At 62.0% G+C, this 57,671-nt stretch carries 48 protein-coding genes and 1 pseudogene (1 of these 49 running past the window's edge); 31 read left to right on the top strand and 18 right to left on the bottom strand.

What is annotated here, in order from left to right:
• Window positions 1–57, top strand: partial view of an FtsB family cell division protein gene (locus ABD819_RS10590; protein ID WP_345123963.1) — the final stretch only. It extends 258 nt beyond the left edge of the window; the window shows 57 of its 315 coding nt (coding positions 259–315); its start codon lies off the left edge, out of view; the stop codon is at window positions 55–57.
• 21 nt (window positions 58–78) lie between these two features.
• Window positions 79–459, top strand: a complete 381-nt coding sequence (locus tag ABD819_RS10585; RefSeq protein ID WP_345123961.1) for a hypothetical protein — start codon at window positions 79–81, stop codon at window positions 457–459.
• Window positions 460–763: 304 nt separating this feature from the next.
• Here ABD819_RS10585 and ABD819_RS10580 read toward each other — a convergent pair whose 3' ends face one another.
• Entirely contained in the window at window positions 764–2,716 is a 1,953-nt protein-coding gene (locus ABD819_RS10580; RefSeq protein WP_345123959.1) for an Hsp70 family protein, read from the bottom strand.
• Between the two features lie 308 nt (window positions 2,717–3,024).
• On the opposite strand from ABD819_RS10580, the gene ABD819_RS10575 reads away from it, so the two are divergent.
• From ABD819_RS10575 to ABD819_RS10550, 6 genes are all read left to right on the top strand, one after another.
• A complete protein-coding gene (locus ABD819_RS10575; protein ID WP_345123957.1) occupies window positions 3,025–5,268 on the top strand; it encodes a DUF4331 domain-containing protein in 2,244 nt (747 codons plus the stop codon).
• A gap of 116 nt (window positions 5,269–5,384) precedes the next feature.
• A complete protein-coding gene (locus tag ABD819_RS10570; protein ID WP_345123955.1) occupies window positions 5,385–6,713 on the top strand; it encodes a tetratricopeptide repeat protein in 1,329 nt (442 codons plus the stop codon).
• A 1-nt stretch (window position 6,714) separates the two neighbouring features.
• Window positions 6,715–7,407 (top strand): HupE/UreJ family protein, encoded by a 693-nt coding sequence (locus ABD819_RS10565; RefSeq protein WP_345123952.1) that lies wholly within the window; start codon window positions 6,715–6,717, stop codon window positions 7,405–7,407.
• Window positions 7,408–7,516: 109 nt separating this feature from the next.
• A complete protein-coding gene (locus ABD819_RS10560; protein ID WP_345123949.1) occupies window positions 7,517–7,906 on the top strand; it encodes a hypothetical protein in 390 nt (129 codons plus the stop codon).
• A 131-nt stretch (window positions 7,907–8,037) separates the two neighbouring features.
• A complete protein-coding gene (locus ABD819_RS10555) occupies window positions 8,038–8,274 on the top strand; it encodes a hypothetical protein (protein WP_345123947.1) in 237 nt (78 codons plus the stop codon).
• A 99-nt stretch (window positions 8,275–8,373) separates the two neighbouring features.
• A complete protein-coding gene (locus tag ABD819_RS10550) occupies window positions 8,374–10,692 on the top strand; it encodes a TonB-dependent receptor (RefSeq protein ID WP_345123945.1) in 2,319 nt (772 codons plus the stop codon).
• Window positions 10,693–10,780: 88 nt separating this feature from the next.
• Here the strand turns inward: ABD819_RS10550 and ABD819_RS10545 are convergent, their stop codons facing one another.
• Window positions 10,781–13,165: a T9SS type A sorting domain-containing protein gene (locus ABD819_RS10545; RefSeq protein ID WP_345123943.1), complete on the bottom strand. Its 2,385-nt coding sequence runs from the start codon at window positions 13,163–13,165 to the stop codon at window positions 10,781–10,783.
• Between the two features lie 521 nt (window positions 13,166–13,686).
• Between ABD819_RS10545 and ABD819_RS10540 the strand changes: the two genes are divergently transcribed.
• Window positions 13,687–14,385, top strand: a complete 699-nt coding sequence (locus ABD819_RS10540; RefSeq protein WP_345123941.1) for a murein L,D-transpeptidase catalytic domain family protein — start codon at window positions 13,687–13,689, stop codon at window positions 14,383–14,385.
• Between the two features lie 261 nt (window positions 14,386–14,646).
• Entirely contained in the window at window positions 14,647–15,381 is a 735-nt protein-coding gene (locus ABD819_RS10535; RefSeq protein WP_345123939.1) for a murein L,D-transpeptidase catalytic domain family protein, read from the top strand.
• A gap of 68 nt (window positions 15,382–15,449) precedes the next feature.
• On the opposite strand, the gene ABD819_RS10530 is transcribed toward ABD819_RS10535, so the two are convergent.
• From ABD819_RS10530 to ABD819_RS10505, 6 genes and pseudogenes are all read right to left on the bottom strand, one after another.
• Window positions 15,450–16,511 carry an Ldh family oxidoreductase gene (locus ABD819_RS10530; RefSeq protein ID WP_345123937.1) on the bottom strand — a complete coding sequence of 354 codons (1,062 nt, stop codon included), beginning with the start codon at window positions 16,509–16,511 and terminating at the stop codon, window positions 15,450–15,452.
• A 9-nt stretch (window positions 16,512–16,520) separates the two neighbouring features.
• Window positions 16,521–17,468 carry a Ppx/GppA phosphatase family protein gene (locus ABD819_RS10525; RefSeq protein ID WP_345123935.1) on the bottom strand — a complete coding sequence of 316 codons (948 nt, stop codon included), beginning with the start codon at window positions 17,466–17,468 and terminating at the stop codon, window positions 16,521–16,523.
• A gap of 14 nt (window positions 17,469–17,482) precedes the next feature.
• The gene (locus ABD819_RS10520) at window positions 17,483–18,013 is read right to left on the bottom strand and encodes a GNAT family N-acetyltransferase (RefSeq protein ID WP_345123933.1); all 531 of its coding nucleotides are present in this window, start codon (window positions 18,011–18,013) and stop codon (window positions 17,483–17,485) included.
• Between the two features lie 41 nt (window positions 18,014–18,054).
• The gene (locus ABD819_RS10515; protein ID WP_345123931.1) at window positions 18,055–18,939 is read right to left on the bottom strand and encodes a class I SAM-dependent methyltransferase; all 885 of its coding nucleotides are present in this window, start codon (window positions 18,937–18,939) and stop codon (window positions 18,055–18,057) included.
• Between the two features lie 56 nt (window positions 18,940–18,995).
• Window positions 18,996–20,134, bottom strand: a pseudogene (locus ABD819_RS10510) (Wadjet anti-phage system protein JetD domain-containing protein).
• Window positions 20,127–20,768 carry an SbcC/MukB-like Walker B domain-containing protein gene (locus ABD819_RS10505; protein WP_345123929.1) on the bottom strand — a complete coding sequence of 214 codons (642 nt, stop codon included), beginning with the start codon at window positions 20,766–20,768 and terminating at the stop codon, window positions 20,127–20,129. Before ABD819_RS10505 ends, ABD819_RS10510 begins: the two are co-directional and overlap by 8 nt.
• 50 nt (window positions 20,769–20,818) lie before the next feature.
• On the opposite strand from ABD819_RS10505, the gene ABD819_RS10500 reads away from it, so the two are divergent.
• From ABD819_RS10500 to secA, 7 genes are all read left to right on the top strand, one after another.
• Entirely contained in the window at window positions 20,819–21,202 is a 384-nt protein-coding gene (locus tag ABD819_RS10500; RefSeq protein ID WP_345123927.1) for a hypothetical protein, read from the top strand.
• Window positions 21,203–21,324: 122 nt separating this feature from the next.
• Window positions 21,325–23,160, top strand: a complete 1,836-nt coding sequence (locus ABD819_RS10495) for a peptidoglycan D,D-transpeptidase FtsI family protein (protein WP_345123925.1) — start codon at window positions 21,325–21,327, stop codon at window positions 23,158–23,160.
• 84 nt (window positions 23,161–23,244) lie between these two features.
• Window positions 23,245–24,042, top strand: a complete 798-nt coding sequence (gene dapF, locus ABD819_RS10490) for a diaminopimelate epimerase (protein ID WP_345123922.1) — start codon at window positions 23,245–23,247, stop codon at window positions 24,040–24,042.
• A gap of 115 nt (window positions 24,043–24,157) precedes the next feature.
• Window positions 24,158–24,682 carry a GNAT family N-acetyltransferase gene (locus ABD819_RS10485; RefSeq protein WP_345123914.1) on the top strand — a complete coding sequence of 175 codons (525 nt, stop codon included), beginning with the start codon at window positions 24,158–24,160 and terminating at the stop codon, window positions 24,680–24,682.
• 170 nt (window positions 24,683–24,852) lie between these two features.
• A complete protein-coding gene (locus ABD819_RS10480; protein WP_345123912.1) occupies window positions 24,853–26,157 on the top strand; it encodes a glycosyltransferase family 1 protein in 1,305 nt (434 codons plus the stop codon).
• 87 nt (window positions 26,158–26,244) lie between these two features.
• Window positions 26,245–27,423, top strand: a complete 1,179-nt coding sequence (gene glf, locus ABD819_RS10475) for a UDP-galactopyranose mutase (RefSeq protein ID WP_345123910.1) — start codon at window positions 26,245–26,247, stop codon at window positions 27,421–27,423.
• Between the two features lie 236 nt (window positions 27,424–27,659).
• Window positions 27,660–31,067, top strand: coding sequence for a preprotein translocase subunit SecA (gene secA, locus ABD819_RS10470; protein WP_345123907.1), 3,408 nt, complete (start codon window positions 27,660–27,662; stop codon window positions 31,065–31,067).
• A gap of 71 nt (window positions 31,068–31,138) precedes the next feature.
• Here the strand turns inward: secA and ABD819_RS10465 are convergent, their stop codons facing one another.
• The 4 genes from ABD819_RS10465 to ABD819_RS10450 form a co-directional block, all read right to left on the bottom strand.
• Complete coding sequence (locus ABD819_RS10465) at window positions 31,139–31,576, bottom strand: hypothetical protein (protein ID WP_345123902.1); 438 nt, start codon at window positions 31,574–31,576, stop codon at window positions 31,139–31,141.
• A 113-nt stretch (window positions 31,577–31,689) separates the two neighbouring features.
• Window positions 31,690–32,880: an AAA family ATPase gene (locus ABD819_RS10460; RefSeq protein ID WP_345123900.1), complete on the bottom strand. Its 1,191-nt coding sequence runs from the start codon at window positions 32,878–32,880 to the stop codon at window positions 31,690–31,692.
• A gap of 123 nt (window positions 32,881–33,003) precedes the next feature.
• Complete coding sequence (locus tag ABD819_RS10455) at window positions 33,004–33,384, bottom strand: hypothetical protein (RefSeq protein ID WP_345123898.1); 381 nt, start codon at window positions 33,382–33,384, stop codon at window positions 33,004–33,006.
• 289 nt (window positions 33,385–33,673) lie between these two features.
• A complete protein-coding gene (locus ABD819_RS10450; RefSeq protein WP_345123895.1) occupies window positions 33,674–34,114 on the bottom strand; it encodes a hypothetical protein in 441 nt (146 codons plus the stop codon).
• 141 nt (window positions 34,115–34,255) lie between these two features.
• On the opposite strand from ABD819_RS10450, the gene deoC reads away from it, so the two are divergent.
• From deoC to amaB, 6 genes are all read left to right on the top strand, one after another.
• Window positions 34,256–34,924, top strand: a complete 669-nt coding sequence (deoC, locus tag ABD819_RS10445; protein ID WP_345123893.1) for a deoxyribose-phosphate aldolase — start codon at window positions 34,256–34,258, stop codon at window positions 34,922–34,924.
• On the top strand, window positions 34,905–35,471 hold the full coding sequence (locus tag ABD819_RS10440) for a hypothetical protein (protein WP_345123891.1): 567 nt from the start codon (window positions 34,905–34,907) through the stop codon (window positions 35,469–35,471). Before deoC ends, ABD819_RS10440 begins: the two co-directional genes overlap by 20 nt.
• A gap of 231 nt (window positions 35,472–35,702) precedes the next feature.
• Complete coding sequence (locus ABD819_RS10435; RefSeq protein ID WP_345123889.1) at window positions 35,703–36,896, top strand: M20 metallopeptidase family protein; 1,194 nt, start codon at window positions 35,703–35,705, stop codon at window positions 36,894–36,896.
• Window positions 36,897–37,074: 178 nt separating this feature from the next.
• Window positions 37,075–37,875, top strand: coding sequence for a hypothetical protein (locus tag ABD819_RS10430; protein WP_345123886.1), 801 nt, complete (start codon window positions 37,075–37,077; stop codon window positions 37,873–37,875).
• A gap of 424 nt (window positions 37,876–38,299) precedes the next feature.
• The gene (locus ABD819_RS10425; protein ID WP_345123884.1) at window positions 38,300–39,829 is read left to right on the top strand and encodes a S1C family serine protease; all 1,530 of its coding nucleotides are present in this window, start codon (window positions 38,300–38,302) and stop codon (window positions 39,827–39,829) included.
• Window positions 39,830–39,995: 166 nt separating this feature from the next.
• The gene (gene amaB / locus ABD819_RS10420; protein WP_345123882.1) at window positions 39,996–41,600 is read left to right on the top strand and encodes an L-piperidine-6-carboxylate dehydrogenase; all 1,605 of its coding nucleotides are present in this window, start codon (window positions 39,996–39,998) and stop codon (window positions 41,598–41,600) included.
• 111 nt (window positions 41,601–41,711) lie between these two features.
• On the opposite strand, the gene ABD819_RS10415 is transcribed toward amaB, so the two are convergent.
• Window positions 41,712–41,888 (bottom strand): hypothetical protein, encoded by a 177-nt coding sequence (locus tag ABD819_RS10415; protein ID WP_345123880.1) that lies wholly within the window; start codon window positions 41,886–41,888, stop codon window positions 41,712–41,714.
• A 155-nt stretch (window positions 41,889–42,043) separates the two neighbouring features.
• On the opposite strand from ABD819_RS10415, the gene ABD819_RS10410 reads away from it, so the two are divergent.
• The 5 genes from ABD819_RS10410 to ABD819_RS10390 all read left to right on the top strand — a co-directional run bounded on the left by ABD819_RS10410 (window position 42,044) and on the right by ABD819_RS10390 (window position 46,025).
• Complete coding sequence (locus ABD819_RS10410) at window positions 42,044–42,622, top strand: RNA polymerase sigma factor (protein ID WP_345123877.1); 579 nt, start codon at window positions 42,044–42,046, stop codon at window positions 42,620–42,622.
• Window positions 42,623–42,747: 125 nt separating this feature from the next.
• Window positions 42,748–43,506, top strand: coding sequence for a hypothetical protein (locus tag ABD819_RS10405; RefSeq protein WP_345123874.1), 759 nt, complete (start codon window positions 42,748–42,750; stop codon window positions 43,504–43,506).
• Window positions 43,503–44,780: a hypothetical protein gene (locus ABD819_RS10400; protein WP_345123872.1), complete on the top strand. Its 1,278-nt coding sequence runs from the start codon at window positions 43,503–43,505 to the stop codon at window positions 44,778–44,780. Before ABD819_RS10405 ends, ABD819_RS10400 begins: the two co-directional genes overlap by 4 nt.
• Before the next feature lie 169 nt (window positions 44,781–44,949).
• Window positions 44,950–45,459: a PPC domain-containing DNA-binding protein gene (locus ABD819_RS10395; RefSeq protein WP_345123870.1), complete on the top strand. Its 510-nt coding sequence runs from the start codon at window positions 44,950–44,952 to the stop codon at window positions 45,457–45,459.
• A gap of 68 nt (window positions 45,460–45,527) precedes the next feature.
• Window positions 45,528–46,025, top strand: a complete 498-nt coding sequence (locus ABD819_RS10390; protein ID WP_345123868.1) for a PaaI family thioesterase — start codon at window positions 45,528–45,530, stop codon at window positions 46,023–46,025.
• A 77-nt stretch (window positions 46,026–46,102) separates the two neighbouring features.
• Here the strand turns inward: ABD819_RS10390 and ABD819_RS10385 are convergent, their stop codons facing one another.
• From ABD819_RS10385 to ABD819_RS10375, 3 genes are all read right to left on the bottom strand, one after another.
• Window positions 46,103–46,384, bottom strand: a complete 282-nt coding sequence (locus ABD819_RS10385; RefSeq protein WP_345123866.1) for a GIY-YIG nuclease family protein — start codon at window positions 46,382–46,384, stop codon at window positions 46,103–46,105.
• A gap of 78 nt (window positions 46,385–46,462) precedes the next feature.
• Window positions 46,463–47,956 (bottom strand): DNA integrity scanning protein DisA nucleotide-binding domain protein, encoded by a 1,494-nt coding sequence (locus ABD819_RS10380; RefSeq protein ID WP_345123864.1) that lies wholly within the window; start codon window positions 47,954–47,956, stop codon window positions 46,463–46,465.
• Between the two features lie 223 nt (window positions 47,957–48,179).
• Window positions 48,180–48,992, bottom strand: a complete 813-nt coding sequence (locus ABD819_RS10375; RefSeq protein WP_345123862.1) for an energy transducer TonB — start codon at window positions 48,990–48,992, stop codon at window positions 48,180–48,182.
• Window positions 48,993–49,155: 163 nt separating this feature from the next.
• On the opposite strand from ABD819_RS10375, the gene ABD819_RS10370 reads away from it, so the two are divergent.
• Window positions 49,156–49,572, top strand: a complete 417-nt coding sequence (locus ABD819_RS10370) for a RidA family protein (RefSeq protein ID WP_345123860.1) — start codon at window positions 49,156–49,158, stop codon at window positions 49,570–49,572.
• Window positions 49,573–49,639: 67 nt separating this feature from the next.
• On the top strand, window positions 49,640–50,602 hold the full coding sequence (locus ABD819_RS10365; RefSeq protein WP_345123857.1) for a bestrophin family protein: 963 nt from the start codon (window positions 49,640–49,642) through the stop codon (window positions 50,600–50,602).
• Between the two features lie 70 nt (window positions 50,603–50,672).
• Here ABD819_RS10365 and ABD819_RS10360 read toward each other — a convergent pair whose 3' ends face one another.
• Window positions 50,673–52,397 (bottom strand): T9SS type B sorting domain-containing protein, encoded by a 1,725-nt coding sequence (locus tag ABD819_RS10360; RefSeq protein ID WP_345123855.1) that lies wholly within the window; start codon window positions 52,395–52,397, stop codon window positions 50,673–50,675.
• 193 nt (window positions 52,398–52,590) lie between these two features.
• On the opposite strand from ABD819_RS10360, the gene ABD819_RS10355 reads away from it, so the two are divergent.
• Window positions 52,591–54,759 carry an FUSC family membrane protein gene (locus ABD819_RS10355; protein ID WP_345123853.1) on the top strand — a complete coding sequence of 723 codons (2,169 nt, stop codon included), beginning with the start codon at window positions 52,591–52,593 and terminating at the stop codon, window positions 54,757–54,759.
• A 323-nt stretch (window positions 54,760–55,082) separates the two neighbouring features.
• Here ABD819_RS10355 and ABD819_RS10350 read toward each other — a convergent pair.
• Window positions 55,083–57,671 (bottom strand): hybrid sensor histidine kinase/response regulator (locus ABD819_RS10350; RefSeq protein ID WP_345123851.1); only part of this gene is annotated, 2,589 nt, incomplete at its 5' end.

The following is a 57,671-nucleotide window of genomic DNA, read 5'->3' as shown; positions in this document are numbered from 1 at the left end:
CTGATGAAGCGGCCGGGCGAGGATGTTTTCGTGCTGGTGCCACAGGAAGTCGAATAGATGCGGGCCTGGCTAGTCGGTATGGCGCTGGGCGTGCTGGCCCTGAAACCAGTGCAGGAGGCCCCTCGCAACACTCAGGTGCAGGCGGCACGACAATTTCTAGCGGCAGCTTTGCAAGGTGATACAATTACGGCCAAGCGCTGGCTGTCGGCGAATCTGCAAGGAAACGATGCCGGCCACGCCCTGTTGCCGCTGGTTGAGGCAGGGCGGCGGCGTGGCACGAAGATGGAACTGTATCGGTTGGGATTTCTGGTGGGTGATGACACAGAGCGGCCATTCGTTACGTATGCCTGGGAGGCCGACTCGGCAATAGAATGGCCGTTGAGAGCAAGCATACAGGTGGTGTTTCGCGATACGGCGGCGCGGCAGGTATGGGAAGTATACCTCCGGGAAATGAAGTAGAAACAGGCTCGGTCAGCGACAAAATAAGCTAATAGCCAGGAGCTTACAGCAGGTTGAAATAGGGTAAGTCGCAATAACGGGAACAGCGATATGCTTCGGAGAACCCGCTTGCCGGTGGCAAAAGATGGGCGCCGTTGTACCGATATGGTAGTGCTTAGAGCCTGTCCGAACAGGCCCAAAAAAAGAACGGTCATGCAGAGCGCAGCGAAGCATCTTTACCGCGTAACTAATTCTTTTTCCTGGATTACTACTGAGGTAAAGATGCTTCGCTGCGCTCTGCATGACGGCCTATTCGGATAGGCGCTTAGCCGATTTTCTTGCCGGCCATAGCCTGCTGGATGGAAATGTTCATCACGCGTTCGGCGTAGGGGCGGGTCAACTCGTCCAGCTCATCCATGGCTTTGAGAATGGGGTCGCGGTCGGTTCCGGTCAGGGCCGTGCGGACTTTTTCGACTTGGGCTTCGGTGTCGTGCAGCTCGGTTTCGGTGAGGTGCTGACGGTTTTTGCGGGTGAAATTGCTCACCTGATACAGCAGCTGCTCGGCGGCGGTGCGGGCTTCGATGAGCAGGCGGGCTGCTACGTCGTCTTTGGCGTTCAGGAGCGAGTCCATCAGCATCTGCTCCACCTGGTCGTCGGTGAGGCCGTACTGGGGCTTGATTTCGACCTGCTGGCGGGTATTGGAGCGTAGCTCGATGGCCTCTACCTGCAGAATGCCGTCGGCATTGAGCAGGAAGTTGACGTCGACCTTGGGCAGGCCGGCGGGCATGGCCGGGATGCCGGTGAGCGTGAATTCGCCCAGCTTGCGGTTCTGGCTCACCTGGTCGCGCTCGCCCTGGTACACCGCAATTTTCAGGTTTACCTGGCCATCCACCGAGGTAGTGTACTGGCGGCCGGCTTTGGTAGGGATTTTGGAATTGCGCGGGATGATGGGGTCCAGCAGGCCGCCCAGCGTTTCGATGCCCAGCGTGAGCGGGGTCACGTCGAGCAGCAGCACGTCGCGGCGGTTGCCGGCCAGGATATCGGCCTGAATGGCGGCACCCAGGGCTACCACTTCATCGGGATTGAGCGAGTTGTTGGCCGGCTGGCCGAAGAACTCCGACACCGCATCGTACACCAGGGGCACGCGGGTAGAGCCGCCCACCAGCAGCACGGCATCAAGTTTGGGGTAGGAGGGTAGGGGGGTAGGGGGGTGAGAGGTAACAGCATTTAGACTTTCCTGCCCGCTTACCCGCTTATTCTCAAACCCCGTCAGCCCGGCATCGGCCACGGCCTGGCGGCAGGCCGCGATGGTACGCTCCACCAGCGGCCGGATGAGGTCGTTGAACTGCGTCCGGGTGAGCGTGACGGTGGTGTTCTGGCCGGTTTCGTCGGTGAGGTGGGTGGTGAAGTCGTCGTGCTGGCTGAGGTATTTTTTGGCCATTTCGGCGGCCAGGCGCAGCTGCTGCTGGAGGTGCGGATTAGTGTGGAAAGATTGTGACAGGCCGAAGGTGGCCGTCCAGTAGTCGACCACGGCGCGGTCGAGGTCATCGCCCCCGAGGTAAGTATCGCCGTTGGTGCTCAGGACTTCAAAAATGCCCTGCTGAATGCGCAGAATGCTGATATCGAAGGTGCCGCCGCCGAGGTCGTACACGGCCACGGTCTTTTCCTCATCGGGGTCGAGGCCGATGCCGTAGGCCAGGGCGGCGGCGGTGGGCTCGTTCACGATGCGCAGCACTTCGAGGCCGGCGAGGCGGCCGGCGTCGCGGGTGGCCTGGCGCTGCGAGTCGTTGAAATAAGCCGGTACGGTGATAACGGCGCGGTTGACGGGCGTTTTGAGAGCATGCTCGGCGCGGGCCCGCAGCTCCTTCAGGATATCGGCCGACAGCTCGATGGGGGAGTAAAACCGGTCGGCGACGCGGATTTTGACCAGCCCTTCCGAATTGTCGTCGATTACCTTGTAGCCGAGCTGCGTGGCGTGCTGGCCCAGGTCGCGGTAGCTTTTGCCCAGCAGGCGCTTCACCGAATACACGGTGCGCTGCGGGTCGGTGAGGAGGAATTCGCGGGCTTCGGTGCCAACAATGGGGTCGGCCCCATCAGCGGGAAAATGCACGATGGAGGGTACGATGCTGCCCCGGCCCTGGTCGTTGATGGCCACGGGCTGGCGCGACTCGGGATGCACGTAGGCCACGAGGCTATTGGTGGTGCCGAGGTCGATGCCGACGATGATTTCTGCTTGCTGAAGGCTGCCGGTGGCAAGGTTGATAGCTACTATAGCCATAAGAACACGGGGCGGCCCGGACTGGCCGCCCAAAAAGTAAGAATAAAGGCGCGTAAAAACGCAGTGCAAAAGTAACTGCTAACCCAGCAGGCGCAGGTGCGACAGGCTAATGACTACTCAAGTGGAGTAGCGTGCCCAAATGTTTTCACATTATTCTTCCAGCTTTTCAAACCGCGAGCTTTGGTTTCGACGTAGGAAAAATAGTCAGGGCAACAATCGATTTTTAATTAAGAGCTTTTACCCTTTTGCCTTGATAGATTGAGCTTATAAACCGCAAACATTCACCTTTCACCAAACTTTTTCATCGTATGAAAAACCTGCTTACCCGTCCCCTTTTCCATGTTGCCTTGCTCGCAACTTCGGTAGGAGGAATGCTCGCCTGGAGTGGCCAGCATAATACGCTGGAGGCTTCGAGCCACCGCGAGGCCCCGCTCATCGCTGATGACCCGCTGGCCGACAACACCGACCTGTACGTGTTTCGCTCGCCCGACGCGGCAGCCAACGACGGCAACGCTACGGCGACCATCATCGCCAGCTACATCCCGTTTGAGCTGCCGCAGGGTGGCCCCAACTTCAACACGTTCGGCGAGAACATCCGCTACGAGATTCACGTGAAGAACAATCCGGCAACCACCGGCGACGACATCACTTACCGCTTCACATTTACCCGTACCAACCAGGACCCGACTACCTTTTTCCGGGTGCGGCTGGGCCAGGAGAATATGAAAACCACGTACATGCTGGAGCAGAGCTTGGCTGGCGGGGCTTTCACCACCGTGATTGCGGCCGGGCAGGTGCCCGCCCCTAACATCGGGCCGAGGTCCATTACCAGCACGCCGGCTGGTCTGGGCAGAGCCAACTACCAGACGTATCTGGAAAGCACGATTCAGACGGTAGGCGGTATTAAGGTATACTGCGGCCCGACTGATGATGCCTTCTTCACTGACTTGGGAGCTATTTTCGACTTGGGTAGCGTACGTTCGCCGGGTGCCGCCCGCGATGGCCTAGCCCGTAAGAACGTGCACAGCATCGTGATGCAGATTCCGGTATCGGCGCTGGTGAAAGCGGGTACGCCTGCTCTGACGGCAGCTACCCTCCCGCTGGCTGGCACGCCTGCGGCCGGCACTACGCCGGCTTCGCCCGTGTCGCCCTTTACCATCGGCGTGTGGGCTTCCGCCGCCCGCCTGTCGCTGCGCACCATCAACGCCGATGGTACCCGTAGCCAAACCGGCACCTACGTGCAGGTATCGCGCTTGGGTATGCCGCTCACCAACGAAGTTATTCAGCCCATTGGCATGAAGGACGCTTGGAACAACGATACGCCATTTGGCGTGGCCACGCCGGCCGCCGGCTCGCGGCAGGCCATGTTTGAGGCTAACCTGAAAAATCCCGAGCTGGGGTTATATATGGCTGATAACACGCCCCGCAACGGCGCGGCTCCCAAGCCGGCCGGCCAGACGTATTATGGCGAGGCAGTGCAGGGCGTAGGGCCGACACTGGGCTTAGGGCTGTTGCGCATCCAGAGCAAGTCGCTGGCCGGCCTGCTGCCCGCACCTTTTGCTGCCGGCTTCGACTTCCGAAATGGCGCACCGGGCCTGGCTCCGCTCTTCGGCAACGCTCTTACCAACGGTACTGCCCTTGCTCCTGTCGCGCAGGGTGGCTTTGGCGAAGTGCTGCTGAACGCAGGCGTAAGTGGTGCCCCGCGCTCGGTGGACTTGCTCCCCCTGTTCCACACCGGCGTGCCCAACCTGCCTCCTTACCAGTTGGCTACCGGCAAAACCGGCGGCAACCCGTTGACGGCCGGCAAGCCTTTCGTCAACAACTTCCTGCCGACCTTCGGCGACATGTTGCGCATCAACCTAGCCGTAGCCCCTACCTCGCGCACCTCGGCTGACTTCAACTCAGAAGGCTTGCTCGCTGCCGCTGTGCTGGGCCTCACCGATGTCCGTTACACGGCTAGCGGTGCCAATTATATCGCTATCCCGAACATGGACGGCTTCCCGAACGGCCGTCGTCTCGAAGACGATGTAACCCGTATCGAACTGCAGGCCGTGGGTGGCGTGGTGCTTGCCGCCCTTGGTCTCTTTTACGACGACTTCACGGCGGGTACTACGACCTCGGGCGTAACCCCACAGTTGGGCAACGTACTGACCTTTTCGACCAACGTAGAGCGCAACGACACGACGTTCCGTACAGCTTTCCCCTATGCCCAGACGCCCTGGAGCGGCACTACTGCACAGCGCGTGGCCCTGGCCCAGCGCGCAGGCGGTTTGGGCCTCTCGCCCAACCTGACCGTAGCGCAGGCTTTCCCGAATCCCTTCGTGGACCGCACCACGCTGCGCTTTGAGTTGCCTACCAAAAGCACCATGAGCATCGTTATCAGCGATGTGACGGGCCGTCGGGTAGCTACCATCGCGAAGGATAAAGCCTTTGCCGCTGGTGCCAATGAACTGACCTGGCAGCCCGGCCGCGAGGTGGCTCCCGGCCAGTACATCGCTACGCTCTACAACGGTAAGACCGTAGTGCAATCGGTACGCATCGAGCGCCAGTAGCCGCGATTGACTGCTAAGTGAAAAAAGCCGTCGTTTGGTCCTGTTTGGGCTGGCGGCGGCTTTTTTTGTTGATTTTTTACCGGATATTCGTCCTGGCTTTTCTAACCTGCTCTGTTTTGAAAAAGTATCTATACCCCAGTTTACTCGTGGTTTTTGGCCTGATGGCCGCCGCCATTTTTATCTTTAAAAAGCCTGCCGTTCGGACGCCCGAGTTTATTGAGCGGCAGGGCAGCCTGTCGGCGGGCAAGGAATGGATTAACACCAAAGCCGCCATCGAAGGGCTGCTGGCCAAGCTGCGCACCAATCCTGATGACCAGAAAAGCCGTCTGCTCCTGGCCCAGGCCTACATGCAGGAAGGCCGCGTGACCGGCAACCACCCCTACTACGACGGGGCCGCCATGGAACTGTTGGAGCAAGTGTTAAAATCGGAGCCGGAGAATTTTGAAGCCCTGTGCTGCAAAGCTTCGCTGTGCCTCACCCAGCACCACTTCGCCCAGGGCCTTGGCCTGGCCGAGCAGGCCCGCCAGCTGAACCCCAACAGCGGCTTCGTGTACGGCTTGCTGACCGATGCCAACGTGGAAATGGGCCACTATGAGGAGGCCATCAAAATGGCGGATAAGATGAATGCCGTGCGCCCCGACCTGGCCGCCTACGCCCGGGTGAGCTACCTGCGCGAAATTCACGGCGATATGCCGGGGGCCATTCAAGCCATGGATATGGCGGTGAAAGCGGGCTACATTGGCCTGGAGCAAACGGAGTGGACCCGCGTGGCGCTGGGGCATCTCTACGAAGTGAGCGGCGACACTGCCCGTGCCCACGGCAACTACCTGATGGCGCTGGCCGTGCGCCCCGGCTACGCCTATGCCCTGGCGGGCCTGGGCCGGATTGCGGCGGCTGGCAAGGATTACCCCAAGGCCATCAAACTGTATCAGCAGGCCCGCATTACGGTGAAGGATTATGCTTTTGCCGATGAGCTGACCGATTTATACCGCCTGAGTGGACAGCCTGCGGAGGCCGATAAGATGGCCAAAGAATCCATCGACATGCTGGCCGATGCGGCCAAGGAGGCCGACGACAACGAGCAGATGGGCCACTACGCCGACCGCGAGCTGGCCTATGCCTACCTCAAAACCAATGAGCTGGACAAGGCGCTGGAACACGCCAAAATTGAGTACGAGCGCCGGCCCGACAACATCGACGTGAACGAAACCATGGCCTGGGTGCTCTACAAGCGTGGGCAGTATCCCGAGGCGCAGAAGTACATGCAGGTGGCGCGTCGCACGGGCTCGAAAAACCCGGTGCTGCTGGGCCGTGCCGGCCTCATTCTCACCAAAATGGGCAAGATGGCCGAGGGCCAGGCGCTAATCGAAAACTCCCTGAAAACCGCGCCCTACCTAAATGCCGAGGTGGAAGCCGAAGGCAAAAAGCTGTTGGCCGCCCGCTAGCATGAGACCATTGGCCCTGTTGCAAGGCCTGAGCCGCCCGCGCCGTGCCGTGGTGGCGCTGCCGCTGTTGGTGCTGCTGGCGCTGCCCGCCGCCGCCCACGTCCTCAATACGGACCTGAGCAAGCTCTCGCGCACCGAGATTTTCTGGACCTATCTGCAGCTGGGCTTCACGCACATCATTCCGCTGGGGTTCGACCACATTCTGTTCATCATCAGTCTCTATATTCTGGAGCCGCGCCTGAAGCCGGTATTGCTGCAAGCCACCGCTTTTACGGTGGCGCACTCCATCACGCTGGGGCTGGCCATGTACGGCTTCATTCAGCCGCCGTCGTCCATCATTGAGCCGATTATTGCGCTGTCCATTCTGTTTGTGGCCATCGAAAACATCATTACCGACCGGCTGAATCCGTGGCGGGTGGCCATCGTGTTCGGTTTCGGACTGGTGCATGGCATGGGGTTCGCCTCGGTCCTCACCGGGCTGGGGCTGCCGCCGAAAGACTATTTCGGCTCGCTTATTTCCTTCAACGTGGGCGTGGAGGTGGGCCAGGTGACGGTGATTTTGCTGTGCTGGGCGCTGGTAGGCCGCTGGGCCGCCAACAAAAGCTGGTATAAGCAGCGCGTCGTTATCCCGGTGTCCGTAGTCATTGGCCTGGTAGCAGCTTACTGGACGGTAGAGCGGGTGTTTTTTGCCTGATACCAGCCGCTTGCTGTTAGCGGTTTTCAATTGCGTTTTTAGTAGCTGATTGTAGCATCCATTTGCCGGCTTGCGCCGTAGATAGCGCAACTAAACCGGGTTCGTATCCATGGCTTTCCGTCCGTACCTCACGCTGCTGCTGCTGCTCAACTACCTATTGGTGGTGGGGGCCGGCCTCGTGGAGCGTCCGGCTCGGGTCATTGACCGGCCATTTGCCTACACGCACAGCCACGATTGCCAGCTGCAAAACACCCTGCGCCCGGGCTGCTTCGATGATTGCAACGGCGTGCAGTACACGGTGAAGAAAAACGGTGAGCGCCTGCCTTTACAGCAGCTCCTCACCTCCTTCAAGGGCCTGGATATCCACTGCCTGTCCGAGTCCCGGCTGGTGTTTGTCCGGCCGGTTTTTGTTGGCTCCGAGCCCCGGCTGACGGCCCGGATAGTGTCCGTGCCCGCTGGCTACCGGGGCCAGATTGAGTTGCCGCCCCGTCGGGGATAATTCGTGTGCCGCCTCTGCGGAGGCCGCCCGGTGCCGGAGGCGTAGTACGCCCGGCCCGTTTCGTTTTATCCAACTAATCCGACGCTGCTTGCCGGGCCACCGTGCCCGGGCGCGTCCAACTCCTCCATACCATGAATTTCTGGGTCAATTCTCTCCAACCCGTAGCGGGCGCTATGGGCGTTATCTCCCGTGTGCAGCTGCCGGCCGCTGGCCGCATTGCCATTGTAAGCCTCGATAACGTTCGCGGCTTGCCCTCGGGCCCACCGTCTTCGATGGGCAACAACACCCAGCGCAGCGGCCTGGCGCGGCATCAGGCGCAGCACCGCGCGCAATGCCGGGCCAACTGCATGAGCAAGGCCAATTTTTAGTCGGCAAGCCTCGGTTCATTCTCTTTTTTCTAATCCGGATTTGCTGATTGGGGGCCTTGCCAAGGCCGGGCCCCCAATTATTCCGCATTCTTATTCCAGATGAAACAATTATTTACTGCTGCATGCGCCTGGTGGGGTTTCCTCGTTGGGCTGTTTTTACTGGCTCAGGTGGGCCAGGCCCAAAGCCTGGGCACGCTGCGCGGCACCGTCGCCGATTCGCTTTCGGGCCAGCCCCTGGTGGGCGTGAGCGTGGGTCTGCAGGGCCAGCCCGGCGGCACCGCTACCGACGCGCTGGGCACCTTCCGGCTCGCCGGCCTCGCGCCCGGCAGCTACACGGTGCGCGTGGGCGCGCTGGGCTACCGGGGCAAGGCGCAGGCCGCGATGGTGGCGGCCGGCGAAACCCGCACGGTATCCTTTGCCATTGCGGCTTCGGCCCTCAATCTTTCGGAAGTGACCGTGAGCCAGCCGCGCGACCCCAACCAGAGCCTGGCCGCCATCAATCAAATCGACAAGGTGCTGCGGCCGGTGAACTCGGCCCAGGACCTGCTGCGGCTGGTGCCGGGCCTGTTCATCGCCCAGCATGCGGGCGGCGGCAAGGCCGAGCAGATTTTCCTGCGCGGCTTCGACGTGGACCACGGCACCGATTTCGCGGTGAGCGTGGACGGGCTGCCGGTGAACATGGTGAGCCACGCCCACGGCCAGGGCTACGCCGACTTTCACTTCGTAATCCCCGAAACGGTGGAGCAGCTGAAGGTGTACAAAGGCCCGTACACGGCGCGCTTTGGCGACTTCGCCACGGCCGGCGCGGGCGAGTTCAGCACCAAAACCCGCCTCGATGCCAGCCAGGTGAAGCTGGAAGTGGGCCGCTTCGACACCCGCCGGGCCCTGGTGATGCTGGACTTGCTGGGCAATAACAACCGCCACCTGTTCTCCAAAAAGTCCGAAAGCGCCTACGTGGCCGCCGAGTATAACTTCACCAATTCCTACTTCGACCAAAAGCAGGATTTCCGGCGCTTCAACGGCCTGGCCAAGTACACCGGCCAGCTCTCGGACCGCACCGCGCTGACCGTGCTGGGCTCGCACTTCACCTCGAGCTGGGACGCCAGCGGCCAGATTCCCGAGAGCGCCGTGCGCGAGGGCGTCATTTCGCGCTTCGGCAGCATCGACCCCAGCGAGGGCGGCAACACCGACCGGACCAATGCCTCGGTGGTGCTCACTACCGGCCTGCCCGGCGACGCCGTGATTCGGCAGCAGCTGTACTACTCGCGCTACAATTTTAACCTGTTTTCCAACTTTACTTTCTTCCTCAATGACGAGGAAAACGGCGACGAAATCAACCAGACCGACGACCGCAACATCTACGGCTACACCGGTACCTACGACCGCGACGACCGCCTCGGCTCCCGTACCCTGCACACTACCTTCGGCCTGGGCACCCGCATCGACAATACGGACCTGACGCTGCGCCGCGCCGTGCGCCGCACCATCACCGACACCATCACGGCCGGCCGGGTGCAGGAGCGCAACTTCAACGCCTACCTCGACGAAACCCTGGCCCTCACCAACCGCCTCACGCTGAATGCCGCCGTGCGGGCCGACGTGTTCGTGTTCGATTTCAACGGGAATTACACCGATGAAGACGGGGCCCGCCAGCCCATCGACGGCCGCAAAACCCGCGCCCGCGTCTCGCCCAAGCTGAACCTGTACTACCAGGTGTCGCCTACGGTGCAGCTGTTTGCCCGCTCCGGCTTCGGTTTCCATTCCAATGATGCCCGGGGCGTGGTGCGCGGCACCGTGAACGATAACGCCCTGCCCCGCGCCATCGGCTACGAGGCGGGCAGCACTTTCAAGCCGATGCCGGGCATGGTGGTGAACGCCGCTCTGTGGGCCCTGCACCTGCAGGATGAGCTGGTGTACGTGGGCGACGAGGCCATTGTGGAAAGCGCCGGCCGCACCCGCCGCTACGGCGCCGACCTCTCGGTGCGCTACCAGCTCACCCGTTTCCTGTTTGCCGACGTGGACCTGAACTACAACCACGGCCGCCTGGTGGGCGTGGCCGAGGGCCAGAATTTCATTCCGCTCGCGCCCCACTTCACCAGCGTGGGCGGCCTCACCCTCAAAAACCCGCGGGGCTTCAGTGCCAGTGTGCGCTACCGCCACCTCGATAGCCGTGCGGCCAACGAGGACAACTCCATCCGCGCCCGCGGCTATTTCCTGCTCGACGGGGTGCTGAGCTACACCCAGCCGCGTTTTCAAATCGGAGCCACCGCCGAAAACCTGCTCAACGTGGACTGGAACGAAGCCCAGTTTGCCAACCCCAGCCGCTTGCGCGGCCAAACCGCGCCCGTGGAAGAGCAACTGCACTTCACGCCGGGCACGCCGTTTTTCGTGAAGGTGAATGCCAGCGTGTTTTTTTGAGCCTCTGTTTGAAATTGTGTCAAAATCAAAAAAGCCTCCCCAAAATCTTGGGGAGGCTTTTTGCGAATTGGAAACGGCGTGCTGAAGCTTACCGCAGCGCCAGCTTCCGGCTAATCTTGAATTCCGGCACGGTCAGCTGGTACATGCCAGCCGGCAGGGCCCGCTTCACGTCCAGGCGCAGCTCGTTGGAGCCGGCGTAGAGGCGCACGGTTTCCTCATGCACCAGGCGGCCGGTGAGGTCGTGCAGGCGCACGGTGGCGGTTTGCGTGCTGGCGGTTTGCAGCACCAGGTCGATGCGGTCGGCCGTGGTGGGGTTCGGGTACACCGACACTTCGGCGGTGGGCACGTTCTTCGTGTTAGCCAGCACGGCGGCGTCGCGGCGGCCGGTCATGGCCCCGGTTACTACCGTGGGCGGGGTGTAGGTGGCCTTGATGAAGGCGCGCTGGGCGGGGTTGGTGGTCACGGCGTTTTTGGCCTTGAGCGTGTACCAGCCCTCGGCGGTGGGGGTGTAGGTGGCCACGCGGTTGCCGGTGCCGGTGCTGCTGCTCACCACGGTGCCGGCGCTGTTGAGCACGGCCACGGTGAGGCTGCGGGTGGCATCAGTCGGGAACAGCGTGTAGCTGATGCTCTTGTTGGCGGCCACGTAGATGCGGCCGGCCGTGCGGTAGGCCGTGGAGCCGGCGGGCAGCTGCCCGCCCTGCTGCAGCGAGCGGGCGTCGGAGTCGCCGAGGTCATCGGCCAATTCCCACTCCTGGGTGGTGGCGCGGCCCACTTTCGCGTAGTTGGTGACGGCGTTGGTAGGAGCCCACACCGAGTAGCCGCGCCGGCCGCCGGCGGCCGTGCCGTTGCAGGGCGGCGTGTTGATGGCCACCGTCTGCGCGCCGCTCACCGTGACGGTAGCGGTGCCATTGGCGCCGGAGTAGTCCTTGAGCACGGTACCGGGCGCGAAATCGCAGCTCACCGTGCTGTTCTGCCAGGTGCTGAAGTTGTCGTTGACGCCGATGAGGGCCTTGGCGCTGCGCTCAATCACGAGGTGGTCGGCCGCCTGCCAGCGCACCTTGTAGGCACCGTCCTTGAAGCGCAGGTTCTGGTGGCACCAAATCAGGTTTTCAATGTCGGAGCGGGTGGGCAGGTCGGTGGCGCTTTTGGGCGAGTGCGAGTAGCGCTTGCCGGTGCTGCCGATGTTGAACAGGTCCTCAAAAAACAGCTGGGGCGAGCCGTCCACGGCCAGCATCACGGCGTAGGCGGGCGAGAGGCGCGGGTCGAACGGGTCGATGTGGGGGGCCAGCTCCGAGCTGCCGTTCCAGCCGGTGTAGTTGCCGGTGGCGTCTACCTGCGGGCGGAACGTGTCGTGGTTGTTCACGAAGGGCACCGTGCGGTGCACGTAGGTGCCATTGGTGAGCACCACGCGCCGGCCCTGCTGGTAGCCGGGCAGGTTGCCCAGGTTGAAATTACCGCCCCCGCTCACCATGGAGTAGATGCCGTCGCGCAGCCCAAAGTCGAAGGTGCCGGCGCGGTCCTGCACCTCGGTGCACCACTGGTCCAGCTGGGCCGAGCCGCCCACCCATTCGCCCACGGCGTACATGGTGGGGCCGCCGTTGGCCCAGCCGGCGCTGTTCTGCAGGCTGTAGAGAAAGTCTTCCATGGCGAAGGACGGGAAGTGCTTCACCGCATCGAGCCGCACGCCGTCGAAGCCAACCTGCTTCTTGTACCAAATCAGCCATTCGCGCTCCTTGTTGCGCATGTAGTCGGCGCCCTGCGCGGGGTTGAAGGTAGCGTTGGAGCTTTGGCCGTACGAGCCGTTGTAGTAGCTGATGTCGGGCCCGAAAAGTATCTGGTTCAGGTCGCCGCTGGTGGAATTGTTGCCGGGGTTGGGGTTGAAGTTCTGCCAGTTCTTGGAGAAGCGCCCACTGCGGGCAAGGTAGTTGGCCGCCGACTCATCCGTGGCCGGCGAGCCGTAGCTCACGTAGCGGAAGTTCTTGTACTTGCTGGTCGTGAAGTCTTCGTACGCCGCCGGGTCCTGTCCGCCCGCGCCGTTAGCCGAGCCCGCGCCGTCGTTGTGGTTCAGCACGATGTCCTGCACCACGTCGATGCCGTTGGCGTGCAGAATGGCCACGCCGCGCAGCAGCTCGTCCTTGTTGCCCACGCGGGTAGCCAGAAAACCCTTCTGGTACTTGTCGCCCAGGTCGTAGTTGTCGAAGGGCGAGTAGCCGTTGCCCTGGTTGGGACTTTTGATAGTTGGCGGCATCCATACCGCGTCAATTCCCATGGCTTTCAGGCGCGGGGCCAGGTCGGCAATGTAGTTTGCCCAGCCATTGGGGTAGTTCGCGTTCCAGTAGTCCCACCAGAAACCTTGCAGTACGACCTGCTGGGCTTTAACCTGCTGATTTCCTGCGAATAACAGAGCTAAAATCAGCAGCGCCGCGTACCGGAATCGTTTGCGGTAATCAAAATACGGGGAAAAGTGCATCATGATGTGGGAATTGGGTTTTATGGTGAAAAAAAGAAGCGTACAGTTACGACGGGGATATAAGAAAAATGGCTCTTTTATCCCTGATTTGCTCGTTAAGGTAGTTAAAACTGACTTAATGACCTAGCAATATCATAATTTTGTGTGCATGATATATTGCACTTTCCGGCTAATCAAACTTGCGCAATAGTTGAGCTTTTAGGACTGGTTCTGTTTTTTCTTGCCAATGGGCTGCCCGCCTGTTTCACCCATTATCGCGCAAGCTGAAATTTTACCCCCTCAAGCTGCCACAAAACCTTCGCTGGACGGGATACAGCCGTAGTAATGCCAGCCTCAGCCGTACTTTCAGGTATATGTTTGGGCTAAAAAGAATAGAGGCGGCGACCAGGTCGCTGATTACTAAGCGTCTGTTGCTGAAATGCGTCGTAATTCTACTACTCGTCACGGGTTGCCAGCTGCGGGCTGATGAGCGGTCCAATGGGCCTCTGCCACTGACTGCGCGTGTGGCCGCAAAATCGATTGTGGTGACTGCTGCCATTCCCGATTCGTTGGTCCTCACGCCAGTTCCGGTCCTGCCCGACGTGCCCGATACCCTGCGCCAAGCCATTCGACAGCTGCATGCCGCCCTGGGGCCGGCCGCCGCCGCCCTGCGCCCCGAAGTGTTGGAGCAGGCCTGCGTGGGCTACCTCACGCTGCACCCCACGGGCCGCATCGAGCGCGCCGGCCTGCTGGCCGTGGCCGACATGGACCTGCCCAATACCACCGAGCGCCTCTGGGTGCTCGATTTGGCCAATGCCCGCGTGCTGCACCGCAGCCTGGTGGCGCACGGCGAGGGCTCGGGCCACCTGCGGGCCCGCCGCTTCTCCAATATCGAAGCGTCGGCCTGCACCTCGCTCGGCTTCTACCGCACCGCCGATACCTACGATGGCATTCACGGCTACTCGCGCCGCATTGAGGGGCTGGACAAAGGCCAGAATGCCAATGCCTACGACCGGTACGTGGTGCTGCACGCCGCCGATTATGCCAGCCCGGAATACATCCGCCGGCACGGGCACCTGGGCTACAGCCGGGGCTGCCCGGCCCTGCCGCCCGCGCAGTTCAAGGCTATTATTGCCAGCGTGCGGGTGGGCAGTATGCTGCTGCTGAGCGGGCCGGGCCTGAGCTCGCGCTGGCTGGATGGGGCAGCGGCCGGGCGGCGTTTTCTGGCGCGCGGCTGGCGGTGAGGGCACTGCCGGAACCGGGCATTCGGAATCTTTTGACTCAGGCAGGCGTTCTAATTGACAGCCTACGAGCGTGGAGTCTCGTATACAGCCCGGAACCTGCCTGTCGCTTTGGCGACGACCGGTTCTTTTTATTCTCAGTCAACCGGAAAAATCATGCATCAAACCAGCGTAATTCAGCGGAAACGAGTTTCGCAGCGGCGGGCCCAGCGGGTTGCGCGGCGCGTGTTGCCTTTTCTGGCATCGTTGTTTTTGGCCACTCCCATGGCTGGTACGGTTACGGAATCCATGGCCGGTAGCTCGAATCACGAGCTGCGCCTGCCCAAAGTGGCCGTAACTCCCCAAAACGCCTTCGACCAGGAGCTGCACGCCACCTACAAGGCCTTGGGGGCTGAGCAGGAGGGCTTGCGCTTCGAAACCTTTGCCAAGGCCATGACCGGCTACCTCAACCTGCGCCAGCAGGGCAAGCTCGCCGAAAACAAGCAGCTACTGACCGTTATCGACTTCGACCTGCCCTCAACGGAAAAGCGCCTGTGGGTGCTTGACCTGGCCAAGCACGAAATCCTGTTCCATACCCTCGTGGCCCACGGCCACAACTCCGGCGAGAACGAAGCCACCAACTTCTCCAATACCGACCAGAGCAACATGAGCAGCCTCGGCTTCTACGCCACGGGCGGCGAGTACGAGGGTAAGCACGGCCGCTCGCTCAAGCTTCAGGGCCTGGATGAAGGCTTTAATACCAATGCCGAATCCCGCTCGGTGGTGATGCACGGGGCTGATTATGTGAGCGAAGCCTTCATTAAGCAGAACGGCCGCCTGGGCCGTAGCCTCGGCTGCCCCGCCTTGCCAATGGAGCTGAAAGACCAGATTATTGAAACCGTAACGGGCGGTACCTGCCTGTTTTTGAATAAATCGGATGCCGGCTACTCGTCCAGATTCCTGAACCAGGATGCGGCCATTGCTGCCTTGGTGCCGCAGGCCGCCAACGGCGTTTCGTAACATTTCTTTATCTACACAAAAAGAGCCCTTTGCATCATGCGAAGGGCTCTTTTTGTGGCTGGTTGCGACTACAGCTTCACCCCAAACTTGGCTCCCAAGCCTTCCAGGTCCTGCACCACGGCATCCAGCAGCGGAATGCCGTCCAACAGCCGGCGCTCGGCCATTTCGCGCTCCGGGTCGCCGGGAATTAAGACGTGCTTGCCTTCCACGGCTTGCGCGCTGCGGAAGGTCGTAATCCAGTTATCCATGTGGGCCTTAAACTCGTCGGCGGGCCGGAAGGCATCGACGCGCATCGCCCCGAAGAAGTGCCCCAGGCCCTGGCCCACCGGATTGGCCGAGGGTTGCAGAAAAGCCACGAACGGCGGCACCCACGGCCCATAGTTTGCGCCCGACAGCACAGCCGAGAAAATATCCACGATGCTGCCCAGGGCGTAGCCTTTGTGCGAGCCGGTGGCTCCGCCCAGCGGCAGGAGCGCGCCGCCATTTTTCACGGCGTTGGCGTCGGTGCTGGGTTGGCCGTCGGCGGTTTGGGCCCAGCCTTCGGGCAGGGGCAGGCCTTTGCGCTGGGCAATTTCGAGCTTGCCGTTGGCGGCGGTGGTGGTGGCCATGTCGGCCACGAAATCGGGCTGCTCGCCGGCGGGCACGGCCACGGCAATGGGGTTAGTGCCCAGCAGGCGGTCGAGCGAGAAAGTGGGGGCTACCAACGGCGAGGCGTTGGTCATGGCAATGCCAATCATGTCGTGCGCCAGGGGCAGCATGGCGTGGTAGCCGGCAATGCCGAAGTGGTTGGAGTTCTTCACCGAAACCCAGCCGGAGCCCACTTGCTGCGCTTTCTCAATGGCAATGCGCATGGCTCGGGGCCCCACCACGAGGCCGAGGCCGCCATCGCCGTCCACCACGGCGGTGCTGGGCGTTTCGTAGGTGATGCCCACGCGGGGCGTGGCGTTGATGCGGCCGGCTTCCCAGAGGCGCACGTAGCCCACCAGGCGGGCCACGCCGTGCGAGTCGATGCCGCGCAAATCGGCAGAAAGGAGGGTTTCGGTGGCCAGCGTGGCATCGGCTTCGGGGCAGCCGATGCTACGGAAGATGCTTTCGGTGAAGCTGAAAAGCTGGGTGTAGGTAAACGTCATGGCGGGGAATTAAGCGACCAACATTTCGGCCAGAAGCCCTTCTTTCAACGCGTAGGCTGAAGTGCGGATGCGGGTGATTTCGGTGATGCCCAGCACGTAATCAATCAGCACGGTGGCTACCACCAGCATGTTGGCCCGCATGGGCAGGATGCCGGGCAGCGCCGCCCGCTGCGCGTGGTTGCCGGCGAGCAGGTGCCGGTAGCTGGTCTGGAAACTACTCAGCTCCAACTCAGTATAGGGCGGGAGCTCGGCTTCAGCGCGAATCTGGCCCACCTGCATATCAGCCAGGCTGTCGAAGCTGCCGGATGCGCCTACCAAACTCACGGGCTTGTAGCGATGTACTGCCTCGACGAGGGGTGTGAGCGTGGCATTCAGGTATTCCTGCTCGGCCTCTACGGCGGCGGCGGGAAATATGCCGCTGGGCTCCGGAAAAAATCGGTCTAGCAGACGCTGAGCCCCTATTTCGAAGCTTTGCTTCCAGAAAATAGTGGTTTCATTGGCAATAATGAGCTCCACCGAGCCCCCGCCGATGTCCATTAGCAGATGATGCTCGGTGCCCAGTGGCACGGCCTGGCGGATGCCCGCGCAAATCAATTCGGCCTCGCGGTCGCCGTCAATCACCGTCACCTGAATACCGGTCTGCTCGAAGATGTCGCGCACCAAATCCGGCCCGTTGCGGGTTACGCGCATGGCGCTGGTGGCCGTGGCGCGGATTTCCGTCACCTCGTGCAGCTCCATTTCCTCTTTAAAGCCGGCCAGCGTGTGCAGGGCGCGGGCGTAGGCTTCGGGCGTGATTTCGCCCCGGCTGATGCCGCCTTCGCCCAGCCGCACGCCGGCTTTGGTACGCAGCAACACCAGCGGTTTCTGGCCGGGCATAGTGGGCATTTCCACAATGAGCAGGTGGAAGGTATTGGTGCCCATGTCGATGAGGGCGAGGCGGCGGGGATGGGCGTGCATGAGGGGCAGCGGGTTCAAATCAGAGGTTTGTGCATGCGGACAATCGGGAGCGACTGGCCGTCGGGGAAGGAAATGTTCGTCCGTTCGTCAGGCGTATATCCCAGGGCGTAATATAAGGGTTCGCCGGGCAGGGTGGCGGCCAACTCCAGCCGTTGGAAACCGGCCTGCAGTGCCGCCGCTTCGCAAGCTGCCAGAATGGCCCGACCCACCCCCCGGCGGGCAAAGTTCGGGTGCACGAAAAAGGCGCGGATGCGGCCGGCTTCGCGGGCAGAGTCAAGGAGCGGGTCAGCGGTGGCTTTGCTTTGGTCACCGCCGTAGAGGGTGCGGCGCTGGCTCCAGCCGCCGCAGCCAGCGAGTTGGCCGTCGATTTCGGCCACGTAATAGGTGCCATCGTGAATCAACTGGGTATCGATGCCGAACAGGTAGCGCAGGGCACTGTCGATTTGCGCCGGGGTATAGTAGCCCGTGCTCAGCCCGCGCACGGCCCGTTCCACCAGCGCGTTCAGCGCGTCGATTTCAGCAAGCGTGGCGATGCGAATGGTCATGGTCGTGACGGGGAAAAGCCAGCGCGGACTAAAAGTTCGCGCTACGTCGCAAACCGACAGAACGTGCCCAGCGGCAGTTTCCGCTGGCCGGCATCGTGCAGATAAATTTCGCCCAGCTCGCGCACAGCCTTCTCGCCGGGGAAAATAGCGGTGGTCAGGTTGTCGAGAATCAGGGCCGAGAAGCCCAGCGAATACAGGTTCACCACAAAGAAATGGTCCTCGGGGTCGAGCAGCTGCTGGCTGAGCTTTAGCAGTTCGTTCAGCTCATCTTCGAGCTGCCATTTCTCGCCGTTGGGGCCGCGGCCGTAGGCGGGCGGGTCGAGGATGAGGCCCTGGTACTTGCTGCCGCGCTTCACTTCGCGGCGCACGTACTTCATGGCATCTTCCACCAGCCAGCGCACGCCGTCGAGCTGACTGGCCTCCATGTTGTCGCGGGCCCAGAAGTTGACCTGCTTCACCGAATCGAGGTGCGTGACATCGGCCCCGGCGGCGCGGGCGGCGAGGGTGGCCGCGCCCGTATAGGCAAACAGATTCAGCACGCGGGGCAGTTTGGCGCGGCGCTTCCGGGTCTGGTTGTAAATGAATTGCCAGTTGGGGTCCTGCTCCGGAAACAGCCCGACGTGCTTGAACGACGACAGGCCCAGCCGGAACTTCAGCTTCAGGCCATCGGGGCGCTGGTAGTCGATGAGCCACTGCTCGGGCATAGCGGGTTTGAGGCGCCATTGGCCTTTTTCGGTGGAGCCGGGGGCGCGGGCGAAAGCAGCATCGGCCTTTTCCCACTCCGTGAGGGGCAGGTGCGGGTCCCAGATGGCCTGCGGCTCGGGGCGGGCAAGGAGGTATTTGCCAAAACGCTCCAGCTTCTGAAAGTTGCCGGAATCAATCAGCTCGTAGTCGGGCCAGGGGGAGGTGGTGAGAAAGTCGTACATAAGCAGGCGGCAAAGGTAGGGGCCGTGCCCGGTAGGGCGAGGCGTCTGGGGTGCTGTCAGCCGTTTGCCGCAGTTCGCTGCACGGTGGCGGTCACGTAGCGCAACGGCAGTTTCTCCTGTTCCAGCCGGGCGTTGGTTTCCAGCAGCAGTTGATACAGCTGCTGCTCGGCCGCCGTCAGGTCAGGCAATATTTGCTGGGTGAAACTGCCGCCCGTGGCACCGCCGTGGTACCGCGCGAAGGTGGCCTCATCCATCAGCAGCGACTGCGCAGTGGGAAAATGCGACCGCAGCTGCGCCAGAATCTGGAAGCCGTGCACGTCGCTGTCGCCCCAATAAAAAAGGGACTTTTCGCCCAGCCATTCGGCTCCCGTCAGCAGGCTCACGGCGAAGCCGCCCCCCCAATGGCCACGGCATCATCAACCAAGGGAAAGGCCAGAAAAGAAGTGAGGTTTTCAATGATGTACGCCCGGCGCACGGTCAGGTTTAGCTGCCGAAACTCGCTGGCCCACAAGCTCAGCTGCGATACGGCCGGGTGCAGCCGGTGGGCGGCATCCAGAAACCGGAGCCTGATGCTCGGTTCTTCCAGCAGCAGGTGGAAGCGGCGAAAAAAGTCGGTTTCCTCCGGCCGGATGAAATCTGGAATCAGCCAGTCGAGCAGCGGGCGCAGGGCCGTTTGGTGCTGCTCGATGAACTTGGTGGGCACGGCCACCGGTAGGCCGCGCACGTCCGCGTTGGGCTGCGGGTTGGTTTTGAAATAGGCGCACACCAGCAGCAGGTCGGGCCAGTCGGCGGCGTGGTCCAGCAGCAGGCGGGGCGACTGGTGCAGCAGCGGCAGCAGTTCGGGCAGCGCGGCGGCCGTGCGGGCGGCGTTGGCCACAAACCGGTCGAACTCCGTTTGCTGGCCGATAAATCCCAGAAAATCGGCCTGCGTTTCGAACTCGATGCGGCTCACTTCGCTCTGGCCGGTGCGGCGGTTGGGCTTGGTGCCGAGCGTGTAGCCGTGGCCCGTGCGGTTTTTGGACTGCGCCAGCAGCTCGGCCTGCTGCTCGTAGATGTGCGGGCCGCCCAGGGTGCGGTCCAGCGCCTTGCTGGCCCGGATGGGCAGCGGAAATGGGTTTTCGCCCGCCAGCTGCGCCCGCAGCACGCCCACGTACTGCCGCTGGGCCTTGGCCCGCAGCTCGGGCAGGCTAATCATGGGCAGCTTCGGCGGCGGCGAGCAGGGCCGCTTTTTCGGCCTGGTACACCCGGATGGGAATGTCGCGCACCACCGAGCGGCGCGGGTCCTGCTTGGCCTTGGTCACCCAATGAATCACGCGCACGCCTTTTTCCAGCAGGTGCAGCGAGGTCAGCGGCGTCACCACCATCAGCTGCAGGCCCAGGCTGGCGCAGAGCTTGAGCAGGTAGGCTGATTTGTCCTCGTCGAGCTTGCTGAAGGCCTCGTCAATCACGATGAACCGGAACGAGCGGTGCCCGCCCGAGGCGCGGTTGATGCCGAACTGGTAGGCAATGGCCGCGCCCAGCACTGTGTAGGCCAGCTGCGCCCCCTCGCCGCCCGAGAGGCTGCCCGAGCTTTCGTACACCTGCTTCGAGGCGTTGTCGGCCCGGTAGTATTCGCGGGCCTTGAAGCTCGACCAGTTGCGCACGTCGGTGACTTCGAGCCGCCATTTTTCCTGGTCGCGCAGCTCCAGGATGAAGGGCTGAATGACGGCGGCAAAGTGCGCGATTTCCAGCTCGCGCGGGTTGCTGGCCAGTGGTCGAAGCGGGTGGCGATGTGGTGCTCGGCCCAGGCGGCGTAGTCGCTGTCGGGGTTGAATTCGAACTTGCCCCACACCGTGCGCTCGTCGGGGAAAATAGTGGGCGGCGCCTTGCCCGCCACGCGGTGAAACACGATTTTGCCGCGCAGGTCGCGCTGCTCGTGCACGTAGGCCCGCACCGCCGAATACAGCCGCTCGGGCACCAGCAGGCTCAGGCCGGTGCCGTGCAGCAGCTTTTCGAGGGCCTCGTTCCACACGGCGCGCTCGGTGGGCTTCACCTGCAGCACCTCGGCCAAAAAGGGGATTTCGGCCTCGCTGGCCGCCACGGCCACCAGAATCTCCTGCCGGATTTCAGCCGGCCGACGGGTGATTTTGCCGGTGCTGCTTTCCAGCTGCCGCAGCTCCGCTTCCAGCCCGGCAAACTCCTTCTTCTGGTCCTCGATGGCCGAGCGGAGCGTAAACTTCTGCTCGTCCAGCGCCTGCCGGGTCTGGTGCAGCCCGCGCTATAACCCCAGCGGCGTAACGTCTCATAATAACAGTTCGTCTCTGCTTCGGCTGCATTAAAAGGCTAAGCGAGCTAGTCAAACGAAGATACTCTACGTACCTGCGAGCAGAACCCTAGCTTTACCCGATGCTTACAGTTTTTCCCTGGAAATCCTGCCTCCTGGCGTTTATGCTGTTGCTGAACGCCTGCTCGTCGCCGGGGCAGCAGGTGGAGCTGCCGCCCGCCGTGCAAGACTCCACCTTCGGGCCCCTCACGCCGCGCCGCGACGTATCGGAAGCGCCCCGGCGCGGCCGCGTGCTCGACCGCAACGATTCGGTGCTGGTAGCCACCCGGCCCGTCTACCTGCTCGCCCTGCCGCTCCGGCCGCCCCTCGATTCCCTCAAGCTCAACCGCCTGCTCGGCTGGCGCGACAGCACCCTGTGGAGGCGCATCGAGGCCGCGCTGCCCTACGAAGGGGCCCGCCCCCGCGGCGGCGTGAAGTTGCTGCTGACGAATGCGGAGGCCAAAAAAATTCAGGCGCACCAGCCGGAGTGGCCCATGCTGAAGCTGGAGCAGCGCACGCGGCGCACCTACACCACCAGCACGGGCGCGCCCGTTCTCGGCTACAGCTACAGCCAGGCCCAGCCGTTTCTGAATTCTGCGCAACGCTACCGGCGCGGCCGGTTCTACCGCCTGCGCAACGGCGGCGTCGAAACCTACTACAACAGCCTGCTCAATGGCCACCGCGGCTACCTGCATCCGCTGCTCGACACGCTGGGCCAGGCGCACGGCACCTGGGCCGCCGATACTGCCTTCCAGCCGGGCCAGGACCTGCACCTGAGCGTCGATGCCAGGCTGCAGGCCTACGCCGAAAGCCTGCTGGCCGGCCGCAAAGGCTACCTCGTGGCTCTCGACCCGCGCACCGGCGAAGTGCTGTGCGCCGTATCGGCCCCCACCTTCGCACCCAGTGTCCTCACCGCGCCCGACCGCGCCGGCACGCGCCGCAAGCTGCTCGAAAACGAGGACATGCCCCTGCTCAACCGCTCGGCCACGCTGGCCAACCCGCCCGGCTCGGTGTTCAAGCTCGTGAACGCGGCCGTGGCCCTGCAGCTGGGAGCCACCCGGCCCGGCACCTCCTATCGGTGCGACCAGTCGCTCATCAGCTGCGTGCACCATCACCCCAGGGCCCGCAACCTCACCATGGCCCTGCAATACAGCTGCAACCCGTACTTCTACCAGGTGATGCGCAAGCTTATTGAGCGCGTGCCCGACAGCTTGGTGACCGACACCACGGCCGCCCGCCACGCCAACCTCGCGGCCTGGCAGCGCTACGCCAAGTCGTTCGGGCTCGACACGCTGCTCGGCGTCGATTTGCCCCGCGAGCAGGCTGGCTTTCTGCCCACCCCGGCTTTCTACGACAAGGCCCGGCGCACCCGCCACTGGAAGTACCGCTCCATCTATTCCCTCAGCGTGGGGCAGGGCGAAATCAACCTCACCGGCCTGCAAATGGCCAATATGATGGCCATCATCGCCAACCGGGGCTGGTACTACACGCCGCATTTCGTGCGCAGCGTGGGCACCGGCGGCCCCCTGCCGCGCTTCCTCGAAAAACACCACACCCTCATCGACAGCGTGAATCTGGAAGCCCTGGTACCCGGCATGCTGGCCGTGATGCAGCGCGGCGGCACCGCTGCCACTTCCAGCCTGGCCGATGTGGGCATTGCGGTAGCCGGCAAAACCGGCACCGTGCAAAACGATGAGGGCGACGACCACGCCACCTTCGTCGGCTTCGCCCCGGCCAACAACCCCACTATTGCCATCGCCGTCTACCTCGAAAATGCTGGTTTCGGTGCCACGGCCGCCGCCCCCTGCGCCGCCCTGGTCATCGAGAAATACCTGCGCGGCAGCATCGCCCCCAAGCGTAAGCGCTGGGAACAGCGCATGAAATACCGCGGCTACCAGTACGAGCGCGAGCACCGGTAGCGTTGGGCAGTTCGCGGCACGGAACCTCGCGAGCAAGGTGCTACGCTCTTCATACTGTTACTTTTGCGGCATAATTTGTTTTCTATGCAGTTCCACAAATACCAGGGCACCGGCAACGACTTTGTCATGATTGACGACCGCGCCCGCGCCTTCGACGAAACCGACCAGGCCCTGATTGCCCGGCTTTGCTACCGCCGGTTCGGCATCGGGGCCGATGGGCTGATTCTGCTGCGCAATAAGCCGGATTTTGACTTCGAGATGGTGTATTTTAATGCCGATGGCCGCCCCAGCTCTATGTGCGGCAACGGCGGGCGCTGCACCGTGGCCTTCGCCAAATTCCTGGGCCTAATCAGCGACCAAACCCATTTCCTGGCCGTCGATGGCCCCCACGATGCCCGCGTGGAGCCCGACGGCACCGTGCGCCTGCGCATGATTGACGTGGCTGCGCCGCAACGCGCCGGGGTAGGGGAGAACGATGTATTTCTGCACACGGGCTCGCCCCACCACATTCATTTTATTGACCCTGCCGAGGGCCACGGCCTGGCCGAATTCAACGTATACGGCACCGGCCACGACATCCGCTACGACCCGGCCTACGACCCGGCCGGCACCAACGTCAACTTCGTCGAGGTGCCCGCCGACCCTGCCCAGCCCTGGCCCGTGCGCACCTACGAGCGTGGCGTGGAAGACGAAACCCTGAGCTGTGGCACGGGCGTAACGGCCGTGGCGTTGGCAGCTTCCCAACGCGGGGCCACCTCGCCGGTGCGCCTGCAAACGATGGGCGGCGAGCTGGAGGTTTCGTTTGAGCAGCTGCCCAACGGCGGCTTTGCCAATGTCTGGCTGAGCGGCCCGGCCACGCGGGTTTTCGAAGGCACTCTTTAAGTTGTTAGTCATTAGTTGTCGGTTGTTAGGTGGTCGGTAAACAGTTGACCAACAACCAACAACTAACAACGAGCAACTGATAACCCGTTTACTTTTGAACGACTACTTAAGGCCCATGATTACACTGCGCGCCCTCGAACCCGACGACCTGGAATTTCTCTACGCGCTTGAGAATGACCGGGACATCTGGGGCGTGTCCGACACCCTGGCACCGGTATCGCGCCACGCCCTGCGCCAATACCTGGCTCACGCTACCGAAGATTTTTACGTAGTGCGCCAGTTGCGCCTCGTGATTACTACTGAAATTGGCAGCCCGGCCGTGGGCGTAATCGACCTGTTCGACTACGACCCGCTGCACCAGCGGACCGGCGTGGGCATCACCATTCTGGCCAGCCAGCGGCGGCATGGCTACGCCCAACAAGCGTTGGAGCTGCTGAAAAATTATGCCCGGCAGGTATTGCGCCTGCATCAATTATACGCCACCGTAGGGGACGATAATAAAGCTAGTATGAAGCTGTTTCGGGCGGCGGGATTTCGACGCGTAGGCACCCGGCAGGCCTGGTTACGCACGGCTGCCGGCTGGCAGGACGCCGTGGAATGGCAGTGCCTGCTTATGCCCCCTACCGCTACTCAAAAATAAGGGTAACTGTATATCGCATTGATAAAGTGAGGTTTCGGTGACGCTTTAGTAAAGTAAGCTGAACTATATCCTTTGGCCGGAGGGCACCGTATAGGTTAGCAAGCGTCCCGGCCGCGCAGGTTGCGAATCATCCCGGCGCGGCGCGAAATTCCTCATTACTGTCCGTTTTCATGCCCCCTTCTTCGACGGTGGATGTGCCCTCACGCGCCTCTGCTACCGCTGCCCGGCCCAGCGACTCAGTTGCCGGAATTAGTGTTCCCTATACCTTGCCCGACCTCGTGTGCTTTGCGCACCTGCATTGGGATTTTGTGTGGCAGCGGCCCCAGCATTTGCTGTCGCGCTTTGCCCGGCATGGCCGGGTATTCTACGTCGAAGATGCCTTTTATCACGACGATAACCTGGTTGAGCCGCATATCGAAATAAAGGAGCGACAGCATGGCCTGAAGGTGGTGGTGGTGCATCTGCCCCACCGGCTGCGTGCCGACGAGGTGGCCGCCGACCAGGCCCAGTTCGAAATACTAAGCCATTATTTCAACGAACAGGGCGTTAGCCGGTATATTTTCTGGTACTACACGCCGATGGCGCTGGGCAAGTCGCGCCAGTTTCACCCCGACCTGACCGTATACGACTGCATGGACGAGCTGGCGAATTTCAAATTCGCGCCGCCCGAGCTCAAAAGCCGTGAGCAGGAGCTGTTCCAGAAAGCCGACCTCGTATTCACGGGTGGTCAAACGCTGTACGAGGCCAAGCGCGAGCAGCACCCCGATGCCCACGCCTTTCCCAGCAGCATCGACAAGGCCCACTTCGGCCAGGCCCGCGGCCCGCTGCCCGAGCCCGTCGACCAGGTGGGCATCGCGCACCCGCGCATCGGCTTTTTTGGCGTGGTAGATGAGCGCCTGGATATCGAATTGCTGCGCGACTTAGCCCAGCAGCACCCGGAGTGGCAGTTTGTCATTATCGGGCCGGTGGTAAAGATTGACCCGGCCAACCTGCCCCGCCCGGCCAACGTGCACTACCTCGGCGGCAAGGATTACCAGGAACTTCCGGCCTACCTCAAGGGTTGGGATGTGGCCACGTTGCTATTCGCGGATAACGAAAGCACGAAGTTCATTTCGCCGACCAAAACCCCCGAGTACCTGGCCGCCGGCAACCCGGTAGTGAGCACGCCCATTCGCGATGTGGTGCGGCCCTACGGCGACCTGAACCTCGTGCACATTGCCGATAACGCGGCCGATTTTGGCAAAGCCATCGAAAAGGCCCTGACCCAGCGCACCGATGCCGACTGGCAGCAGCGCACCGACGATTACCTGGCCACTATTTCCTGGGACCAGACCTGGCAGGCCATGGTAGACCTGATGCAGCAGCGCCTGGCCGCCAAAACGCCCGATGCCGCCACTACCACCCAGGCGCACCAGCCGCTGATGGCCACCAAAGTGTCGGAGGTAAACCTGCCGCCCATCACGCCGGCCCACTAAGCCGGCAAGCCCAAGCTTCGTGTTCAATTATCAGTTCCTAATCATTCGATAAGCCTCTTCCTACTTCACTTCCATACCCTACGCACCATGTTCGATTATCTCATCGTTGGGGCCGGTTTTGCCGGCAGCGTGCTGGCCGAGCGGCTGGCAACCCGCAGCAACAAAAAAGTTCTCATCATTGACAAGCGCAGCCACATCGGCGGCAATGCCTACGACCATTACAACGAGGATGGCATTCTGGTACACAAGTACGGTCCGCACATCTTTCATACCAATTCGAAAGACGTATTCGAATACCTCGGTAATTTCACCGACTGGCGGCCCTACGAGCACCGCGTGCTGGCTTCCGTCGATGGGCAGCTCGTACCCATGCCCATTAACCTCGACACCATCAACAAGCTCTACGGCCTGAATCTGACCAGCTTCGAGCTCGATGAGTTCTTTGCCTCCGTGGCCGAGCATATTGATGTCATCAAGACATCCGAAGACGTGGTGGTGAGCAAGGTAGGCCGCGAGCTCTACAACAAATTCTTCAAGAACTACACCAACAAGCAGTGGGGCCTCGACCCTTCGCAGCTCGACAAATCCGTGACTTCGCGCGTTCCCACCCGCACCAACCGCGACGACCGCTACTTCACCGATACCTACCAGGCCATGCCCTTGCATGGCTACACCCGGATGTTTGACAACATGCTCAACCACCCCAACATCAAGGTGATGCTGAATACTGACTACCACGAAATCATGGACTTCATTCCCTTCAAGGAGATGATTTTTACCGGCCCGGTGGATGAGTATTTTGACTTCAAATTTGGCAAGCTACCCTACCGCTCGCTCGAATTCAAACACGAAACACTGAACAAGGAAAAGCACCTCGCTGCCCCCGTAGTGAACTATCCCAACGATAACATTTACACGCGCATCACCGAGTTCAAGGCCCTCACCGGTCAGGAACACCCCAAAACGGCCGTCGTGTACGAGTACCCCAAAGCCGAAGGCGACCCGTACTACCCCATTCCGATGTCCGCAAACGCCGAGCTGTACAACAAGTACAAGAAGCTGGCCGATGAGACGCCCAACGTGCATTTCGTAGGCCGTTTGGCCACCTACAAGTATTACAATATGGACCAGGTGGTAGCCCAGGCCCTGACGCTGTATAAAAAACTGACGGAGAAAGAAAACGCCGCCAAGCCCGTGCGGCCCGTCATTTCGGGTAGCACCGCGCTGGTGGAGAAGCTGGTGAGCCGCTCGCCGCAGCCGGAATAGAACGTCATGCTGAGCGAAGCCGAAGCATCTCGCGTGTGGTAGTAATCCAATCGATTAAGTCACTATTGCATGCGAGATGCTTCGGCTAGGCTCAGCATGACGTTCTTTAAATAACTGCGTTACCGCACAACAAAGCTCCGCCAAATTGGCGGAGCTTTTTGTTTTGGGACGGTTTTAGCGGAACGCTCCGTAAATTTGGGGTGCGCCCCGGCGCTAATCGTTAATAAAACTACCTGATGTTTGAATTCCTAGGCAAGACCGTCGCCAAAATATTTGGCTCCAAGTCGGAGCGCGATTTGAAAGAAATCGTGCCCTACGTGGCGCTGATTAATGCCGAGTATGCCAAACTGGCCGGCTTGACCGACGACCAGCTGCGCGCCCAGACCGATGCCGTGCGCGCCCGCATTGCCGAGCACCTCGCCGTCCTCGACGGGCAGATTGGCGGCCTGCACCAGCAGATTGACACCCAGCCCCAACTGGACGTGGCCCAGAAAGAGGTGTTGTTCGAGCAAATTGACGCGCTGGAAAAGCAGCGCAACAAGGACCTCGAAGCCGTGCTGCTGGAAGTGCTGCCCGTGGCCTTCGCCATTGTGAAGGAAACGGCCCGCCGCTACAAGGAAAACGGCCAGCTGGTGGTAACTGCCACCGAGTACGACCGCGAGTACGCCAGCCGCAAAGCCAACGTAAGCATCCAGGGCGACCAGGCCGTGTGGGCCAACAAATGGCTGGCCGGCGGGGCCGAAATCACCTGGGACATGGTACACTACGACGTGCAGTTAATCGGCGGCGTGGTGCTGCACCAGGGCAAAATCTCAGAAATGGCCACGGGTGAGGGTAAAACGCTGGTTTCGACTTTGCCCTCGTTCCTGAACGCGCTTTCCAAGCGCGGGGTACACTTGGTGACGGTGAACGACTACCTGGCCAAGCGTGACTCCGAATGGAACGCGCCGCTGTTCGAGTTCCACGGCATCACGGTGGACTGCATTGACAAGCACCAGCCCAACACGCCGGAACGCCGCGCCGCTTACCAGGCCGACATCACCTACGGCACCAACAACGAATTCGGCTTCGATTACCTGCGCGACAACATGGCCCGCGACCCCGAGGAGCTGGTGCAGCGCAAGCACCACTTCGCCATGGTCGACGAAGTGGACTCCGTGCTAATTGACGATGCGCGGACGCCGCTCATCATCTCCGGCCCGGTGCCACGCGGCGATGTGCACGAGTTCTACCAGCTCAAGCCGCGCATTCAGCGCCTGGTGGACGAGCAGAAAAAGGTGGTGCAAGCCTACCTCGTGGAAGCCCGCAAGCAGATTGCGGCCGGCAAAACCGGCGTGGAGGAAGGCGACAAGAATGGTGAGGGCGGCCTCATGCTGTTCCGCGCCCATCGCGGCCTGCCCAAGAGCAAGCCGCTCATCAAATTCCTGAGCGAAAGCGGCAACCGCGCGGTGCTGCTGGCCACCGAAAACCACTACCTGGCCGACAACTCGCGCCAGATGCCCAAGGCCGACCTGCCGCTGTTCTTCACGATTGATGAGAAGAACAACCAGATTGAGCTGACCGAGAAAGGCATCGATTTGATTACGGCCCAGGGCGAAGACCCGCAGCTGTTCATCATGCCCGACATCGGCATGGCCATTGCCGATATTGAGAAGAACGCCACGCTTTCGGCCGAAGAGAAGCTGCATCAGAAGGACAAGCTGATGAGCGACTACAACGAGAAAAGCGAGCGGGTCCACACCGTGAACCAGCTGCTGAAGGCCTACACGCTGTTCGAGAAGGATGACCAGTACATCCTGACCGACGACGGCAAGGTGAAAATCGTGGACGAGCAAACCGGCCGCGTCATGGAAGGCCGCCGCTATTCCGACGGCCTGCACCAGGCCATCGAAGCCAAGGAAAACGTGCGCGTGGAAGACGCCACCCAGACCTACGCCACGGTGACTTTGCAGAACTACTTCCGCATGTACCACAAGCTGTGCGGCATGACCGGCACGGCCGAAACCGAAGCCGGCGAGTTCTGGGAAATCTACAAGCTCGACGTGGTGGTGATTCCCACCAACCGGGTGATTTCGCGCAAAGACAGCGATGACCAGGTGTACAAAACGGTGCGTGAGAAATACAACGCCGTGGCCCTGGAAATCCAGAAACTGGTGGAAGCCGGCCGCCCCGTGCTGGTGGGTACTACGTCGGTGGAAATCTCGGAACTGATGTCGCGGATGTTGAAATTGCGTGGCATTCCGCACCAGGTACTGAACGCCAAGCAGAACCAGCGCGAGGCCGAGATTGTGGCCGGCGCGGGCTTCCCTGGCACCGTCACCATTGCCACCAACATGGCCGGCCGGGGTACCGACATCAAGCTGCGCGAAACTTCCAAGGAGTCGGGTGGCCTGGCCATCATCGGCACCGAGCGCCACGAAAGCCGCCGCGTCGACCGCCAGCTGCGGGGCCGCGCCGGCCGCCAGGGCGACCCCGGCACCTCGCAGTTCTTCGTGAGCCTGGAGGACAACCTGATGCGCCTGTTCGGCTCCGACCGGATTGCGAAGCTGATGGACCGCATGGGCATGGAAGAAGGCGAGGTGATTCAGCACTCGATGATTACCAACTCCATCGAGCGGGCTCAAAAGAAGGTGGAAGAGAACAACTTTGGCACGCGCAAGCGCCTGCTGGAGTACGACGACGTGATGAATGCCCAGCGCGAAGTGGTGTACAAGCGCCGCCGCAACGCCCTGCACGGCGACCGCATGGAAGTCGATATCCTCAACATGATTTACGACGTGAGCGAGGATATTTCCGCCGGTCACAAAATCACGGGGGATTTCGAGGATTTCAAGCTGGCCGTTATCCGGGTGTTTGGCTACGACACGCATTTGTCGGCGCAGGATTTGAACTTGCAGGTGCCCGCCCTCACGCAGAAGCTCTACGAAGAGGCCCTGGGCTATTTCCAGAGCAAGAACGAGCACATCGCCTCGAACTCACTGCCGCTGGTGAATGACCTGCTCAGCCAGAATGCGCCCTACGAGAACATCGCCGTGCCCTTCACCGATGGCAAGAAGCAGGTGCAGGCCATTGCTAACCTGCGCCGCGCCCAGGCCACCGGCGGCCACGACATCCTTCGCCAGATGGAGAAAGTGGTGGTGCTCAGCGTAATCGACACGGCTTGGACCCAGCACCTTCGCCAGATGGACGACCTGAAGCAGGTGGTGCAAAACGCAGTATACGAGCAGAAAGACCCGCTTTTGGTGTATAAGTTCGAGTCGTTTGAGCTCTTCAAGCGCATGATTGGCAAGGTGAACGAGGAGACAACGGCCTTCCTGTTCCACGCCGACGTGCCGGTGAACACCAGCATGGTGGGCACCAACGACGAGCCCGACTATTACCTCGAAGACGAGGAGCCCGCGCCCCGCCTCACCGTGGAGCACGAGAGCAACCTCGACTCATTGGGTGCTGGCCCCGAAGATTTCGGCCCCGACTACCAATCGCCTCAGGTAGCGGAGAAGCAGGTGCCCGTGCGCAGCCAGAAAGTGGCCAACCGCAACGAGAAAGTGAACGTGCAGTACATGGACGGCCGCGTGCTGCGCGACGTGAAATACAAAACCGTGGAGCAGGACCTGCTGGAAAACCGCTGCGTGCTGGTGGACTAGTTAATCCCACTTCTGAAAATGAAAAAGGCGGCCTTCCCATCGGGGAGGCCGCCTTTTTTGTGCGGGTAGCGCTATCGCCAGAGCTTGCTGTTCTGGTCCATAATGTCGGCCACGAACTCGGCCAGCTCGCGGTAGGCGACGGGCTGAGCCTGCTTGATAGCCCGCAGCAGGCGAATCAGCTGCGGGTTGTCTTCGGCATCTTCGTCTTTCATTACTTCGATGAAAGCCGGCAGGGTGAGAGGGAGACCGAAATGGGCCAGGTTGAGCCCGGCGGCCTGAGCAGCCTCGAAAATCCAGGTATCACAGGCGGGCTCCAGCACGATGAGGTAGTGGTTGGGGTGCGCCGGGTGCTGATGGATGCGGTAGTGGCAATCGGGACCGGAGCGAGCAGCTACGGGCCGGGAGCCGGCGAAGGGTCGCAGGTAATGTACATCGGCGAACTTTTTATCCTTATCGACCATGCCTACCACGAAGCGCGCCCCGCCCGATTCGGCTTGCTGGCGCAGCACGTTGGCTACTTTCGAGATGCCATGCTGGTGGTTGATGAAGGTGAGGCGGTCGGACAGCAGGGTGCGGGTGAAGGGCGGTATCGACGTGGCACTCGGGCACGAACAGAACGTTTTCAGGCATTGTGGGCCGCGCCGGTCGTGAACCGCTTCATGTTGTAGAACACGTCGATGCTATCGTTGCGAATGCTGCGGATTTCCTCGTCGCTGAGCTGATGCACCTTGGTTTGGTGGTCCTCGTAGTAGGCCGCGAACATGGCCAGCTCGCCGGCCTGCGCGTCGTCGGTCAGCATGGTTTCCAGTATCTCGGTGACGAGGTAGGGGCTGTGCGTGTCGATGAAAAACTGATTGTTGCGGCTCTCCACAATGCGCCGGCCCAGCTTCGACACATACACCGGGAAGGAGTGGGCCTCGGGCTCTTCGAACAGCAGCACGGCATCGTCGTTGCTCTCGATGGCAGCCAGGTAGAAGATGATGCGTTGGAGGGTATCGGCTACGCTGGAATAGGGGTAGGAGTAAATAACGCCGTCCTGGTCTTTGACGATTTCAATGCGCCGCTCATCCATGCGAAGCTGAAGCTTCTGGCCATATCGCTCGAACATCTGGGCTATTTCCTGGCGGAGCCGGGGGTGTGTTTGAATTATTTCGAGGAGGTTGCTACCATTGGGCGGCGTAAGGGAGTGGTGGCCGGAATCTTGGCTAATCGGTGCGTTTTTGTGGAATCCGTAAGATTTTGGTGGCACAGCTACCGGTAAGTCATATCCAAAATCATAAAGCTCAGCTTTGCTATTAGCTGCGTCACCGAATGAAGTATGAGCAAGGGTTGAAACTGAAAACCCATCGTGCATTTCCGCTTTTATTTGCTCAAGTGGGATTTTAGGTAAGACAGTTGCGTGGCCTGCCAGCGTGGTTCTATTGCTGGTAGTAGGAGGAAAGCCAGTTAATAATTCGCTGTAAAGCTCCTTGTTACACAGTAGGTACTCGAACTTCTTAGACTTCTTTTCAAACAGCAAAACCGCCACATCCTTATCCGTCTCCACCTTAATCGTATTTCCCACCAGATTGTCATAAAACAGCTGCCGCGGCTCCTCGTAGCGAATGAAGCTGCCCATGAACTTCTCGGTCTGCTCGTAGGTAATGCCGCCCAGCAGTGTCATGGCTTCCAGCAGGTTCGATTTGCCCACGTTGGGCTCGCCGATAATCAGGTTCACGCGGCGGGGGAGGAGCGTGACATCCTTGATGGACTTGAAGTTCTGGATGCGCAGGAACTTGATGTCGTTTTCCATGGTGGGCGGGAGTTTATTCAAAAGTACGGGCAAGAGGGACTTCTTAAATACCGGCGATTTCAAAGCAAACTAAGGAACCTGAAAAAACAAAAAGGCCCGCTGCACACGCAGCGGGCCTTTTTGTGGGCTGAGAGTGGCGGGCACTTACGCCTTTTTCGGCAGCTTCGCGGCCTGAGGCGAGTCGTCCACGGTGAAGCCGTAGTCGCCCATTTCGCGCAGGCGGGCTTTGCCCAGGTTGCCTTGCAGGGCCTTGGAAGCGCGCTGCACGAAGGGCAGAGCCTCGGCCACCACGGCATCGCGCTGCTCGTAGAGCTTTTCGAGCTGCAATTGCAGCTTTTTGGCTTCTTCATGCGCGGCCAGGGCAGCGGGCACTTTCGCGGCCACGGCCTGAAGCTCGGTGGCCAGGTCGCCGGCGATGAGCGAGTCCTTGCCTTTTTTAGTGATGCCGGTGCCAACGGCAGCCGTGAGGGTGAGAACTCCCAGGGCATCTTTGGCACCGGGGATGGGAATGCGGGCTTGCGCCATAAACTGTAGGTGGCCGGAGGAAGTAAATCCGGTAGGAGCCAAATATACTGGGCCGGGCCAAATGCTTGGCATGCACGGCCAATGAACTGGCGACGGCCCCCAAATCCTGATAATTCCCCGCCAAGTGTTTGGTGAGATTCGCCAAACGTTTAGAGAGCCACGCCAACGGTTTGGTAACCCACGCCAGTTAGTTGGCGCCCCATGCCAAAGATTTGGCGAGGGGTCCCAAGCATTCGGAGCGGCGACCCAGACTGCTGGCGGCTTCCGGCTTCCGGCTATCAGGTAGTCCTTAGCGCTGGGGCGGGCGGTGCTCGTGGTCCTGGCTTTCGGTCAGCCAGATGCGGGCGGCGGCTTCGTCGTGGAAGAAGTAGGGGTAAAACTCGTGCGCGGCCTGCTGGCGCAGTAGGGTTTCGGTGCCAATACTTTCGATTTCGGCCCGGTGGCTCTCGTCGGCCACGCAAGCAATGAACACCGGTGAGCCCAGCACCGACACTACCTGCTGGGCCAGCAAGGACCCCAGCCACTCCAGCAGCAGGGACGAAAAATCCTGCTGGCTGCGCATGTCCAGCAGCCAGAACCGGCAGCGGTTGTGGTGCTGGGCAACGGTCAGCAGCTCTTCCTGCGGGGGGAGCAGGCTGCGGTCGGTTATGTCGCGCAGCCAGCGGCCCACCAGCAGGTTGGGCGCGGGCTCGTAGGTGAGGGCAAATACGTCGGAGAGAATGTTGTTCATGGGGAGAAGGGCAGAGATGCGCCAAGGTACGCCCGGACCAGGGCACTCATCGCCGGCCTAAGCAATTTACGGCCCAAATGGTTCAGCGTCGCGCCGCGCCGGCGGGCCGCCGTACCGCTACCCCCGCCGTACCTTTGCGCCATGAACCTTGCCGCCCACATCGACCACACCCTGCTGCGCCCCGATGCCACCGAGGCGCAGATTATCCAGCTCTGCGGCGAAGCCGCCGCCCACGGCTTTGCCACGGTGTGCGTGCCGCCCTGCTACGTAGCCCTGGCCACCGCCAGGCTGGAGGGCACGGGCGTGGGCATCTGCACGGTGATTGGCTTTCCGCTGGGCTATTCTGCGGCCAGCGTCAAGTTTAAGGAAGCGGAGGTGGCGCTGTATGATGGCGCCACGGAGCTGGATATGGTTATCAACATCTCGGCCTTGAAGTCGGGCAAGGCCGACGCTATTCAGGCCGAAATCCTCGACCTGGCCGATTTGTGCCACGTTCATCAGTCCCTGCTCAAGGTCATCATCGAAACCGCCCTGCTCACCGAGACGGAGATTGAGTTGGCCTGCCGGTTGTGCGTGGGTGGCGAGGCCGATTTCGTGAAAACCTCCACCGGCTTTGCCAGCCGCGGGGCCTCGGTGGCCGATGTGGAGCTGATGCGCCGCTCGCTGCCCGCCGGGGTTCGCATCAAGGCGGCCGGCGGCATCCGCACGCGCGAAGAGGCCCTGGCCCTGCTGGCCGCCGGGGCCGACCGCATCGGTTCCTCCAATAGTCTGGCTATGCTTGCTGAAACCGATGAAACAACGACTGCTTAAGATGCTGCTGGTTTTCCCGCTGCTTGCCCTGGCTGCCTGCGCCGGCACGGCATCCCAGGCCCCGCGCGCTACCGCCCCGCCCGATACGACGCTGCGCAAGCCCCCGGCCGCGGTCGCTCCCGCCCCCATGCCCGCCGAGGACGTAGCGAAGTACCGCGCCGTATTCCCGGGCCCAAAGCCTGGCCCCACCACTACGGCGGCGCTCCCCAAAACCACCGTCACGCCTACCAACCAGGTAAATACCCCGGTCGAGCAGCGCCTGCGCGACCAGGCCTACACCAACCAGAACGTGAAGTATGCCCAGGGCTACCGTATTCTGGTGTACCTCGGGCTGGAGCGCGACCAGGTAATGGCCGTCCGGCGCAACATCATCGGGCGCTACCCCGACGAAACCGACTACATCACCTTCAAATCTCCGGTTTACCGCCTTTACATTGGTGATTACCTGACCAAGCTGGACGCCGCCCGGGGCCTGGCCCGCCTGCGCGGCCTCACGCCCAAGCTGGAGCTGGAAGCCACGCAGGTGCTGCTGAATAAGAATCCGTAAGGGAGGATTGAATAACAACTCCCCTCCTCAGATGAGGAGGGGATGTTCGAGCCAACGGCTCGGACGGGGGTGGTTGAATCGTTGAACGATGAGCGAACGACCCCGAACGATTATTTTCGAATACCCCGGACGGCCGCCGTTCGGGTCTCGTTCGAAGCCCCAACCACCCCAGCCGCCGCTTCGCGCCGGCATCCCCTCCTTTGCAAGGAGGGGAGTTGACCGTTCAATGTTATGTCCGACCTGATTCCCCAGATTCACCTTCTTGCCGCGCAGCACGCGGCCGATACCGTGGCCCTGCGCCGTCACCTGCACGCCCATCCGGAGCTGTCGTTTGCGGAAACCGGCACGGCCGCTTTCGTCACGCGGGAGCTGGAGAAGCTGGGCCTGCACCCCCGGCCCATCGCCAACACCGGCGTGGTGGCCCTGATTGAGGGCCAGCCCGGTGGCCCCACCATTGCCCTGCGGGCCGATATGGACGCGCTGCCCATCACGGAAGCCAACGACGTGGCCTACAAATCGACCAACCCCGGCGTGATGCACGCTTGTGGGCACGACGTGCACACGGCTTCACTGCTGGGCGCGGCCCGCATCCTCAATGAGTTGAAGGGCGAGTTTCAGGGCACCGTGAAGCTGATGTTTCAGCCGGGGGAGGAGCGGCTGCCGGGCGGCGCTTCGCTGATGATAAAGGAGGGCGTGCTGGAAAACCCGGCCGTGGGCAGCGTGCTGGGGCAGCACGTATTTCCGCATTTGCCGGCCGGGAAAATCGGGGTGCGGGCCGGGCGCTACATGGCCAGCACCGACGAGCTTTACCTCACCATCAAGGGCAAGGGCGGGCACGGGGCCATGCCCGAAATGAACCTCGACCCCGTGCTGGTGGCGGCCCACATCATCGTGGCCGCGCAGCAGATTGTGAGCCGTCGCGCCAACCCTAAGATTCCGTCGGTGCTGAGCTTCGGCAAGGTCATCGCCAATGGCGCGACCAACGTTATTCCCAACGAAGTGTACATCGAAGGCACTTTCCGGACGCTGAACGAGGAGTGGCGCAACGAGGCCCACCAGCACCTGCGCCGCCTCTGCGAGGGCCTGGCCGAGAGCATGGGCGCGGTGTGCGAGCTCGAAATCCGCCGCGGCTATCCTTACCTCGAAAACGAGCCCGCCCTCACCGCCCGCGTGAAGGCCGCCGCCGAAGCCTACCTCGGCCCCGAAAACGTGGTGGAACTGGACCAGTGGATGGCCGCCGAGGATTTCGCCTACTTCTCGCAGGCGGGCCCGGCCTGCTTCTACCGCCTGGGTACCCGGCACGAAGACGGCCGCTTTGCCTCCTCGGTTCACACACCCACCTTTGATATTGATGAGCAGGCCTTATCCACCGGGCCCGGCCTGATGGCCTGGCTGGCCATTCAGGAATTAGCCGCTCGCGGCTAAAAAACAGAACGTGTACCCCGAATTTCCAATTCGGCCGGGTGAACGATACGCGGATGACTCGTCCGCCCGGCCGAATTGGAAATTCGGGGTACACGTTCGGCCGTTTGAACGATATCGGGACAACTCGTTCGTCCGGCCGAATTGGAAATTCGGGGTACTCGTTCTGTTATTTTGCACCATGAAAAAACTACTTGCCTGCGCCTTACTGCTTGCCCTGACCCTGCCCGCCGCCGGCCAAACCCGCCGCTCGGTCTACGGCCTGCAGCTGTGGCCGGAGCTGCAGGCCGAGCTGGCCCTCACTGGCAACGACTATTTTCTGTTTGCCCTGCGCGGCCAGAACAACTCCGACAACAACGGTTTTTCCAGCCCGACCCGCTTCCTGGGCTTCGATGAGCGGCGGGTGAGTGCGGGCTACGAGCATTTCTGGACCGAGCACTGGAGCGGCGGGGGCACCCTAAGCTACATCTCGGTCAATAAGCTTTACGTGCTGGTGCCCGAGCTGCTGCTGCGCCACCGTGGCCAGCTGGGCCCGCTCACCTTTGGGCAGCGCCTGAGCTTCGAGCGCACCTTTCCGAGCCCGGCCAGCTATACTAGTCAGAACTTTGCCCGGCTGCGCGTGGACCTGGAAAAGGTGCTGCCCGTGGGCCGGCTGGCCCTGCGCCCCCGCCTGAGCTACCAGGCCGAAACCCGCGTCCGGTTCCTGAAGGCTGAAACCGAGCCCAACGAGCGGTCCATCCAGTTCACCAGCCTGCGGGGCGAATTGGGGTGCCGGCTCAGCCCCAGCCTGGATTTTACGCCCTGGTTCGCCTACCAGACCACTTACAGTCTGGGCTTGGCTCAGACGGATGCCATGGGCAACATCACCATCCCGGCGGGGCGCGTCAATTCAGTGTCGCCGGTGTTGGGGGTCGATTTACGTTTTACCATTTTGCAGGGCCGCGACGCGGCTACCCGCCAGCAGCTGCCCACCCAGCACTAGGGGAGGGATAATACTTGTTCTTGCCCAAATTTTGCGGTCGTTGCTCCGGTCTGACCGCCCTGGGCGGTCTGACCGGTTGTTGGGCGGCGGAAATCGTTGGTGCTTCAACCGGTCAGACCGCCCTGGGCGGTCTGACCGGCCCGCTTCAGCAGCCTTCCACTACCCGTTAAACGTCAAAATTGCCCCATTCGGAAGTAGCACTGCAAAAAAGGCACCTCCCGGGGTGCCTTTTTTGCAGTCAGCTTTGTTATAGTCTCAGGCTGGCGTAGTTGGCTTGTTTTCTGCTAAAAGCAACCCTGAGACGCGAAAGCGAATCCTTCGAGCGTTAAGGCCCAAAAGCCTGGGCAGACTCACCCGGTTTTCGTTCCCAGGAGCTTAAATCAGACTACTTATTCACCCATTTCACTTCACTTTTCTCAACCCCATGCAAGCAAAACAACTAATGCTCGGCCTGCTCGGTTCCGCCATATTGGGCGGCGGCGTGGCCTTGGGGGGATACAAGCTGCTGGAGCCGGCCCAACTGGTGCCCCAGGCTGTAGCCGCCGACCCCCAGGTTCGGTATACTTCTGAGATGCGGAGCACGCCGTATGCCGTGCCCGAGGGCCTGAACTTCGTGGCCGCCGCCGCCGCCGTGACCCCGGCCGTGGTGCACGTAATGACCGAATACGCCGCGCCGGCCGCCGACCGCCGCCAGCAGCAGATGGACCCCTTCCTGCGCCAGTTCTTTGGCGACCAGTACGAGCAGTTTCAGGGCCAGGGACAGATGCCGCCCGGCCACCCGCAGGTGCCGCAGGGCGGGGGCTCGGGCTCCGGCTCGGGCGTAATTATCGCCGCCAATGGCTACATCGTGACCAACTACCACGTCATCGAGAAAGCCTCCAAGATTGAGGTGGTGCTAGATGACAAGCGCAAGTACGATGCCGAGCTGGTGGGGGCCGACCCCAACACCGACCTGGCCGTGCTCAAGGTGAAGGCCGACAACCTGCCCTTCGTGAAATACGGCAACTCCGACGATGTGAAGGTGGGGCAGTGGGTGCTGGCCGTGGGCAACCCCTTCAACCTGAACTCGACCGTGACGGCCGGGATTATCTCGGCTAAGGGCCGGAGCATTGGCATCCTCAACCGGAAGGATAACATGGGCCTGGAGTCGTTCATTCAGACCGACGCCGTGGTGAACCCCGGCAACTCGGGCGGGGCCCTCGTGAACCTCAACGGCGACCTCATCGGCATCAACTCGGCCATTGCCTCCCGCACCGGCACGTTCGAGGGCTACGCCTTTGCCATTCCCAGCTCGCTGGCCAGCAAGGTGGTCGACGACCTGCTGAAGTATAAAGTGGTGCAGCGGGCCCTGCTGGGCGTGCAGATTCGGGAAGTGGACGCCAAGCTGGCCGCCGAGAAGAAGCTGAACACCCTGAACGGGGTGTACGTGGAGGGCCTGAGCGAGAGCAGCTCGGCGGCGGTGGCCGGCATTAAGTCCGGCGACGTTATCACCCGGATTAACGGGGTGGTGGTAAACACCTCGTCGCAGCTGCAGGAGCAGGTGGCCCGGTTCCGGCCTGGCGACCGCATCAAGGTAAGCTATTTGCGCGGCGGCACGGCCGGTATGGCCGAGGCCATTCTGCGTAATGCCACGGGCACGACCGGGGTGGTGCGCGAGGAAGCCGTGGCCGCCAGCCTGAAATACGAAGGTGCCACGCTGAGCGTGGTGCCGGCCCGCGAGCAGGCCAAGCTGGGCATTGAGGGCGGGGCCAAAATCACCGGCATCAAGGGCAGCAACTTCCGCGAGTCGGGTATGGGCGATGGTTTCATCATTACCCGCATCGATAAAAACACGGTGACCAAGCCCGCCGACGTGAAAACCTACCTCGACCAGGCCCGCGAAAACCAGGGCGCGCTGGTGGAAGGTCTCTATCCGGATGGCCGCAAGGCGTATTACCCCATCGGACAGGAATAGCGTTGGTTTATAGTTGATAAAAAGCCTCTGCCATTCGGTAGAGGCTTTTTTTGTGTCGCGAATTGCGGCTGGTTAGGTAACGGCCGCTCGCACAAGTGGCGGGTGGCCGTCGCATTCCTTAGCTTTGCTGAAGCATTACCCCATCGCATTCCCACCCCCGTTTCTCATGAAGCAAGCCCTCGAAGAAGCCACCGCGCCCGACGTAACCGTTCCGCATCCTCACCACGACCCCCACGGCATTCAGGACGTGCTGCGCCAGCTGGGCGTGCAGGCCGACAACGCCGCCTACAGCACCGGCCGCACCTGGGGTGGCGCTGACAATACCGACCGCCGCGTCATCAACGCCCCCGCCGATGGCCGCCGCATGGCCAGCGTAGCCTTCGCCACCCTCGCCGACTACGAAATCGTGGTGAAAGCCGCCGAAGAAGCCTTCAAAACCTGGCGGCTGGTACCCGCCCCCAAGCGCGGCGAGATTGTGCGCCAGATTGGCAACAAGCTGCGCGAATTCAAGGAGCCGCTGGGCAAGCTGGTGAGCGCCGAAATGGGCAAAATCCTTCAGGAAGGCCTGGGCGAGGTGCAGGAGATGATTGACATCTGCGACTTCGCCGTGGGCCTGAGCCGGCAATTGCACGGCTTCACCATGCACTCGGAGCGCCCCGCCCACCGCATGTACGACCAATACCAGCCGCTGGGCCTGGTGGGCATCATCTCGGCCTTCAACTTCCCAGTGGCCGTGTGGAGCTGGAACGCCATGCTGGCCGCCGTGTGCGGCGACGTGAGCATCTGGAAGCCCTCAGAGAAAACGCCCCTCACGGCCGTGGCCGTGCAGCACATCATCCGCGACGTGCTGGCGGAGAACGAGATTCCGGAAGGCGTGTTCAGCGTCATTATCGGCGATGCAGCCATCGGGGCCGCCATGGCTGCCGACAAGCGTCTGCCGCTGATTTCGGCCACCGGCAGCACCCGCATGGGCCGCAAGGTGGGCGAAGTAGTGGGGGCCCGCCTGGGCCGCGCCCTGCTCGAGCTGGGTGGCAACAACGCCATTATTGTCACCAAAAACGCCGACCTGAACATTGCCATCCGCGCCATCGTGTTCGGGGCGGTGGGCACGGCCGGGCAGCGCTGCACCAGCACCCGCCGCGTGATTATTGAAGAAAGCGTGTTTGAGGAAGTGAAAAGCCGCTTGCTGGCTACCTATCCCAAGCTGCCCATCGGCCACCCCCTGAAGGAAGGCACGCTGGTTGGCCCGCTCATCGACGCCGACGCGGTGAAGATGTTCGAAACGGCCCTCGTGAACGTGCAGGCCGAAGGTGGCAAGCTCCTGGCCGGCGGCGAAGTGCTGAACCGCCCCGAGCTGGCCGGCGGCCACTACGTGACCCCCGCGCTGGTGGAGGTGGAAAACCACTACCACACGGTGCAGGAAGAAACGTTCGCGCCCATCCTCTACCTCATCAAGTACAGCGGCGAGGTGCAGCACGCCATCGACCTGCAGAACGACGTGCGCCAGGGCCTGTCCAGCAGCATCTTCACCCTGAACATGCGTGAAGCCGAAGCCTTCCTGGCCGCCAGCGGCTCCGACTGCGGCATCGCCAACGTGAACATCGGCACGAGCGGGGCCGAAATCGGCGGTGCATTCGGCGGCGAAAAGGAAACCGGCGGCGGCCGCGAGTCCGGCTCCGACGCCTGGAAAGTGTATATGCGCCGCCAGACCAACACCATCAACTACAGCACGGAGCTACCGCTGGCCCAGGGTATTAAGTTCGACGTGTAAGCATGTAGCACATGCTTTAGCTTGTGCCGGAACCATGAAAAAGCCCTGCCTGAATTCGTTCAGGCAGGGCTTTTTCGTGAGACATTGCGGAATATAGCGGCAGTTGACCGGTTAGAGGCTGGCAGTTGAACAAGCATCGGCCGACCAGCGGCTTAGATAAGCCCGCGCCTCTGCTTCCGCTACGGTTTTGCCGTTGTCGGATTGACGAATCCCTTCCTCGATGCGCTTAATTAGGACCAATCGTTCAAACAAGTCTTCCAACTCAAAGTCTTCCGGTAAATCCTTCACCGCGGCGAATAGTTTTTCCTTGGTCGTGGCAGTAAATTGCTTACCTGATTGAATGACTCAAGTACGTGCCGGGCTGCACAAAAGTGCCGGTAGGTGCAACGTTTCTCCCGGTGCTGTAGTCTCTTCTTCGCTTAAGCCCCCTATCCGTTTTCTGCATGGAAGCCCTATCCATCTCCGCGTACATCGACATCAACGCCCCGCTGGTGGAGCGCTGCCGGCTAAACGACCGTGCGGCCCAGGCCGAGATTTACCGGCGCTATTCCAAAGCCATGTTCAACGCCGCCCTGCGCATCACCGGCGACTACGCCGAGGCTGAGGACGTGCTCCAGGAATCCTTCCTGAGTGCCTTTCGGGAGCTGAGCAGCTACAAGGGCGACTCGGCTTTCGGGGCCTGGCTCAAGCGCATCGTGGTGAACAAAAGTATCAACTGCCTGCGCCAGCGGCGGCTGGCGCTGGTGCCGCTGGGCGAGCAGCACCACGAAGAGCCGGCCGACACCGCCGGCCCGTCACATGAGGACGAAGCCGACACCCACTACCGCGCCGACGTGCTGCGCCGCTGCATTCAGGAGCTGCCCGACGGCTACCGCGTGGTGTTGAGCCTTTACCTGCTGGAAGGCTACGACCACCTCGAAATCGCGGGCATCCTGGGCATTACCGAATCTACCTCCAAGTCGCAGTACAGCCGGGCCCGGGTGCGCCTGCGCGAGTTGGCCGCTCAGCGCGGCCTTGGTTAATCTTTTATCGTTGCTAGTAGTTAAGTATTTCACATTACGCTTAATTCTCTTTCGCCCGGCGGCGGTTTTCGTATATCCCCGCAGCCCGTTAGAACCAGAAAGAACCGTGCGTTCGTCACTCTCTCATGGATACCAAAAAGAATAATTCACTGGAAAGCTTCGTCGAGCGGCACCGCGCCGATTTCGATACGCACGAGCCACGCCCCGCCCTGTGGGCCGCCCTCGAGCAGCAGCTGGCCGGTTCCGTAGCGCCCCCGGCCGAGCCCGTGATGCGCCTGACGGATGATGTTGCCAGGCCTCTTCCCGTCGCCGCGCCGGTGGCTCCCGTGCGCACCAGTTGGCTGCATCGCTACGGCGTGGCTGCCTCCCTGGCTTTGCTGGTATTTGCAGCCGGAGCCAGTGAGGCCTGGAAATCGAATCACCAAGCCAAAGCTGAAGTGGCTACCGCTTCGGCAGCAGTCGTTAATGAGGAGCCCGATGCGGCGCTTTACCAAAGCAGCAACCCGGTGGCCCTCACCGCCGGCGAGCGCACCGTGGGAGCCGATAGCCAGCTGGTGCGGGCCGTGCGCGGTATGGAAACCTACTACGCCAACCAGCTCAGCCGCCGCCAAAGCGAGCTGCGCGAGCTGAGCGGCCCCGGCGCGGCCGGCATGACCGCCGACTGGCAGCACGAGCTGGTGTCGCTCGATTCGAGCTACCGCCAGCTGAAACAGGAGCTGTTGCACCACCCGCAGCCCGATGCCGTGCTCACGGCCATGAACCGCAACCTGCAAATCCGCCTCGATATTCTCGACCAGCAGCTGCACCTGGGCACCGAAGCTCCGGCTGCTGACCGCAGTTCCGGTTCTTACGTGCTGGCCGACAGCCGCCACCTGCCCGAATGAACCAACCGCTGGCCTTATTTGGAAACTGGCACCGGTGGGCAGTAGCCCTGCTGGTGGCCACCACGCTGCTGACCGCGCCGGTGGCCCGCGCCCAGAATGGGCGGTGGGTGGCCGTGGGGCCGGGCGTGGCTATACTGGTGCTAAGCCCGGAAGCCAGCCGGGCTGAAGCTGCGCTTTTCGGTACCGAAGTGCCCCCGACGCAGGACCCGCAGCCAGCCAAATCCCAGCCCGAGCAACCCGACGGCCAGGATGCCGCCAGCCTGCAGGTAGAGCAGCGCCGCCGCGTGAGCCGCAGCTACGCGGTGCCCAAAACCGGCCGGCCGTTCTCGCTCGATACCCGCTACGGCCGCGTGCAAATTAACCCGTGGAACAAGCGGGAAATAAAAGTGGAAGCCGAGCTGGTGGCCCGTTCCGAAACCGACGCGGGGGCCCGCCAGGTGCTCGATGCCCTGGGCGTGCAGTGGCTCGACTACGACGCCAAAACCGGCGGCGTGGCCGTAAGCACGCAGTTTGGCCCGGCCCTGCGGGGGCGCGCCGGCGGCTGCCGCTACGAAGTGAACTATACCGTGTGGCTGCCCCGTACCACGGCTCTACGTGTCTACAACAGCTTTGGTGAGGTGGCCATTACCGGTGATATGAGCGGCCCTACGGAACTAGCCGTGGAGTACGGCGCGCTGCGCACCAGTCGTCTCGAAGGGCCGCACAACCTGATTCGGGTAGGCAACGGCAACGGCACGATTGCCTTCGTGGGCCGCGCCAGCATCGACGCCAGCTACGCCCGCCTGCGCCTCGACGAAGGCACGACGGTAGACCTGCGCAACAATTATTCGGACATTGACATCGGCACGGTGCAGGACCTGACGGTGCACAGCAAGTACGGCGACGTGGCCCTGGGCACCGTGCGCAACCTGCGCGGCTCGTCAGGCTACTCGCGCTTCACCATTGATAAACTCGATGAAGCCCTGGACATGGCCCTGCGCTACTGCCCCGATTTTGTGGTGCGCGACATGGGGGCCAATTTCCGGCAGGTAAACCTCGATGGTGGCTTCAGCACTATCCGGCTGGGGTTTGCTGAGGCTCCCGGCTTCCGCTTCGACGTGAGCACCGAGCAGGGGCAGCTGTTGGTCGATAAAAACCTGGTGCGCGTGCTCTCGCAGGAAAACGGCCCGCAGACCAGCGACGTGCTGGGCGTATTTGGGGCGCTGGCACCGTCCCGCCAGGCGGGCAATGTCAATATTAAGGTGCGCTACGGTACCGTCCGGTTCAGCAAGTAGCGCGGAAGAGTTCAATCAGAACGGTCATGCTCATCTGGCGTCCGCGCAGTCGAAGCATCTCTACTGCGCAACTAATCCCTTTAATTGGATTGCTATTGAGGTAGAGATGCTTCGGCTGCGCGGACGCCAGATGAGCATGACGTTGTATTAGTTTGACGTTCTTTGCTTCGTGCTTCGATTCCTGTGCTTATTCCTGCTGGCCGGCCCTGCGCTGGCCCAAACTCCGGCCGTCGTGCCCACCGCCCAAGCTTCCGCTTTGAAAACGTATTCCCTACGCCTGCGGCCCGGCGACGACTTGCGCCAGCAGCTCACTGCCTTCGTGCAGGAGCACCACATCCGGGCCGGAACCATGCTCACCTGCGTGGGCAGCCTCACGGTAGCCACGCTGCGGCTGGCTAACCAGGAAGGCCCCAGCGTGTACAAAGGTCACTTTGAAATCGTGTCGCTGGTCGGCACGCTTTCCGTCAATGGCTCGCACCTGCACCTGGCGGTTTCGGATAGCACGGGGCGCACCATCGGCGGGCATTTGCTCGATGGCTGCCGGGTGTATACTACGGCCGAAATCGTGCTGGGCGAGCTGCCCGAGGTGGAATACCGGCGCGAAACCGACCCCATTTTCGGCTACAAGGAGCTGGTGGTGTATCCGGTCCCGCCCGCCCCGCGCAAAAAGAAAGAATAGCCGTTGGCCGAGGTTCCAGCGCCGGGCGTGCCGTTCTTGCGAGTCGTAACTCCCGAATTGCCGCGCCCATGACTACCTCCGTCGATACCCCCCAAGCCGCCGCTTTCCGCCGCCAGGTGCTCAACCCCATGAAGCTGCGGCTGTTTATGGTGCGCAAGCTGCCCATGGCGTGGCTGGCGGGTCTGCGCCTCACGCAGCTCACGCCGGTGCACGCCACAGTCACCGTCCGGTTCAAGCACCTCACCCAAAACCCGTTTCGTAGCATCTACTTTGCTTGCCTGGCCATGGCGGCGGAGCTGGCCAGCGGCATGCAGGCCATGATGCACGTGCAAGGGGGTAGTCCGGTTTCGATGCTGGTGGTGAAGCTCGAAGGCGACTTCATGAAAAAAGCCGTGGGCCTCATCACTTTCACCTGCCCCGATGGCCCGGCCATTGCCCAGGCCGTGGCCGAGAGCCGCGCCACCGGCGAAGGCCGCACCATAGCCTGCACCAGCACCGGCGTGGACGAAGCGGGCGACGTGGTGGCCGTGTTCCGGCTCACCTGGTCGTTTCGGGCCAAGCGGTAATTGTCATTGCGAGGAGGCACGACGAAGCAATCCGTCCTGTAAAGGCGACCAGCCCTGAGTTGTGATAAGCCAAGAAATTACCCTGCTAACTCCTCCCAATTCGGATTACTCGTGTTAATCAATGCCAGTTTTTTGGCCCTTGAGTCAGCCTTAATTTGCTTCTCCCGAGCAATGGCATCGTCGATGCTGCCATAAGTTTCAAAATGCACCAGCTTGTGCACGTTGTATTTTTTGGTAAAGCCTTCGTGGATTCCAACTTTGTGTTCTGCTATGCGGCGTTCCAGGTTATTTGTTACGCCGGTGTACAGTACGGTATGGTTGGCGTTGGTGAGTAGATAGATATAATAGGTGCGAATCATTGGGCTTGTCACATTATCAGATTAGTCGCTGAGAACAGGACGGATTGCTTCGTCGTGCCTCCTCGCAATGACAGCTAGCTACTCCTTCACCGAGGTAATCACATCCACCATGCCATCTTCACTAACCACGATGGCGATGCAGGGATAATCGGAGCTTTCCACGTAGCGCAGGGCCGAATTATACCGCGCCCCGCGGGTGCTGTCGCCCCGGCCGGAGGCGCGGCCATCCAGAATCACGCCGATGGAGTAGCAGAAGCCTTCCGGGTCGAGCAAAACCGCACCGTCGATGCTGGTGACGAGGCGGGTGATGAGCGGAGTGAGCGGCACGGGCTCGATGAGCGTGCATTGCAGCTTGAGGCGGTCGGCTTCGGCCAGGGCCTCTGTGGTGATGACCAGCAGGGTGCCGTGCTTCTGGCGGCTGGCTTCGAGCACCACATCCCAGAGGCGCTCCACTCTGGGCGCGTCGGTGAGGCCGAAGGTGCGCTTGAGGGCCCGGCGGAAGCCCGTGCGGCTGAGGCGCGTGCGCGGCAGCCCGGGCAGGCCGTAGTGCGAGCGCAGCAGTATATGGCCGGCGTGCTGCAGCTCCCAAGCGTAGTGGGTGATGAAGCTGATGACGAACAAGTCTTCCCGCACGGCATCGTAGTGGCCCACGTGGCGGCCCAGGGCGTACACCGTTTCGCCATCGGCGAGCAGGTGGACATCGGGGGTGGTCATCTCCAGTAGCTTGCGCACGGCGCGGTAGTCGGTGAGCTCGGTGGGGCAGGTGAGGGCGAAAATCTCCTCAATGTTGGGGTGGCCGCGGCGGGCCAGCAGCAGCTTGCCCACGCCCTCGGCCCCTTCGTAGCGCAGACTGCTGATGGTGTTGCAGGTGGCGAAGAGCTTGGTGGTGGCCGGGTCGAGGCCCAGCGCCTGGGCGGGGGTATCGAGCAGCGATTTGCCGGCGGCGCGCAGCAGCTCTTCGCTCTCGCGGGGTCGCATGATGATGCCCGCGCCGGGCTCGGGCTCGCTCAGGGCTTTCACGCTCTCTTCGTTGAAGCGGTACATGGCCGCTACCAGCAGTGAAGCGGCCAGCGGCCGGCCATCGGTGTAGAAGCGGTGGGGCCGCAGCGACGGGTAGGCCCGCACCGGCTTGCGCTGCACGCGCAGCACTGTCAGCACAAAATAGCCCCGGATAGCCACCGGCCAGCCGGTAAAATGCTGATGGGCCGCGTGCTCATCAAGGGCATCGAGGGTTTCCTGCACGGCATCGCGCACGCCCAGGCCCTCGTGCTTGCGGCGCACCAGAGCGGGGCTTACATCGTCGCGCTCGGGGTAGGGCCAGGGGGTGGAGTGCTGAATGACCCGGCCCCGGGCCACCGCGTTGGTAAACGCCTCGGCGGGCAGGCCGCAGTCCTCAGGTTCGAGGCAGCGGGCGGGCAGCGTGGCGTCGATGGGCAGGGCCAGCAGCACCACAAAAGGCTTCAGGTCGTCGTCGAGGGCATCGAACAGCTCTTCAGCCAGGGCCTGCGCCGCTTTGCGGTAACGCTGGTGGGGCCAGAGCAGGGTGGAAGCAGGAGCGAGAGTTGGCGTCATAGAGCAGGGTGAAAGAAAAAAACTCCCCTCCTTACCAAGGAGGGGATGTGCGAGCCGCAGGCTCGGACGGGGGTGGTTACACCCGTTGAACGATACCCGAAGGACGCCGTAGTGAGTCGTTTGGTATCGTTTAACGAGCGCCCTCCGGTGGCACCACCCCAATTTCAGCTTTGCTGAAATGTCCCCTCCTTAAAAAAGGAGGGGAGTTATCGTTCCGCGTTGCTTACAGCTGGAACAGAACCGGCAAGAGCATCTTTTGCTTTATCGGCTTGCCCTGGTAAATGGCGGGCTCCCATTTCGGGGCGGACTTGATGAGGCGCAGGGCTTCTTCGTCGAGGCCGGAGCCCATTTTGCGGGTTACGCGGGCATCGGTCAGGCTACCATCGGTCTGCACGATGAATTCGACCATCACCTTGCCCTGAATCTTGCGCTGCCGGGCCAGGGTGGGGTATTTTTGGTTCTTCTCAACCCAGTCGAAAAAAACCTGGTTGCCGCCCACGGGCTGGGTGGGGCGGTCGGGCGGCACCACGGCCGGCCGGTCGGGGTTGGCCGAGGCCGCGATGTCGGCCGCCGACGTGGTAATGGGCCGCACTTTGTCGGACGACAGGGTGACGGTGCTGCCCGGCGACATCACGAACGACACCGGTACCACCACCCGCTGGCGCACCACCTGGTTGCGGTGCTTGGCCGGCGTCCACTGCGGGCCGCTTTTGATGAGGCGAATGGCTTCGGCATCGAGCTCGGGCGCAACCGGCGCTTCTACTTTTACCTCGTTCACGGTGCCGGTTTTTTCTACCACGAAGCTCACCTTCACCGTGCCTTGCAGGCCTTTCTGCATGGCGCTGGCCGGGTACTTCTGGTGGTCGGAGAGGAAGCGGGCGTATTTTTCGGTGCCGCCCAGGGGCACGGCCGGCTGGGCCACCGAATCATAAATCTGCGTGGCCGAGGGCTTGGGCGGCATTTTGCGCTTCTGGGCCTGGGCACCGACGCTGACAAAGGTGAGGCCGCCGAGCAGCAGGAGCAGGGATGATTTCATACGGACGGAAATAGCGGGTGGTAGCGGGTTAATAAGTAGCGATGATTGCAAAGAACGGCAACCCAGCCGCAGTGCTTTCTAAAAACCTTGCCAGTGCGCCCCCATCCCAGCGGTGCTGACGTTATTTGGGGAGATTTACTTTCAACCCTAACGCACTTTTCTCATGGCTGAGCCCACCACTTCCCGCGCCCCTGAGCCCGTTGGCGCCTATCCCTACACCCGCCGGGTGGGCAACCTGCTGTTTCTCTCGGGCGTGGGGCCGCGGCAGCGTGGGCAGCGCGGCATCCCCGGTGTGGAGGTGGATGAAGACGGCAATATTCTGCAGTACGACTTCGAAAGCCAGTGCCACGCCGTGTTCCAAAACGTGCGCTACATTCTGGAAGAAGCCGGCGCGGCCTGGGACGATTTGGTGGACGTGACCGTCTTCCTCACCAACATGAAAGACGACTTCCCGACCTACAACCGGCTCTACGCCCAGTACTTCGCCACGGCCCAGCCCTGCCGTACCACCATCGAAATCAACGCCCTGCCCACGCCCATTGCCATCGAGCTCAAGTGCATCGCGGCCCTGCGCGCCTAGCGTTTATTAACGGGGTTTTAATGCCCGGCGTGTAACCCCCCGGTGCGAACCGGGGTTATGGGCACTTATGTATGTTCGTAAAAATCTTCGCTGGAATGTGGTCTGGCAGCTCACGCGCCGCAGCCTCTTCCTGTTCACTATCTACAATACGGCCGTCTGCTTTCTTTACGGGCCTTTAAACATCCATTGGCTCGATATCCCCTGGCAGCCGGTGGCACTGCTGGGTACGGCCGTGGCGTTTTACATTGGCTTCAAAAGCAACGGGTCGTACGACCGGTTCTGGGAGGGGCGGCAGCTGTGGGGGACCATCGTGAATACGAGTCGCTTCTGGGCCATCCGGGCATTCGACTACGTGCATGCCACGCCCGACGAAGTCACTCCCGAAGCCGACGACATCAGCGAGCTGCACCGCCGCCTGCTCTACCGCCAGATAGCCTGGTGCAATGCCCTGCGCCTGCACCTGCGCCGCCAGACGGCCGCCCAGTGGGACACCGAGGTAGCGCCGTTTCTGCCCCCGGAAGAAGCCGCCACGGCCAAAGTTCTCAGCAACCCGCCCACCCACCTGCTGCGTCGCCAGAGCATCGAGCTGCGCGAGCTGTTCCAGCGCGGCCTGCTCACCGAGTTCCGGCAAGTGGCCCTGATGCGGACTATTCAGGACTTGCTGAATGCCCAGGGCGGCTGCGAGCGCATCAAGAACACCCCGTTTCCGCGCCAGTATGCGTATTTCAGCTTCATTTTCGTATGGGTATTTGCCGCCGTGCTGCCGCTGGGTCTGGTTGAGGAATTCGATAGCCGCATGGCGTTGGGCCAGTACCACGTCTGGCTGATGGTGCCATTCTCGGTGTTGGTATCGTGGGTCTTCAACGTTATCGAGGTAGTGGGCCACACCAGCGAAAACCCCTTCGAAAACGACATCTACGACGTGCCGATGACGGCCATCTGCCGCAGCATCGAAATCGACCTGCGCGAGCTGCTGGGCGAAACCGAGCTGCCGTCCAAAATCGAAGCCGTGGATGACGTACTGTATTAGAATTGAATTAAAAATTAAGAATGAGGAATTAAAAATTGGACGTTCCGATTTTCAATTCCTCATTCTTAATTTACTTAATCACCTCTACCCAGCCGCGGTAAGCCTGCGGCCGGTTGGCGCAGTCGGTGTAGACCACCCGATAGAAATAGGTGCCCGCGCTGCTCTCATCGGCCGTCCAGCCCTGAGTGGGGTCGTGGCTTTGCCAGACCAGCCGGCCCCAGCGGCTGAAAACCTGCAGGGTGTATTCCCGCACGTCGGTCAGGCGGAAGGTGAGCGACTGGTTTAGCCGGTCGGGCCCGGGGGTGATGACATTGGGAAAAACCGGTGGCGTATTGCCCGTGATGGTTACCTGCGTGGTGGCCGTGCTGCCGCAATTACCCGCTATTGAGTATGTTACCGGGTAGGTGCCGGCCGGGGTGCGGGCCAAGTCGATGGTGCCCGTAGCGGGGTCGAGAGCCAGGCCGGCCCCCCCGCTGAATGTGCCGCCCAGGGGCTGCGCTACCGGCGTGGGGTGGGCGGCGGCCGTGCAGAACGCCGGGGCCGCATATGCCACCGTGGCCACTACCGGGGCCAGCACTGTCAGGGTCGCCGTGGCCTTGCCGGGGCACAGGCCCGGGGCGGTGTAGGTAATTATGTAGGTGCCCGGTGCCGAGGCAGCTGGCGCGACGCGCCCCGTGGCCGCATCGAGAGCCAGGCCGGGCGGAGCTGAAAAGCGGCCCCCGCCGGGTCCGAAAACCACCGTTGGCCCGCTGATATCCCGCTGGCAGACGCTGCCCCGGGAGTAGGCCAGCGTAGCGGGTGGTCCGGCGGCCGTTACCGCTACGGCCACTGGCCCCAGCAGCGCCGAGCTGGTGGGGCAGGCGATGCGCAGGCGGTATTGGGTGCCTGCCAGCGGGGCCGCGGTGTAGGTAAGCTGGGTGGCTCCGGCGATATCAGCCCAGGTCATCCCGTTGTCAGTGGAAGCCTGCCACTGGCTGCTGAAGCTGCGCCCGCCCACCAGCAGCGCCGTGAGCACCACCGGCTGGCCGGGGCACACCGGGCCCGCGCTGGCCGTGAGCGTGCCGCCGGGTAGGGCGCAGGGCAGCTCCAGGCTGATGGCCATCACGTTGAGGATGGGGGCTGGGCCGGCCGAACTCTTGGCGAACGTGAGGCGCTGGACCAGCTTGCCGGCATTGGCCGGGGCCAGGGGCAGGCGCACTTCGTACAGGCGCGGGTCGGTGAGGTTGTTTTCGATGGCGTTGGTATCGAAGTTCACCCGGCTCACGCCCTGGATGGCGTAATTGGCCCCCCCGTACCAGTCCGGTACCACGGCCGCGAACGTCTGGGTAGTCTGGTCCGCGAACGTGACCGTGATGCTGACCGGGCTGCTGCCGTTGCCGCAGGCCGCCAGCACGTAAACCGCCGCCGCCGGCTGGGGAGTGGCCAGGGTGAGCGCACCGGTGCTGGTGCCGGCCAGTCGCAGGGAATTACGCCCCTCGTAAGACGCCAGTTGAAAGCGCAGCCCCGGCGTCCGGACGCTGCTGATGAGGCCAGTGGCCGGCAGCGCCGAAACGGGCGCGGCCCCAAAAACAGTGCGGTAGCTGGGGGCCGTGTAGCACCAGCGCACGTTGGGCACGCCCTGGTCCACGGGGTTGGTGGCGGACTGGGCCGCCGGGCGGCGGCCATCCACCACCACGTCATCGGTGAAGCCGCTGACTGCCACTGGTTGGTACAGGGTCTGGGCCCGGGCGGCGGGGCTGCGCAGGCCCAGCCCGGCGGTGAAGAGCAGTAGAAGGGAAAGGAAAGGTAGATTCATGCGAAATTCAGCCAGTAAGGCAGCCCAGCTAGGGAAAACGGCTGGCCCGGGTCGCAAAATTCGACAAAATTCCCAGGCTTTTTTTCGATGTAAATCAGGGCACTTGGTCGTTGCCAGCGAATCGAACGCACAAAGTTATTGCCGCCAGCACCGGCGAAGCTGCCGGCTGGCGGGTTTCTACGTTACTTGCTCCGTGACCCGATTATCCCACATGAATACCCAGACGCGCCGCCTTCACTACTTTTTTTTCGGGCAGAATTTCACCGACGGCGTGCGCGTCACGGTGGCCATTCTGCTGCCGGCGGCGCTGCTGGCCCAGCTGGGCTACTTCGAGCAGGGCCTGACCATGGCCACCGGGGCCCTGTGCCTGAGCGTGACCGATACCCCCGGCCCGGTCGCGCACCGCCGCAACGGCATGCTGGCCGCGCTGGCCCTGGTATTCGGCACGGGCCTGCTCACGGGCCTGGTGGCTGGCAACGTGTGGCTTTTGGGGCTGGAAATCGCCGCGCTCAGCTTCCTGCTCACCATGCTGCTTGTGTGGGGAGCGCGGGCCGGCGCGGTGGGCACGGCCGCCCTCCTGAACGCGGTGCTGGTGCTGGCGCACCCGCCCACGCCGGGCCAGGTGCTGCCCCACGCCGGGCTGCTGCTGGCGGGTGGGCTCTGGTACGCAGCGCTGGCCCAGCTGGTGTACCAGGTGCGGCCCTACCGGCCGGCCCAGCAGGCCCTGGGCGAGTGCGTGCACGCGCTGGCCCGCTTTCTGGAGCTCAAGGCCCGCTTCTACCAACCCCAAACCGGGCTGGCCGACGACTACCGGCAGCTGGTGGCCCAGCAGGTGGTGGTGAATGAAAAGCAGGAGGCCGCCCGCGATTTTCTGTTTCGCACCCGCCAGATTGTGAACGAGAGCACCAGCCAGGGCCGCCGCCTCGTGCTCACGTTCGTGGAGACGGTGGACCTGTACGAACGCGTCAGCGCCGGGCACTACGACTACGCGGCCGTGCGCGCGGCCTTTGGGCCAACGGGTATTTTGCCCGGCATTGCTACCCTCATCCGCCATGTGGCTACTGAGCTCGACCAGCTCGGCGTGGCCATCCAGGCCAACCAGCCCTACGGCGGCGTGGGCCCGGAGCTTGGTGCCGAATGGGAGCGGCTGCAGGCCCGCATCAGCGCCCTCGACGACGACCCCGCCACGGCAGCTAATACCTGGGTACTGAAGAAAATCCTGGTCAACCTGCGCGATATTATTCGGCGTGTGGGCAACATCCGCCGCTATTTCGACGAAAGCCAGCCCGCTGAGCCCACGCCCAGCCGCGCCGCCGACCATGCCCGGTTCGTGGCGCATCAGGAAATCGAACTGCACGCCCTGAGCCAGAATTTCACCATGAAATCGGCCGTGTTCCGGCACGCCCTGCGCATGACCCTGGCCTGCCTGGTCGCCTTCACCATCGGCGAAAGCCTGCGCAACGGCGAGCACAACTATTGGATTCTGATGACCGTGAGCATCATGCTCAAGCCCGGCTTCAGCCTCACCCGGCAGCGCAACACCGAGCGCATCGTGGGCACGCTGGTGGGCGGGGCGCTGGGGGCGGCCGTGCTGTGGCTGCTGCCCTGGCCCGAGGTTCGGTTTGGCGTGCTGGTGGTGTTTATGGTGGTGGCGTACAGCTTTCAGCGCACCGTTTATCTGGTTACGGTGGTGTTTCTCACGGCGTACCTGCTCATTTTGTTCAGCTTTGCGGGGCTGAGCTACCTGGGCGTGGCCGAAGAGCGGATTACCGACACGCTCATTGGCTGCGCCATTGCCTTCGCGGCCGGCTACTTCCTGTTTCCGCGCTGGGAGTCGGACCAGCTGACCGACTACATGGCCGCCGCCCTGCGCGCCAACCTGGTGTACCTGCGCCAGCTGGCCGACCGCCTGGCCGGCCGCCCCCTGCCGCCCAACGAGTATCGCCTGCTGCGCAAAAACGTGTACGTGAGCGGGGCCAACCTGGCCGCCGCCTTCCAGCGCATGCTCACCGAGCCCAAAAGCAAGCAGTACCGGCCCACCAAAACCTACGAATTCGTGGTTCTGAACCACATTTTGTCTTCCAACATTGCTTCCCTCACCGGCACCCTGCGCGAGGCCGCGCCCGCCGTGCCGGCCTTCGCCCCCGAGAGCCGCCGCGCCCTCACCAGCGCCTTGGCCGCCCTCCAGAAAAGCCTGCTGCTGATTGCGCCCACCGCCGAAGTGCCCATGCTGGAACTGGCCCCGGCCGAGTCCGGAATTCCGACCGCCGCCACCGACGATAAATCCCTGCTCGAACAGCTCACGTTTTTGCAAAAAGTGAGCGGCGACATTGGCAAAGTGACCGATGGGCTGGTGAAGTAGCCCCGCACCAAACCGGCAGCCATACGCTGAGCGGCCCGCTCAGCGTGTGGCTGCCGGTTTAAGCTGTCAGGCAGTAAGTACTCGTGCAGCAGTAAGCGTATGCCCCGGTCCGCCCGGTTGCCGTTGTTTGCCAGAACGTGCTTACAACGACCGGTCGGGCCGGCAGGCCCGACTCGAATACGGTTACTTCGGCACAAGTGCTTAGTTGGCAGGATGGCAATCGTCTGACTGACAACTAACAACAGGTAACTGACAACCCGTTTACTTTTGAACGACTGCTTAATGCCTGGCAGCCAACAACCCGTTTGCCTTTGAACGACTCTTTAGTCCTTCACCCGCGCCGGGTGCAGTGTTTGCGACAGCCGCTGGAGCTTCTCTTCCAGCTCGTCGGCGGCTAAGGCACACACCGCCTCAATCTTTGAAAACAACGGAAGAACCTGCGTCAAGGTGCTGGCACTGGACTCAGCGTCGGCTCCCATCAGAATGCCGGCCAGGGCTTGCAGGTCTTTAGCATTGTCCTCGAATTCCAGGTTGATGCCCATGGTGGCAAACGTGGGAATGATGGAATGCGTGGCTAATTTCAAGGCCGCCCACTCTTTTTCCTCGATGGCTTTTTTCATGGTTTGCACCAGCTGCGGAATCTCCTGCAGGTAGAGGTAAATCATCTCGGCCATGCGCGAGTCGCTTTTGGTGATGCGGCGCAGGTAGTCGAAGTTGACACAGGTAACCATGGGCTGGGGCTGCGCCGCTTCGGCCGCCTCAGGCAGTGGGGGGCCGGTCTGCCTGTCGTAGTCCGAGCTTTTCAGGTACTTGATAATCTTGCTGTAGAGCAGCTTGTCGTCGATGGGTTTCGAGATGTAGTCGTTCATGCCCACGGCCTTGCATTTCTCCACGTCCACGGTGGTCACGTCGGCCGTGAGGGCAATGATTGGCGTGGTCAGCTTCAGCTGGGTGCGAATGTATTCCGTGGCCTCAAACCCGTTCATGACGGGCATCTGCAAGTCCATCAGAATGATGTCGTAGCGGGTAGTGCGCAGCTTTTCCACGGCAATCTGGCCGTTGCCGGCCACCTCCATCTCGAAGCCGAAATCCTCCAGCAGCGTCTTCATCAGCAGCTGGTTGAGGGCAATGTCTTCCACCACCAGAATCTTGACGTCCTTAAAGCCGGCCTCCAGCTCGATGTTCGGGTTAGACTCCGCGTCGGCTTTTTCCAGGGTTTTATTGAAGCTCAGAATAAAGCTGAACGTGGAGCCCTTGCCTACCTTGCTTTTCACGCTGATGGTGCCCCCTTGCGGCTCCACCAGGTTTTTCACGATGGCCAGGCCCAGGCCGGTGCCGCCGTACAGGCGGCTGGTGCCGCTGGTGGCCTGCTGAAAATTATCGAATACCGTGCTCAGCTTCGCTTGCTCAATGCCGATGCCGGTGTCCGTCACGGCAAATTCCAGGATGACCTTTTCCGCGTCCTGCACCAGCATCCGCACGCCCACCGTGATGCTGCCTTCGCTCGTGAACTTCACGGCGTTGCTCACCAGGTTGAGGATAATCTGGTGCAGGCGCACGGGGTCGCCCACCAGCACTTCCGGAATTTTCTCGTCGTATTCCATCACCAGCTCCAGGTTTTTTTCCTGGATTTTGGTCTCGAACAGGTGCACCATCGCCGACACCGAGGCCGAGAGCTTGAACGGAAGCTGCTCGAACGTCATCCGGCCGGCATCCACCTTGGCCAGGTCCAGAATGTCGTTGATGAGCACAATCAGCGTGTCGCCGCTCAGCTTGATGGCCGTCAGGTACTCGCGTTGCTTTTCCGTGAGCTCGGTTTTCAGCACCACCTTCGTGAAGCCGATGATGGCATTCATCGGCGTGCGGATTTCGTGGCTCATGTTGCTGAGAAACTGCTGCTTGGCCTTCACCGCGTCTTCGGCGATGGCGGTGGCGCTTTCGGCGTTGGCCTGGGCTTCCTCGGCCAGCACGGTGGCGCGCTCGGCCGCTATTTTGGCCTCGGTCAGCTCGGTGGCAATGCGCTTCTGGTCGGTCACGTCGCGGGCCACAATCACCACGCCCAGCACGTGCCCCTCGTCGTTCTTATACACCGAGCCGTTGAACAGCACGTCGGTCAGCTTGCCGTCCTTGTGCCGCAGCGTGAGCGGCGAATCGGCCACGGTGCCCTTGGCAAACACTTCCTGGTACACCTCGCGGGCCATCTGCGGCTCGGTGAAATAGGTGAAGAAGTCAGAGCCCAGCAGCTGCTCACGCTCAATGCCGGTGATGTACACCGTGGCCATGTTCATGTCCGTAATCTTGCCTTCCGGGCTGATGGTCACCAGCGGGTCGCGGCTGGCCTCAATCAGGCTGCGGGCGTAGTTGGCGATGCGCAGCTCGGCCGCCCGCTTCACCTTCTCATCGTTCTGAAAGGCCAACTCCTTGTTGGCAATCACCAGCTCGGCCGCCCGCTTTTCCTTCTCATCATTCTGAAAAGCCAGCTCAATGTTGGCAATGCCCAGTTCGGCGGCCCGCTTCTCCTTCTCGTCGTTTTGAAACGCCAGCTCGGTGTTGGCGATGCTCAGCTCCTGGGCCCGCTTTTCCTTTTCATCGTTCTGGAAAGCGAGTTCCTTGTTGGCTATGCTGAGCTCGGCGGCGCGCTTCTCCTTCTCGTCGTTCTGGAACGCCAGCTCCTCGTTGGCCACGCTCAGTTCTTGGGCACGTTTGCCTTTTTCGTCGTTTTGGAAGGCCAGCTCTTTGTTAGCAATGCCCAATTCCTGCGCCCGCTTCTCCTTCTCGTCGTTCTGAAACGCCAGCTCGGTGTTGGCGATGCTCAGCTCCTGGGCCCGCTTTTCCTTTTCATCGTTCTGGAAAGCGAGTTCCTTGTTGGCGATGCTGAGCTCGGCGGCGCGCTTCTCCTTCTCGTCGTTCTG

The sequence above is a fragment of the Hymenobacter antarcticus genome (genome assembly GCF_039539545.1).
Taxonomy (GTDB): domain Bacteria; phylum Bacteroidota; class Bacteroidia; order Cytophagales; family Hymenobacteraceae; genus Hymenobacter; species Hymenobacter antarcticus.
Note: the sequence above shows the minus strand (reverse complement) of the source record. Positions and strands in the feature narration are given on the sequence as shown.

Coding starts and splice junctions, on each gene's coding strand:
- ABD819_RS10440 (WP_345123891.1), top strand. CDS start 34,905: ATGAAACAACGACTGCTTAAGATGCTGCTGGTTTTCCCGCTGCTTGCC.
- ABD819_RS10515 (WP_345123931.1), bottom strand. CDS start 18,939: ATGTACGACTTTCTCACCACCTCCCCCTGGCCCGACTACGAGCTGATT.
- ABD819_RS10495 (WP_345123925.1), top strand. CDS start 21,325: ATGCTTACAGTTTTTCCCTGGAAATCCTGCCTCCTGGCGTTTATGCTG.
- ABD819_RS10430 (WP_345123886.1), top strand. CDS start 37,075: ATGAAAAAACTACTTGCCTGCGCCTTACTGCTTGCCCTGACCCTGCCC.
- ABD819_RS10400 (WP_345123872.1), top strand. CDS start 43,503: ATGAACCAACCGCTGGCCTTATTTGGAAACTGGCACCGGTGGGCAGTA.
- ABD819_RS10575 (WP_345123957.1), top strand. CDS start 3,025: ATGAAAAACCTGCTTACCCGTCCCCTTTTCCATGTTGCCTTGCTCGCA.
- deoC (WP_345123893.1), top strand. CDS start 34,256: ATGAACCTTGCCGCCCACATCGACCACACCCTGCTGCGCCCCGATGCC.
- ABD819_RS10480 (WP_345123912.1), top strand. CDS start 24,853: ATGCCCCCTTCTTCGACGGTGGATGTGCCCTCACGCGCCTCTGCTACC.
- ABD819_RS10485 (WP_345123914.1), top strand. CDS start 24,158: ATGATTACACTGCGCGCCCTCGAACCCGACGACCTGGAATTTCTCTAC.
- ABD819_RS10520 (WP_345123933.1), bottom strand. CDS start 18,013: ATGACCATTCGCATCGCCACGCTTGCTGAAATCGACGCGCTGAACGCG.
- ABD819_RS10585 (WP_345123961.1), top strand. CDS start 79: ATGGCGCTGGGCGTGCTGGCCCTGAAACCAGTGCAGGAGGCCCCTCGC.
- ABD819_RS10410 (WP_345123877.1), top strand. CDS start 42,044: ATGGAAGCCCTATCCATCTCCGCGTACATCGACATCAACGCCCCGCTG.
- ABD819_RS10405 (WP_345123874.1), top strand. CDS start 42,748: ATGGATACCAAAAAGAATAATTCACTGGAAAGCTTCGTCGAGCGGCAC.
- ABD819_RS10565 (WP_345123952.1), top strand. CDS start 6,715: ATGAGACCATTGGCCCTGTTGCAAGGCCTGAGCCGCCCGCGCCGTGCC.
- dapF (WP_345123922.1), top strand. CDS start 23,245: ATGCAGTTCCACAAATACCAGGGCACCGGCAACGACTTTGTCATGATT.
- ABD819_RS10555 (WP_345123947.1), top strand. CDS start 8,038: ATGAATTTCTGGGTCAATTCTCTCCAACCCGTAGCGGGCGCTATGGGC.
- ABD819_RS10375 (WP_345123862.1), bottom strand. CDS start 48,992: ATGAAATCATCCCTGCTCCTGCTGCTCGGCGGCCTCACCTTTGTCAGC.
- ABD819_RS10550 (WP_345123945.1), top strand. CDS start 8,374: ATGAAACAATTATTTACTGCTGCATGCGCCTGGTGGGGTTTCCTCGTT.
- ABD819_RS10390 (WP_345123868.1), top strand. CDS start 45,528: ATGACTACCTCCGTCGATACCCCCCAAGCCGCCGCTTTCCGCCGCCAG.
- ABD819_RS10545 (WP_345123943.1), bottom strand. CDS start 13,165: ATGATGCACTTTTCCCCGTATTTTGATTACCGCAAACGATTCCGGTAC.
- ABD819_RS10560 (WP_345123949.1), top strand. CDS start 7,517: ATGGCTTTCCGTCCGTACCTCACGCTGCTGCTGCTGCTCAACTACCTA.
- ABD819_RS10370 (WP_345123860.1), top strand. CDS start 49,156: ATGGCTGAGCCCACCACTTCCCGCGCCCCTGAGCCCGTTGGCGCCTAT.
- secA (WP_345123907.1), top strand. CDS start 27,660: ATGTTTGAATTCCTAGGCAAGACCGTCGCCAAAATATTTGGCTCCAAG.
- glf (WP_345123910.1), top strand. CDS start 26,245: ATGTTCGATTATCTCATCGTTGGGGCCGGTTTTGCCGGCAGCGTGCTG.
- ABD819_RS10455 (WP_345123898.1), bottom strand. CDS start 33,384: ATGGCGCAAGCCCGCATTCCCATCCCCGGTGCCAAAGATGCCCTGGGA.
- ABD819_RS10530 (WP_345123937.1), bottom strand. CDS start 16,511: ATGACGTTTACCTACACCCAGCTTTTCAGCTTCACCGAAAGCATCTTC.
- amaB (WP_345123882.1), top strand. CDS start 39,996: ATGAAGCAAGCCCTCGAAGAAGCCACCGCGCCCGACGTAACCGTTCCG.
- ABD819_RS10580 (WP_345123959.1), bottom strand. CDS start 2,716: ATGGCTATAGTAGCTATCAACCTTGCCACCGGCAGCCTTCAGCAAGCA.
- ABD819_RS10360 (WP_345123855.1), bottom strand. CDS start 52,397: ATGAATCTACCTTTCCTTTCCCTTCTACTGCTCTTCACCGCCGGGCTG.
- ABD819_RS10450 (WP_345123895.1), bottom strand. CDS start 34,114: ATGAACAACATTCTCTCCGACGTATTTGCCCTCACCTACGAGCCCGCG.
- ABD819_RS10435 (WP_345123889.1), top strand. CDS start 35,703: ATGTCCGACCTGATTCCCCAGATTCACCTTCTTGCCGCGCAGCACGCG.
- ABD819_RS10385 (WP_345123866.1), bottom strand. CDS start 46,384: ATGATTCGCACCTATTATATCTATCTACTCACCAACGCCAACCATACC.
- ABD819_RS10535 (WP_345123939.1), top strand. CDS start 14,647: ATGGCTGGTACGGTTACGGAATCCATGGCCGGTAGCTCGAATCACGAG.
- ABD819_RS10365 (WP_345123857.1), top strand. CDS start 49,640: ATGTATGTTCGTAAAAATCTTCGCTGGAATGTGGTCTGGCAGCTCACG.
- ABD819_RS10380 (WP_345123864.1), bottom strand. CDS start 47,956: ATGACGCCAACTCTCGCTCCTGCTTCCACCCTGCTCTGGCCCCACCAG.
- ABD819_RS10425 (WP_345123884.1), top strand. CDS start 38,300: ATGCAAGCAAAACAACTAATGCTCGGCCTGCTCGGTTCCGCCATATTG.
- ABD819_RS10525 (WP_345123935.1), bottom strand. CDS start 17,468: ATGCACGCCCATCCCCGCCGCCTCGCCCTCATCGACATGGGCACCAAT.